At 66.1% G+C, this 54,785-nt stretch carries 58 protein-coding genes, 1 tRNA gene, 3 pseudogenes and 1 riboswitch (2 of these 63 running past the window's edge); of the genes and pseudogenes, 39 read left to right on the top strand and 23 right to left on the bottom strand.

The features are described 5' to 3' along the window. On the top strand, positions 1-1,750 hold the 3' portion of the coding sequence (locus PZB75_RS09940; protein ID WP_275534935.1) for an RDD family protein. Its footprint begins 317 nt before the window's first position; the window shows 1,750 of its 2,067 coding nt (coding positions 318-2,067); its start codon lies beyond the left edge, outside the window; its stop codon occupies positions 1,748-1,750. A 173-nt stretch (positions 1,751-1,923) separates the two neighbouring features. Then, positions 1,924-2,598 (top strand): RDD family protein, encoded by a 675-nt coding sequence (locus PZB75_RS09935; RefSeq protein WP_275534934.1) that lies wholly within the window; start codon positions 1,924-1,926, stop codon positions 2,596-2,598. 67 nt (positions 2,599-2,665) lie between these two features. Here PZB75_RS09935 and PZB75_RS09930 read toward each other — a convergent pair whose 3' ends face one another. After that, complete coding sequence (locus tag PZB75_RS09930) at positions 2,666-3,007, bottom strand: hypothetical protein (RefSeq protein ID WP_275534933.1); 342 nt, start codon at positions 3,005-3,007, stop codon at positions 2,666-2,668. A 402-nt stretch (positions 3,008-3,409) separates the two neighbouring features. Between PZB75_RS09930 and PZB75_RS09925 the strand changes: the two genes are divergently transcribed. Both PZB75_RS09925 and PZB75_RS09920 read left to right on the top strand, forming a co-directional pair. Further along, positions 3,410-5,809, top strand: a complete 2,400-nt coding sequence (locus PZB75_RS09925) for an immune inhibitor A domain-containing protein (RefSeq protein ID WP_275534932.1) — start codon at positions 3,410-3,412, stop codon at positions 5,807-5,809. 325 nt (positions 5,810-6,134) lie between these two features. Next, positions 6,135-6,389 (top strand): hypothetical protein, encoded by a 255-nt coding sequence (locus PZB75_RS09920; protein WP_275538654.1) that lies wholly within the window; start codon positions 6,135-6,137, stop codon positions 6,387-6,389. 73 nt (positions 6,390-6,462) lie between these two features. On the opposite strand, the gene PZB75_RS09915 is transcribed toward PZB75_RS09920, so the two are convergent. After that, the gene (locus tag PZB75_RS09915) at positions 6,463-7,047 is read right to left on the bottom strand and encodes an isochorismatase family protein (RefSeq protein WP_275534931.1); all 585 of its coding nucleotides are present in this window, start codon (positions 7,045-7,047) and stop codon (positions 6,463-6,465) included. A gap of 389 nt (positions 7,048-7,436) precedes the next feature. Beyond that, a complete protein-coding gene (locus PZB75_RS09910; protein ID WP_275534930.1) occupies positions 7,437-8,765 on the bottom strand; it encodes a nicotinate phosphoribosyltransferase in 1,329 nt (442 codons plus the stop codon). 78 nt (positions 8,766-8,843) lie between these two features. Between PZB75_RS09910 and clpS the strand changes: the two genes are divergently transcribed. From clpS to PZB75_RS09875, 7 genes are all read left to right on the top strand, one after another. After that, positions 8,844-9,158: an ATP-dependent Clp protease adapter ClpS gene (gene clpS, locus PZB75_RS09905; protein ID WP_275534929.1), complete on the top strand. Its 315-nt coding sequence runs from the start codon at positions 8,844-8,846 to the stop codon at positions 9,156-9,158. A 56-nt stretch (positions 9,159-9,214) separates the two neighbouring features. Beyond that, complete coding sequence (locus PZB75_RS09900) at positions 9,215-9,799, top strand: DUF2017 domain-containing protein (protein ID WP_275534928.1); 585 nt, start codon at positions 9,215-9,217, stop codon at positions 9,797-9,799. 414 nt (positions 9,800-10,213) lie between these two features. Next, positions 10,214-11,644 (top strand): amino acid permease, encoded by a 1,431-nt coding sequence (locus PZB75_RS09895; RefSeq protein ID WP_275534927.1) that lies wholly within the window; start codon positions 10,214-10,216, stop codon positions 11,642-11,644. 44 nt (positions 11,645-11,688) lie between these two features. Next, on the top strand, positions 11,689-12,120 hold the full coding sequence (locus PZB75_RS09890; protein WP_275534926.1) for a M67 family metallopeptidase: 432 nt from the start codon (positions 11,689-11,691) through the stop codon (positions 12,118-12,120). Between the two features lie 199 nt (positions 12,121-12,319). Then, positions 12,320-12,451 carry a putative leader peptide gene (locus PZB75_RS09885; RefSeq protein WP_343286224.1) on the top strand — a complete coding sequence of 44 codons (132 nt, stop codon included), beginning with the start codon at positions 12,320-12,322 and terminating at the stop codon, positions 12,449-12,451. A 98-nt stretch (positions 12,452-12,549) separates the two neighbouring features. Then, positions 12,550-12,828 (top strand): MoaD/ThiS family protein, encoded by a 279-nt coding sequence (locus PZB75_RS09880; RefSeq protein ID WP_275534924.1) that lies wholly within the window; start codon positions 12,550-12,552, stop codon positions 12,826-12,828. A 1-nt stretch (position 12,829) separates the two neighbouring features. After that, a complete protein-coding gene (locus PZB75_RS09875) occupies positions 12,830-13,780 on the top strand; it encodes a cysteine synthase (RefSeq protein ID WP_275534923.1) in 951 nt (316 codons plus the stop codon). Between the two features lie 627 nt (positions 13,781-14,407). On the opposite strand, the gene PZB75_RS09870 is transcribed toward PZB75_RS09875, so the two are convergent. After that, positions 14,408-14,923, bottom strand: coding sequence for a type II toxin-antitoxin system PemK/MazF family toxin (locus PZB75_RS09870; RefSeq protein WP_275534922.1), 516 nt, complete (start codon positions 14,921-14,923; stop codon positions 14,408-14,410). Between the two features lie 196 nt (positions 14,924-15,119). Between PZB75_RS09870 and PZB75_RS09865 the strand changes: the two genes are divergently transcribed. After that, positions 15,120-15,872 (top strand): MBL fold metallo-hydrolase, encoded by a 753-nt coding sequence (locus tag PZB75_RS09865; RefSeq protein WP_275534921.1) that lies wholly within the window; start codon positions 15,120-15,122, stop codon positions 15,870-15,872. Positions 15,873-16,042: 170 nt separating this feature from the next. Here the strand turns inward: PZB75_RS09865 and PZB75_RS09860 are convergent, their stop codons facing one another. Together PZB75_RS09860 and PZB75_RS09855 are read right to left on the bottom strand one after the other, a co-directional pair. Further along, complete coding sequence (locus PZB75_RS09860) at positions 16,043-17,293, bottom strand: PTS transporter subunit EIIC (protein WP_275534920.1); 1,251 nt, start codon at positions 17,291-17,293, stop codon at positions 16,043-16,045. A 276-nt stretch (positions 17,294-17,569) separates the two neighbouring features. After that, positions 17,570-18,883: a PTS transporter subunit EIIC gene (locus PZB75_RS09855; protein WP_275534919.1), complete on the bottom strand. Its 1,314-nt coding sequence runs from the start codon at positions 18,881-18,883 to the stop codon at positions 17,570-17,572. Between the two features lie 223 nt (positions 18,884-19,106). Between PZB75_RS09855 and PZB75_RS09850 the strand changes: the two genes are divergently transcribed. From PZB75_RS09850 to rdgB, 3 genes are all read left to right on the top strand, one after another. Further along, a complete protein-coding gene (locus PZB75_RS09850) occupies positions 19,107-19,340 on the top strand; it encodes a PTS glucose/sucrose transporter subunit IIB (protein ID WP_275534918.1) in 234 nt (77 codons plus the stop codon). A 221-nt stretch (positions 19,341-19,561) separates the two neighbouring features. Continuing rightward, positions 19,562-20,287: a ribonuclease PH gene (rph, locus tag PZB75_RS09845; RefSeq protein WP_275534917.1), complete on the top strand. Its 726-nt coding sequence runs from the start codon at positions 19,562-19,564 to the stop codon at positions 20,285-20,287. Positions 20,288-20,410: 123 nt separating this feature from the next. Next, positions 20,411-21,013, top strand: a complete 603-nt coding sequence (gene rdgB / locus PZB75_RS09840) for an RdgB/HAM1 family non-canonical purine NTP pyrophosphatase (protein WP_275534916.1) — start codon at positions 20,411-20,413, stop codon at positions 21,011-21,013. A 57-nt stretch (positions 21,014-21,070) separates the two neighbouring features. Here the strand turns inward: rdgB and PZB75_RS09835 are convergent. From PZB75_RS09835 to bcp, 3 genes are all read right to left on the bottom strand, one after another. After that, positions 21,071-21,154 (bottom strand) — tRNA-Leu (locus PZB75_RS09835). 102 nt (positions 21,155-21,256) lie between these two features. Next, on the bottom strand, positions 21,257-22,753 hold the full coding sequence (gene proP, locus PZB75_RS09830) for a glycine betaine/L-proline transporter ProP (RefSeq protein ID WP_275534915.1): 1,497 nt from the start codon (positions 22,751-22,753) through the stop codon (positions 21,257-21,259). Positions 22,754-22,932: 179 nt separating this feature from the next. Then, on the bottom strand, positions 22,933-23,400 hold the full coding sequence (gene bcp / locus PZB75_RS09825; protein WP_275534914.1) for a thioredoxin-dependent thiol peroxidase: 468 nt from the start codon (positions 23,398-23,400) through the stop codon (positions 22,933-22,935). Positions 23,401-23,558: 158 nt separating this feature from the next. On the opposite strand from bcp, the gene PZB75_RS09820 reads away from it, so the two are divergent. The 3 genes from PZB75_RS09820 (at position 23,559) to PZB75_RS09810 (ending at position 24,891) form a co-directional block, all read left to right on the top strand. Next, positions 23,559-23,879, top strand: coding sequence for a DUF3618 domain-containing protein (locus tag PZB75_RS09820; RefSeq protein ID WP_275534913.1), 321 nt, complete (start codon positions 23,559-23,561; stop codon positions 23,877-23,879). 70 nt (positions 23,880-23,949) lie between these two features. Then, on the top strand, positions 23,950-24,288 hold the full coding sequence (locus tag PZB75_RS09815; protein WP_275534912.1) for a co-chaperone GroES: 339 nt from the start codon (positions 23,950-23,952) through the stop codon (positions 24,286-24,288). A 147-nt stretch (positions 24,289-24,435) separates the two neighbouring features. Continuing rightward, positions 24,436-24,500: riboswitch (guanidine-III (ykkC-III) riboswitch) on the top strand. A gap of 70 nt (positions 24,501-24,570) precedes the next feature. Then, positions 24,571-24,891, top strand: a complete 321-nt coding sequence (locus tag PZB75_RS09810) for a multidrug efflux SMR transporter (protein ID WP_275534911.1) — start codon at positions 24,571-24,573, stop codon at positions 24,889-24,891. 47 nt (positions 24,892-24,938) lie between these two features. Here the strand turns inward: PZB75_RS09810 and PZB75_RS09805 are convergent, their stop codons facing one another. The 4 genes and pseudogenes from PZB75_RS09805 to PZB75_RS09790 form a co-directional block, all read right to left on the bottom strand. Next, on the bottom strand, positions 24,939-27,626 hold the full coding sequence (locus tag PZB75_RS09805; RefSeq protein WP_275534910.1) for a transglycosylase domain-containing protein: 2,688 nt from the start codon (positions 27,624-27,626) through the stop codon (positions 24,939-24,941). A gap of 480 nt (positions 27,627-28,106) precedes the next feature. Continuing rightward, positions 28,107-29,222 carry an FAD-dependent monooxygenase gene (locus tag PZB75_RS09800; RefSeq protein ID WP_275534909.1) on the bottom strand — a complete coding sequence of 372 codons (1,116 nt, stop codon included), beginning with the start codon at positions 29,220-29,222 and terminating at the stop codon, positions 28,107-28,109. Between the two features lie 34 nt (positions 29,223-29,256). Further along, entirely contained in the window at positions 29,257-29,859 is a 603-nt protein-coding gene (locus PZB75_RS09795) for a Clp protease N-terminal domain-containing protein (protein WP_343286277.1), read from the bottom strand. Further along, positions 29,854-30,228 (bottom strand): annotated as a pseudogene (locus PZB75_RS09790) (Clp protease N-terminal domain-containing protein); the annotation flags it as partial. The pseudogene PZB75_RS09790 and the gene PZB75_RS09795, both read right to left, overlap by 6 nt. Before the next feature lie 68 nt (positions 30,229-30,296). On the opposite strand from PZB75_RS09790, the gene PZB75_RS09785 reads away from it, so the two are divergent. The 6 genes and pseudogenes from PZB75_RS09785 to PZB75_RS09760 form a co-directional block, all read left to right on the top strand. Next, positions 30,297-30,656, top strand: coding sequence for an excisionase (locus PZB75_RS09785; protein WP_275534908.1), 360 nt, complete (start codon positions 30,297-30,299; stop codon positions 30,654-30,656). Between the two features lie 186 nt (positions 30,657-30,842). Next, on the top strand, positions 30,843-31,799 hold the full coding sequence (locus tag PZB75_RS09780) for a DJ-1/PfpI family protein (RefSeq protein ID WP_275534907.1): 957 nt from the start codon (positions 30,843-30,845) through the stop codon (positions 31,797-31,799). Positions 31,800-31,906: 107 nt separating this feature from the next. Further along, positions 31,907-32,905, top strand: a complete 999-nt coding sequence (gene gap / locus PZB75_RS09775; RefSeq protein WP_275534906.1) for a type I glyceraldehyde-3-phosphate dehydrogenase — start codon at positions 31,907-31,909, stop codon at positions 32,903-32,905. Between the two features lie 271 nt (positions 32,906-33,176). Further along, positions 33,177-33,977, top strand: coding sequence for an ABC-2 family transporter protein (locus tag PZB75_RS09770; protein WP_275534905.1), 801 nt, complete (start codon positions 33,177-33,179; stop codon positions 33,975-33,977). Next, complete coding sequence (locus PZB75_RS09765) at positions 33,970-34,818, top strand: ABC transporter permease (RefSeq protein ID WP_275534904.1); 849 nt, start codon at positions 33,970-33,972, stop codon at positions 34,816-34,818. Before PZB75_RS09770 ends, PZB75_RS09765 begins: the two co-directional genes overlap by 8 nt. 95 nt (positions 34,819-34,913) lie before the next feature. Further along, a pseudogene (locus tag PZB75_RS09760) lies at positions 34,914-35,231 on the top strand (ATP-binding cassette domain-containing protein); the annotation flags it as partial. 222 nt (positions 35,232-35,453) lie between these two features. Here the strand turns inward: PZB75_RS09760 and PZB75_RS09755 are convergent. Together PZB75_RS09755 and PZB75_RS09750 are read right to left on the bottom strand one after the other, a co-directional pair. Then, positions 35,454-35,663, bottom strand: coding sequence for a DUF397 domain-containing protein (locus PZB75_RS09755; protein ID WP_275534903.1), 210 nt, complete (start codon positions 35,661-35,663; stop codon positions 35,454-35,456). Beyond that, a complete protein-coding gene (locus PZB75_RS09750; protein WP_275534902.1) occupies positions 35,663-36,547 on the bottom strand; it encodes a helix-turn-helix transcriptional regulator in 885 nt (294 codons plus the stop codon). Before PZB75_RS09750 ends, PZB75_RS09755 begins: the two co-directional genes overlap by 1 nt. 243 nt (positions 36,548-36,790) lie before the next feature. On the opposite strand from PZB75_RS09750, the gene PZB75_RS09745 reads away from it, so the two are divergent. Both PZB75_RS09745 and PZB75_RS09740 read left to right on the top strand, forming a co-directional pair. After that, positions 36,791-37,111: a hypothetical protein gene (locus tag PZB75_RS09745; protein WP_275534901.1), complete on the top strand. Its 321-nt coding sequence runs from the start codon at positions 36,791-36,793 to the stop codon at positions 37,109-37,111. Further along, on the top strand, positions 37,111-37,683 hold the full coding sequence (locus tag PZB75_RS09740) for an ATP-binding protein (protein WP_275534900.1): 573 nt from the start codon (positions 37,111-37,113) through the stop codon (positions 37,681-37,683). Before PZB75_RS09745 ends, PZB75_RS09740 begins: the two co-directional genes overlap by 1 nt. Before the next feature lie 109 nt (positions 37,684-37,792). On the opposite strand, the gene PZB75_RS09735 is transcribed toward PZB75_RS09740, so the two are convergent. Both PZB75_RS09735 and PZB75_RS09730 read right to left on the bottom strand, forming a co-directional pair. Further along, on the bottom strand, positions 37,793-37,990 hold the full coding sequence (locus PZB75_RS09735) for a hypothetical protein (RefSeq protein ID WP_275534899.1): 198 nt from the start codon (positions 37,988-37,990) through the stop codon (positions 37,793-37,795). 101 nt (positions 37,991-38,091) lie between these two features. Beyond that, positions 38,092-39,321: a hypothetical protein gene (locus PZB75_RS09730; protein WP_275534898.1), complete on the bottom strand. Its 1,230-nt coding sequence runs from the start codon at positions 39,319-39,321 to the stop codon at positions 38,092-38,094. A 178-nt stretch (positions 39,322-39,499) separates the two neighbouring features. Here PZB75_RS09730 and PZB75_RS09725 point away from each other — a divergent pair, with 178 nt between their 5' ends. The 8 genes from PZB75_RS09725 to PZB75_RS09690 all read left to right on the top strand — a co-directional run bounded on the left by PZB75_RS09725 (position 39,500) and on the right by PZB75_RS09690 (position 45,766). Then, a complete protein-coding gene (locus PZB75_RS09725) occupies positions 39,500-39,841 on the top strand; it encodes a hypothetical protein (protein ID WP_275534897.1) in 342 nt (113 codons plus the stop codon). Beyond that, entirely contained in the window at positions 39,841-40,053 is a 213-nt protein-coding gene (locus PZB75_RS09720) for a hypothetical protein (RefSeq protein ID WP_275534896.1), read from the top strand. Before PZB75_RS09725 ends, PZB75_RS09720 begins: the two co-directional genes overlap by 1 nt. Positions 40,054-40,068: 15 nt before the next feature. Next, a complete protein-coding gene (locus PZB75_RS09715; RefSeq protein WP_275534895.1) occupies positions 40,069-40,308 on the top strand; it encodes a hypothetical protein in 240 nt (79 codons plus the stop codon). Between the two features lie 190 nt (positions 40,309-40,498). Beyond that, positions 40,499-40,657 carry a hypothetical protein gene (locus PZB75_RS09710; protein ID WP_275534894.1) on the top strand — a complete coding sequence of 53 codons (159 nt, stop codon included), beginning with the start codon at positions 40,499-40,501 and terminating at the stop codon, positions 40,655-40,657. 49 nt (positions 40,658-40,706) lie between these two features. Next, positions 40,707-42,995 (top strand): TraM recognition domain-containing protein, encoded by a 2,289-nt coding sequence (locus PZB75_RS09705; protein ID WP_275534893.1) that lies wholly within the window; start codon positions 40,707-40,709, stop codon positions 42,993-42,995. 108 nt (positions 42,996-43,103) lie between these two features. After that, complete coding sequence (locus PZB75_RS09700) at positions 43,104-43,808, top strand: replication-relaxation family protein (protein ID WP_343286223.1); 705 nt, start codon at positions 43,104-43,106, stop codon at positions 43,806-43,808. Between the two features lie 358 nt (positions 43,809-44,166). Further along, positions 44,167-44,961 (top strand): hypothetical protein, encoded by a 795-nt coding sequence (locus PZB75_RS09695; RefSeq protein WP_275534891.1) that lies wholly within the window; start codon positions 44,167-44,169, stop codon positions 44,959-44,961. A 283-nt stretch (positions 44,962-45,244) separates the two neighbouring features. Further along, positions 45,245-45,766 carry an RNHCP domain-containing protein gene (locus PZB75_RS09690; protein ID WP_275534890.1) on the top strand — a complete coding sequence of 174 codons (522 nt, stop codon included), beginning with the start codon at positions 45,245-45,247 and terminating at the stop codon, positions 45,764-45,766. A gap of 463 nt (positions 45,767-46,229) precedes the next feature. Here PZB75_RS09690 and PZB75_RS09685 read toward each other — a convergent pair whose 3' ends face one another. The 3 genes from PZB75_RS09685 to PZB75_RS09675 form a co-directional block, all read right to left on the bottom strand. After that, positions 46,230-46,754: a hypothetical protein gene (locus tag PZB75_RS09685; RefSeq protein ID WP_275534889.1), complete on the bottom strand. Its 525-nt coding sequence runs from the start codon at positions 46,752-46,754 to the stop codon at positions 46,230-46,232. Positions 46,755-47,131: 377 nt separating this feature from the next. Beyond that, positions 47,132-47,374 (bottom strand): hypothetical protein, encoded by a 243-nt coding sequence (locus PZB75_RS09680; RefSeq protein ID WP_275534888.1) that lies wholly within the window; start codon positions 47,372-47,374, stop codon positions 47,132-47,134. Positions 47,375-47,407: 33 nt separating this feature from the next. After that, positions 47,408-47,620 carry a hypothetical protein gene (locus tag PZB75_RS09675; RefSeq protein ID WP_275534887.1) on the bottom strand — a complete coding sequence of 71 codons (213 nt, stop codon included), beginning with the start codon at positions 47,618-47,620 and terminating at the stop codon, positions 47,408-47,410. Between the two features lie 414 nt (positions 47,621-48,034). On the opposite strand from PZB75_RS09675, the gene PZB75_RS09670 reads away from it, so the two are divergent. From PZB75_RS09670 to PZB75_RS09660, 3 genes are all read left to right on the top strand, one after another. Next, the gene (locus tag PZB75_RS09670) at positions 48,035-48,811 is read left to right on the top strand and encodes a ParA family protein (protein ID WP_275534886.1); all 777 of its coding nucleotides are present in this window, start codon (positions 48,035-48,037) and stop codon (positions 48,809-48,811) included. A gap of 253 nt (positions 48,812-49,064) precedes the next feature. Beyond that, positions 49,065-49,199, top strand: a complete 135-nt coding sequence (locus PZB75_RS09665; RefSeq protein WP_275534885.1) for a hypothetical protein — start codon at positions 49,065-49,067, stop codon at positions 49,197-49,199. 40 nt (positions 49,200-49,239) lie between these two features. Next, a complete protein-coding gene (locus PZB75_RS09660; protein ID WP_275534884.1) occupies positions 49,240-50,151 on the top strand; it encodes a hypothetical protein in 912 nt (303 codons plus the stop codon). A gap of 445 nt (positions 50,152-50,596) precedes the next feature. Here PZB75_RS09660 and PZB75_RS09655 read toward each other — a convergent pair whose 3' ends face one another. The 3 genes from PZB75_RS09655 to PZB75_RS09645 form a co-directional block, all read right to left on the bottom strand. After that, entirely contained in the window at positions 50,597-51,136 is a 540-nt protein-coding gene (locus PZB75_RS09655; protein ID WP_275534883.1) for an NUDIX hydrolase, read from the bottom strand. A 148-nt stretch (positions 51,137-51,284) separates the two neighbouring features. Then, on the bottom strand, positions 51,285-51,611 hold the full coding sequence (locus PZB75_RS09650) for a hypothetical protein (protein WP_275534882.1): 327 nt from the start codon (positions 51,609-51,611) through the stop codon (positions 51,285-51,287). Positions 51,612-51,916: 305 nt separating this feature from the next. Beyond that, positions 51,917-53,494, bottom strand: a complete 1,578-nt coding sequence (locus PZB75_RS09645; RefSeq protein ID WP_275534881.1) for a recombinase family protein — start codon at positions 53,492-53,494, stop codon at positions 51,917-51,919. A 57-nt stretch (positions 53,495-53,551) separates the two neighbouring features. Between PZB75_RS09645 and PZB75_RS09640 the strand changes: the two are divergent. Further along, a pseudogene (locus PZB75_RS09640) lies at positions 53,552-54,241 on the top strand (ATP-binding cassette domain-containing protein); the annotation flags it as partial. Between the two features lie 97 nt (positions 54,242-54,338). Continuing rightward, a protein-coding gene (locus PZB75_RS09635; RefSeq protein ID WP_275538652.1) for a DUF1707 domain-containing protein crosses the window boundary here: on the top strand, positions 54,339-54,785 show its 5' portion. It continues 312 nt past the right edge of the window; the window shows 447 of its 759 coding nt (coding positions 1-447); the start codon lies at positions 54,339-54,341; its stop codon lies beyond the right edge, outside the window.

The raw sequence follows: 54,785 nt of genomic DNA, 5'->3' as shown, positions 1-54,785 counted from the left end.
GGGTCCGGTCTTCCTCGACGAGGAGCCGGTCACCGGAGCACGCCCGGAACCGGCGCCCTCCTGGCAGGCGGACACCTCCCGGCAGGCGGGCTTCGGCGCGGACCAGGACCGCCGCGTCTCCTGGGGCGGCAACGGGCCGTCCGGGCAAGGGGGTTCCGCCCCGGTCCCGGACGCGCGCACACCGTCCGGTGCGGCGCCTGTCGACCGGACACCGTCCGGTGCGGCGCACTCCGATCGCGCACCGGACGGCCGGGCGGCCGTGGACGGTGGTCCGGTCGGTCGAGCACCGGCCGACCGCGCGCCCGCGGACGGCTTTTCGGCTGACCGCGCGCCCGTCGTCCGCGCGCCCGCCGACACCGGACCGGCCGACCGCCGCGCGCCCTTCGTGCGCGCACCGGCCACCGGTGTGCCCGCCGATCCCCGTACCCCTGCTCCGGCCGCTCCGGGAACCCCTGTCACCCCCGCGACCCCCGCCATCCCGGCGGCTCCGCAAGGCCCCCAGGGACAGCAGAGCCCGCAAGGGCCTCAGGCCCTCCCGGGCGCGGTCCTCCCGGGCACGCACGGCCCGCAGGCGCTCCCGGGCCGGCCCGCCCCGCAGGCCCTGCCCTCCCCGCCCTCCCCGCAGGCCCTGCCGGGTCCGCAGGATGCGCACGGCCCGCGACGCGACGCGTTCCCCGGGATGCGGGACGGTAGCAACCGGGTGTCCGACGGCACGGTCACGCTGCGGGCCGACCGGCAGGGGCGTCCCGGGGGCGGCCAGGGCGCCGGCACGGGTCCCGCGCCCGCCGACGCCGCGATGCCGCCGATGCGGACCACGCCCGCCCAGGCCGGTCCGACCGTCTCGCAGCCGCCCGCCTCCATCGCGCCCACCACCCCGCAACTCCCCGCCTCCGCCGATTCCGCCGACTCCCGGCCCGCGCTCCGCCGGCCCCCGCAGCCGCGCGCCGGTACGGGCCCGGCCTCTGCCACGCCCTGGGCGCAGCAGGTCCACCAGCTCGCCCGACCCGACCAGGCCCAGCAGCAACCGCAGGCCCAGCAGTCACCGCAGGTCCAGCAGTCACCGCAGGTCCAGCAGCAACCGCAGGCCCAACAGTCACCGCAGGTCCAGCAGTCACCGCAGGTCCAGTCCCCGGCGCACCCGCGGCCGCATCCGGCTCCGCGGTCCGATCGGTCCGGCCGGTCCGATCAGCCCGTCGTCCCGTGGAAGCCCCCGGTCGAGGACCCGTTCCTCCAGGCCGCCCGTGCCCAGGCGTCGGCGCGTCCCGCCGGGCTCGGCAGGCGGTTCGCGGCCCGGGCCGTCGACGCGGTCGTGCTGGCAGCGCTCACCGGGGCGGCCGGATTCCCGCTCGCCACCCGGGCGATGGACCACGTCGACGAGAAGATCGAAGCGGCCCGGTTGTCCGGCGAGACGGTCACCGTCTGGCTGGTGGACTCGACCACGGCCGGGCTGTTCGGCGGAGTCGTCGCCGCGTTCCTGGTGTTCGGGGTCGTGCTGGAAGCCGTTCCGACCGCCAGGTGGGGGCGCACGCTCGGCAAGAAGCTCTGCGGTCTCGACGTACGGGACATCGAGTCCCACGAGTCGCCCGCCTTCGGGGCCGCGCTGCGCCGCTGGCTGTTCCAGGGCGTGCTGGGGGTGGCGGGGATCGGGGTGTTCGACGCGCTGTGGTGCCTCATCGACCGGCCGTGGCGCCAGTGCTGGCACGACAAGGTGGCGCACACCTTCGTCGCGGGCCGTGGCACGGGGGAGTGACGCCCCGTCGGGTGAGTGGCCGTCGGGTGACGGCGCGCCGAGAGCCTTCGGGGGGTGGCAGGGTGAGGGGGCGTCGGGTGTGCGGACGTCGGACGAGGGCAGTCGGACGCCGGCCGTCCCCCGAACGCACCTGAGCCCTTGCGGGGGCCGGTCGGCCGGGATGCACTGCCCCCATGAGCAACGATCAGCCGGCGTCCGGCCAGCCGCCCGAGGACGATGATCCGTTCCGCAAGAGGCCGCAGGAACCACCGTCGCCGCCGGCCGGGTCCCCGTTCGGCGGCGCGACGCCGCCACCCCCGCCTCCGCCACCGCCGTACGGCCCCGGTTCCTACGGCGGGGGCCCGTACGGGGGAGTGGACCCGCTGGCGGGGATGCCGCCGCTCGCCGAACCGGGCAGGCGGATCGTGGCGCGGCTGGTCGACTTCCTGATCATCTCGATCCCGCTGTATCTGATCTCGCTGATCTTCGGCGGCGCGATCGACATGTCGTCGGACAACAACGACAACAGCGTCTCCGGGGCCTTCAACCAGACGTACAACGGCCATCAGCTGATCTGGTCGCTGATCGGCCTCGCGATCTACGTCGCGTACGACACGTATCTCACCCACAAGGACGGGCGGACCATCGGCAAGCGGCTGATGAAGCTGCGGGTCGCGATGCTCAGCGACGGCAGGGTGCCGGAGACGCGGACGTCCTTCGTCCGGGCCGTGGTGCTGTGGCTGCCCGCGCTGTTGTGCTGTCCGTGTCTGTGGTGGCTCATCAACATCGTGCTGATGTTCACCGACAAGCCGTACCGGCAGGGTCTCCAGGACAAGGCCGCGAAGACGGTGGTGGTGCAGGCCCGCTGAACCGGGGCGCTCCGGTGGCCCGGTGGCGCCAGGTGACCTCGGCGGCGCGGGTGTCGGCGGTGGGCTCTCAGCGCCGCAGCGAGTGGTGCCCGATCCGGTCGGCCGGAGTCCGTGCGCCGGTCCGCACCTCGGCGCGTGCGCCGGGGGTCCGGCCCGGGGCGGCGTCGGCGGTGGCGGTGGTCGCCGCGGTGGTACGGGCCGTACGGGCCGTGGTGCCCGCCCGCGCCGTCCTCGCCCGGCCTGGCAGGGGCACGGTCATGGCCACGAGCAGTCCGAGGGCGAGGGCCGCCACGCAGATGACGGCCACCCCGGCACCTGAGGACGTGCGGGACAGCAGCAGCATCGCGAGGGTCGAGGCGACGACGGTGACCGAACCGTAGAAGAACTGTGCGGCAGTCGGACGCGGCATGGCGATTTCCGTCCTCGGGACGTCGGGTGGGTCGGTCTCTCACCGCGGTGTCTCGCCGCGGTCGTGCAACGCGGTCGTACTGTCAATCGACTCTACGACGGAGATGCCCGACCGGGACGGGTGGTAAGCGTGACCTAACCCTCCGTACCGGTGCACGGGGGGCGCACTGGGTCACGGAAAATTCCGAACCGTTGTTCGCGTGCGCCGGTTGTCCTGTATGCGGACACTTGAGGGCGTTCGCATACCGGAGACTCGCCCCCGCATAGTGCACTTGGTGTGTCCAAGTCAAGATCTGTCTTTTCTCTTCCAACTCCGATCAAATGTCGTCACTTGTGACGCGTAACCGCGCGCGGCCCCTCCACCCTCGGCCGCTGACGCGGGCGCCGGGGAGGACTGCATCAAGTGACCATCAAGAGACGGGCGCTTCGCGCCACGGCGGTTGTGGCGGTCATGGCCGCCACAGCTGCCACAGGGTCAGCTTTCGCCACCGCACAGGCGGATGGCAAGGCACCGGAAGCCGGAACCTCCATCGCCGACGCCCATGACCCGGGCTCGGCCAAGGGGGGCGCCCACAACCTGGACGGCCCCTACAGCAAGCAGCAGGACGCCCAGCGCCAGGCCGCCCTGGAGCAGGTCATATCCGGCGAGAAGCAGGTGACGACGCGCGGCGGCTCCAAGGTCGTCAAGCTCGCCGACAAGAAGTACGTCGAGCTGGGCCGCGAGAAGACCGACAAGATCTTCACCGTCCTGGTGGAGTTCGGTGACAAGGTCGACAACACCACCATGTACGACCCCGACGGCGACGGCCCGAAGCCGCCCGTCAAGAAGTACGGCGGCACGCCCGGCCCGCTGCACAACGGGATCGCCAAGCCCGACCCGAAGAAGGACAACAGCACCGCCTGGCAGAAGGACTACAACCAGAAGCACTTCCAGGACCTGTACTTCGGCCAGGGCAGCGGCAAGGACTCCCTGAAGACCTACTACGAGAAGACGTCCTCCGGACGCTACTCGGTCGACGGTGAGGTCTCCGACTGGGTCAAGGTCCCGTACAACGAGGCCCGCTACGGCTCCAACTACTGCGGATCGTCCAACTGCGCCAACGCGTGGGACATGGTCGCCGACGGAGTGAACGCCTGGGCCGCGGACCAGAAGGCCAAGGGCCGGACGGACGCGCAGATCAAGGCGGACCTGGCGCAGTACGACCAGTGGGACCGCAACGACTACGACAACGACGGCGACTTCAACGAGCCGGACGGCTACATCGACCACTTCCAGATCGTCCACGCGGGTGAGGACGAGTCCGCCGGCGGCGGCGTCGAGGGCACCAACGCGATCTGGGCGCACCGCTGGTACGCGTACGGCACCAACGCCGGGGCGACCGGTCCGGCCGACAACAAGGCCGGTGGTGTGCAGATCGGCGACACCGGCATCTGGGTCGGTGACTACACCGCGCAGCCCGAGAACGGCGGCCTGGGCGTCTTCGCCCACGAGTACGCCCACGACCTGGGTCTGCCCGACCTCTACGACACCACGAACACCGCCGAGAACTCGGTCGGTTTCTGGTCGCTGATGTCCGCGGGTTCCTGGCTCGGCACCGGCCAGGGCCAGATCGGTGACACGCCCGGCGACATGACCGCCTGGGACAAGCTCCAGCTCGGCTGGCTCAACTACGGCACGGCCAAGGCCGCGAAGACGTCCACGCACAAGCTGGGCGTCTCGGAGTACAACACCAAGGACAAGCAGGCGCTCGTCGTCGAGCTGCCCGAGAAGGCCGTCAGCACCGCTGTCACCAAGCCCGCCGAGGGCTCGAAGCAGTGGTGGAGCGGCGCGGGCGACAACCTCTCCAACACGCTGACCCGCTCGGTCGACCTGACCGGCAAGTCCACGGCCTCCCTGGACCTCGCCGGCTGGTGGGACATCGAGAAGGACTACGACTTCCTCTACACCGAGGTGTCGGAGAACGGCGGCACCAGCTGGACCACGCTCGACGGCACGGCCAACGGCAAGGCGCTCCCGCGCGACGCCAGTGACAAGCCGGCCCTGACGGACGTCTCCGGCGCCTACCAGAAGCTCTCCTTCCCGCTGAACGCCTACGCGGGCAAGAAGATCGACATCCGCTTCCGCTACGCCACCGACGGCGGCGCGGGCGGGGTGGGCTTCGCGGCCGACACCATCTCGGTCACCGCCGACGGCGCCACGCTGTTCTCGGACAACGCCGAGGGCGACGACAACGGCTGGACCGCCAAGGGCTTCACGCGGGTGGGCGAGTCCTTCACCAAGAACTACCCGCAGTACTACCTGGCCGAGAACCGTCAGTACGTCTCGTACGACCAGCAGCTCAAGACCGGTCCGTACAACTTCGGCTTCTCGACCACGCGGCCCAAGTGGGTCGAGCACTACCCGTACCAGAACGGTCTGCTCGTCTGGCTGTGGGACACCTCGCAGAAGGACAACAACGTCTCCGCCCACCCGGGCAAGGGCCTGATCCTTCCGGTCGACGCGCACGCCAAGCCGTTGAAGTGGAAGGACGGCACGGTCATCAGGAACAAGATCCAGCCGTTCGACGCTCCGTTCAGCTGGTGGCCGACCGACAGCTTCACGCTGCACAACGCCGATGTCGCGGTGAAGATCAAGTCGCAGCTCGGAGTCCCGTACTTCGACGACCACCGGGGTACCTACTGGTACGCCGAGAACCCGACCGGAAGCGTGAAGGTTCCTGACACCAACACCCGGATCAGCATCCTCAGCGAGCCGCTCAACGGCTCGTCGATGACCCTGCTGGTCACCCCCTCGCGCTGGTGATCAACTGACAGCGCAGGTCAGGCCATGATCGGCCGTCGCCCACTGGTGGGCGGCGGCCGATCGTGTTTAGGTGCGTCCTGTCCACATCTTATTGACACGATGTCTTACGGGAGCGCGGAGCATGGCTGGTGGAGGATTCTGCACACTGCCGAGCGGCAGCGTGGTGGTGGCACTCACCCTGCCCGGCCCGACCGGCACGGCGCCGGGCCGAGCGGCCCGGGGAACGGCCGACGGCGCGGTCCGGGCGACGGGGGAGGGCCGGACGGCCCGGCAGGGTCAGGCCGACTGGGAGGGCCGGTTCGGCTGGGAGGGCCGGGCCGGCGTCATGGCCACCGATGGCTCCGTACGCGTCCTGGTGCACGCGGTCAACCGGTCCCGCGCGCTGACCCGGCTGCGCAATCTGGGGCTGCGGTCCGTCTACCTCCGGGGCAACGCCGAACCGCCGACGCCGGACGAGATCACCGCCGTGCTGCACCATCCGGACGGCGTCCTCTGGCGGGCGAGACCCGGGTGCGCCCAGGAACTCTGGCACCCGATGCGCGCCCTGCCGGGCCCCGGACTGCCGGTGACCCGCCTCTGACGACTGGCCCCGGGTCCGCTCATGGCCCTGCCTATGAGCCCTGATTCCGGCCTTGCCCAGGTTTCCTCCCGTGTCAGACGACGGGAGTGCCCGACAGCTCCACGCCGGCCTCGCGCAGTTCCTTCAGCGCCCGCTCGGTGGTGGCTTCGGCCACGCCGGCCGTCAGACCGAGCAGCACACGCGTCGTGAACCCCTCCCGGGCCGCGTCCAGCGCCGTCGCCCGTACACAGTGGTCGGTCGCGATGCCCACCACGTCGACCTCGGTGACGTCGTGGTCGCGCAGCCATTCGGCCAGCCCCGCGCCGTTCTCGTCGGTGCCCTCGAAACCGCTGTACGCGGCGGCGTACGCCCCCTTGTCGAAGACCGACTCGATGGCGCCCGACGCGACCGCCGGAGCGAAGTTCGGGTGGAAGCCCACTCCCTCCGTACCGGCCACGCAGTGCACCGGCCAGGAGTGCTCGAAGTCCGGCCGCGTCGAGAAGTGGTCGCCCGGGTCGATGTGGTGGTCACGGGTGGCCACCACATGGCGGTAACCCGCCTGGGCCTCACCGATCAGATCGGTGATGGCGGCGGCGACATCGGCGCCGCCCGCGACCGCGAGGCTGCCGCCCTCGCAGAAGTCGTTCTGAACATCCACGACGATCAGGGCGCGGTGCATGGCGGTTGTCCTTCGGTGGAGGGGACGAGCGGGATGGCGGGGCGCACGGGTCCTGTGTGCGTGCGGACCGCGGGGCGTGGCGGACGGCGGGGGCGTGCGGGTCGTGGGTCGGGGTGTGCGGCCGGGGACGAGCGTAAGCACTCCGGCCGCCCCGGGGGAGGGGGTCGGGCCGCCTGGCGTGTCCACGCGGGTCCCTGTCCACGCGGTCCCGCCGGGGCCCGTGGGGCGGGCGGGACGGCGGGCGGGGGTTTCGCGGACATCGCCTGATGCCGATCGTCACCTTCCCGGGCTCCCGGGATTCATGCGCGTCCGTTCCGGGGCGGACGTGAACGGGACCGTGGGCCGCGTCCGTTCCGGGGCGGACCCGGCCGGGGCCGCGGGGCGCCGGCTCATACGTACTCCGTCGGGATCACCGCCTCGCCACGCGACAGCTGCGTCGCCGACAGGGGCAGCCCGGCGCGGGCCGTGATGTGCCGTTCCCTGGCCGCCTCCAGCGGCTCGCGGGCCACCACCGCGCCCTCCTTGACCAGCTCGACCAGCAGCTGCCGGCAGGCCGGCCCGTCCGGGACCCGGCCGGTGCCGATCACCTCCGCCTCGGCGACCCCGTGCTCGTCCAGCCTGCGCGCGGCCCACTTGCGTCCGCCCCTGGACGACTTCGCGCCCATCGACTTCTTCGCGACCGGCCGCAACGGCTCGCCGGGATCGCCGGAGGCGGCACGGGCCACCAGCTTGTAGACCATCGAACAGGTGGGGTGCCCGCTGCCCGTCACCAACTGTGTCCCCACCCCGTACGCGTCGACGGGGGCCGCCGCCAGTGAGGCGATGGCGTACTCGTCCAGGTCCGACGTCACCACGATCCTGGTGCGGGTCGCCCCCAGCTCGTCCAGCTGCTGGCGCACCCGGTGCGCGACCAGCAGCAGATCGCCCGAGTCGATCCGTACCGCGCCCAGGTCCGTCCCGGCGATCTCGACCGCCGTACGGACCGCCTCGGCCACGTCGTACGTGTCCACCAGCAGCGTCGTGCCGCTGCCCAGCGAATCGACCTGCGCCCGGAACGCGTCCCGCTCGCTGTCGTGCAGCAGCGTGAAGGCGTGCGCGTTCGTGCCGACGGTCGGGATGCCGTAGCGGAAGCCCGCGGCCAGGTCGGACGTGGTGTCGAAGCCGCCGACGTACGCGGCGCGCGCCGACGCCACCGCCGACAGCTCGTGGGTGCGCCGGGCGCCCATCTCGATCAGCGAGCGCCCGCCCGCGGCGGCCGACATCCGGGACGCCGCCGCGGCGATCGCCGAGTCGTGGTTGAGGATCGACAGGATCACCGTCTCCAGCAGTACGCACTCCGCGAAGGAGCCCTCGACCCGCAGGACCGGCGAGCCGGGGAAGTACACCTCGCCCTCCGGATAGCCCCAGATGTCGCCGCTGAAGCGGTAGTCCGCCAGCCATTCGAGGGTCGGCCCGTCCACGACGCGCTGGTCGCGCAGGAAGCGCAGCATCTCGTCGTCGAAGTGGAAGTTCTCCACCGCGTCCAGCACCCGCCCGGTGCCCGCGACCACGCCGTAGCGCCGTCCCTCGGGCAGCCGGCGGGTGAACGCCTCGAAGACCGAGTGCCGGTCCGCGGTGCCCGCCTTCAGAGCCGCCTGCACCATCGTGAGTTCGTACTGGTCGGTGAAGAGCGCGGTCGACGGAACGCCGACCCGCCGCCCAAGGTCCGCAGAGTTCATGTCAGGGATGCTACCCCTATCTCGTCAGAGTGACGAGATCTGCCGCCGTTTGTGCGATGACCCCTCCCGGGTGGCAGCATGGGGCAGGTGAGTGTCGCCCCCGCAGAGATCGAAAGCCCCGCATCGGCCGAGGACACCTTCGTCGCCCCCGAGCCCGACGTCCCCTGGGTGACGCTGGTCCACAACGACCCGGTCAACCTCATGAGTTATGTGACGTACGTCTTCCGGACCTACTTCGGCTACTCCAAGGACAAGGCCCACAAGCTGATGCTCGACGTCCACCAGAAGGGCCGCGCCGTCGTCTCCAGCGGCAGCCGCGAGGAAATGGAACGCGACGTGCAGGCCATGCACGGGTACGGGCTCTGGGCCACCCTCACCCAGGACCGCGACTGACCCGTCCCGCTGCCGTACGTCCCCGGCTCCACGCCCGACCCATCATCGGAGAACCCATGGCCGGCCACTTCGAGGCCACCCCCGACGGCGGCGCGGCCGTCGCGCTCGACGAGGTGGAGATCGCGATCCTGCGCTCCCTCGCCGTCCAGTTGCTGGAACTGATCGGTCCCGGCGAGGAGCCCACCGAGGGCGAGGACCCGCTCGCCGCGCTCTTCACCGAGGGCCCCAGCGAACCGCCCGCCGACCCCGCCCTGGCCCGCCTCTTCCCCGAGGCGTACGGCGACGAGGACAGGGAACTGCGCGCCGCGTCCGCCGAGTTCCGCCGCTTCACCGAGAACGACCTGCGCACCCGCAAGCGCGAGGACGCCCTCACCGTCGTACAGAGCCTCGACGCCCTCTCGCCCGCCGGGGACGGCGGCGCGGTCCTCGCCCTCACCGCCGACCAGTCCCGTGGCTGGCTGGGGACCCTCAACGACCTCCGGCTGACCATCGGCACCCGCCTCGAAGTGTCCGAGGAGGAGGAGGGCGAGGACGGCTCGCTCTACCGGCTGCCCGACAGCGACCCGCGCAAGCCGATGGTGATGGCCTACCTCTGGCTCGGCGCGCTCCAGGAGACGCTGGTCGAAACCCTGATGCCGTAAGCCGATGCCCGGACGCCCGGGGCGGCGGAAACCGCCCGGCGTCCTGAACCCGCCGTTCCGTACGTGTCCCGCACGTCCCGCCCCTGATTGCGGGACGGCCGGACCCGGTGGATGCTGGTACCCCAATCTCAGCGGACGCTCAAATCCGAATAACGATCGCATTACTCGAACGGCCTTTTTTGCAGCGGCTCGAAACCCCTTGTCCGCTTTTACCTGTGGTGTGCGCCACACAATGCCACGCGGAACGCCCGCAGCGCCGTGATAGATGTGCACGACCACCGGGGACGCCACCCCTGTCCCCGGGGGCGCTGAAACCGGCCACCGCCGGTCGTGACTCCATCCGTATCCGGGGGGATCAGGACCTGATCCGTAGCCTCAGCAGGCGCGGATCAGCATGGAGAAAGGCGCACCACCATGACATCGGCGCAGCTCGACCAGGGAAACGCGGGACAGGAAGGGGCGGAGGCCGCCCCAGCGGGTGAGGGTTACCAGCGCGGCCTGGGCTCCCGCCAGATCCAGATGATCGCCATCGGCGGAGCCATCGGCACCGGCCTCTTCCTCGGCGCCGGCAAGGCCATCGCCAAGGCCGGTCCCAGCCTCATCCTCGCCTACGCCATAGCGGGCCTGGTCATCTTCTTCATCATGCGCGCACTCGGCGAACTGCTCATGTACCGACCCGTGTCCGGCTCCTTCTCGGAGTACGCCCGCGAATTCATCGGCCCGTTCGCCGGATTCGTCACCGGCTGGACGTACTGGCTGTTCTGGGTCGTCACCGGAATCACCGAGGTGACGGCCGCCGCCCAGTACATGACGTACTGGTTCACCATTCCACAATGGGTCTCCGCGCTCATCTTCACGGTCATCCTCTACGGCGTGAACCTGATCTCCGTCAAACTCTTCGGCGAACTCGAATTCTGGTTCTCGATGGTCAAGGTGACCGCCATCGTCGGCATGATCCTCATCTGCGCCGGAATCCTCACCATCGGCTTCTCGGACGCGGGCGACACCGCGTCCGTCACCCACCTCTGGTCCGACGGCGGCTTCTTCCCCAAGGGCATCGGCGGCACCCTGATGACCCTCCAGATCGTGATGTTCGCCTTCCTCGCCGTCGAGCTGGTCGGCGTCACGGCCGGCGAGTCCAAGGACCCCCAGACCGTCCTGCCCAAGGCCATCAACACCGTGCCGTGGCGCATCGCCGTCTTCTACGTCGGCGCCCTGATCATGATCCTCTCCGTCGTGCCGTGGACCGAGTTCAGGCCCGGCGTCTCCCCGTTCGTCGCCGCCTTCGAGAAGATGGGCCTCGGACTCGGCGCCGCGATCGTCAACTTCGTCGTCCTGACCGCGGCCCTCTCCTCCTGCAACTCCGGCATGTACTCCACCGGCCGGATGCTGCGCGACCTCGCACTCAACGGCCAGGGCCCGAAGGTCTTCACCCGGCTCACCCGGAGCGGCACCCCGCTCGTCGGCACCACCGTCTCCGCCGCCCTCATGCTCGTCGGCGTCTGGATCAACTACCAGTGGCCCGGGGACGCCTTCACCTACGTCGTCTCCTTCGCCACCATCTCCGGCATGTGGGCCTGGATCATGATCCTGATCTGCCAGCTCCGCTACCGCGCCAAGGCCGACCGGGGCGAACTGCCCCAGTCCTCGTTCCGCGCCCCCGGAGCCCCGTACACCAGCGTCTTCGCCCTCGCCTTCATCGGCATGGTCATCGTGATGATGGCCATCGACGAGGACGCCAGGATCTCGCTCTACTGCGCCCCGCTGTGGGCGCTGCTGCTCGCCGTCGCGTATCTGGTGCTGCGGGCCCGCGACCCCGAGAACGCCTCCTTCGCCCGGCGCTGAACCGGTCCGGCCCCGGCCCGGCGCGGTCTGCTTATCCTGGCGCCATGCTGACCATCACCCAGGCGCTGTTCGACCAGATAGTCGCGCACTCCCGCGCCGACCACCCCGACGAGGCGTGCGGCGTGGTCGCCGGACCGGCCGGGAGTGACCGGCCCGAGCGGTTCGTCCCCATGCTGAACGCCGCCCGGTCGCCCACGTTCTACGAGTTCGACTCGGCGGACCTGCTCAAGCTCTACCGCGAGCTGGACGACCGGGACGAGGAACCGGTGATCATCTACCACTCGCACACCGCGACCGAGGCATACCCCTCGCGCACCGACGTGACGTACGCCAACGAGCCCGGCGCCCACTACGTCCTGGTCTCCACCGCCGACAGCGACGGCGCGGGCCCCTTCCAGTTCCGCTCGTACCGCATCGTGGACGGTGAGATCACCGAGGAGGACGTCAAGGTCGTCGAGGCGTACGCGACCGACTGACCCCCGCCCCCGCGAAGGCGTACGCCGCCCCGGCCCAGGTCGGGGCGGCGTACCCGGTCCGGCAGACCTCGTACGGCCATGACACCCCCGCCCCGCCGACACCGCCCCGACCGGTCACGCGTCCACCAGGCGAACACCGATCATCCATCAGGTGAGACGCCCTTCCGGATTCACGGCCGGGAATCGATACGATGAGCGCATGGTTCCCCATGACGTGAGCGACAGGACGCCGGGCACGCTGCTCGTCGCGAGGCTGCACGTCGACCTGTGCAGGCTCTCCAGCGCGATGTGTACGGACCATCCGAGCCTGCCCCCCGGCCGTACGGTCTGACGACCGCACCCGAGGGCGCCATTCACGCATCGACCCCTGCGCGGGGGCAGAGCCGCGCGCCCCACGCCACCTCTCCGCTTCCGACAGGAGCCCACGCCATGGCCATCGAGGTCCGCATTCCGACCATCCTCCGCACCTACACCGACGGCGCCAAGGCGGTCGAGGGCAGCGGCGCGACCCTCGCCGACCTCTTCGCCGACCTGGAGACCCGCCACACCGGCATCCGTGAGCGCATCGTCGACGGCGACCAGCTCCGCCGCTTCGTGAACGTCTACCTCAACGACGAGGACGTCCGCTTCCTCGACGGCATCAGCACCCAGCTCAGCGACGGCGACAACATCACCATCCTCCCGGCGGTCGCCGGGGGTATGCGCTGATATGCGGTACGACAGCCCACTAGCCGCGGTAGGCAACACGCCCCTGGTCCGCCTGCCGAGGCTGTCGCCCTCCGCCGATGTCCGCATCTGGGCGAAGCTGGAGGACCGCAACCCCACCGGCTCGATCAAGGACCGCCCGGCGCTCCACATGGTCGAACAGGCGGAGAAGGACGGCCGGCTCACCCCCGGCTGCACCATCCTGGAGCCGACCAGCGGCAACACCGGCATCTCGCTCGCCATGGCGGCCAAGCTCAAGGGCTACCGCATCGTGTGCGTCATGCCCGAGAACACCTCCCAGGAACGGCGCGACCTGCTCACCATGTGGGGCGCCGAGATCATCCCGTCCCCGGCGGCGGGCGGCTCCAACACCGCGGTCCGGGTCGCCAAGGAACTCTCGGCGCAGCACCCCGACTGGGTGATGCTCTACCAGTACGGCAACCCGGACAACGCGGGCGCGCACTACACCACCACCGGCCCGGAGATCCTCGCCGACCTGCCCTCCGTCACCCACTTCGTGGCGGGCCTCGGCACGACCGGCACCCTGATGGGCGTCGGCCGCTTCCTGCGCGAGCACAAGCCGGATGTCGCCGTCGTCGCCGCCGAACCGCGCTACGACGACCTCGTCTACGGACTCCGCAACCTCGACGAGGGGTTCGTCCCCGAGCTCTACGACGCGTCGGTGCTGACCACCCGCTTCTCGGTCGGCTCGGCCGACGCCGTCACCCGCACCCGCGAACTCCTCCAGCAGGAGGGCATCTTCGCGGGCGTCTCCACCGGCGCCGCCCTGCACGCGGCGATCGGCGTCGGCAACAAGGCCGTCAAGGCGGGGGAGTCCGCCGACATCGTCTTCGTCGTCGCGGACGGCGGCTGGAAGTACCTCTCGACGGGCGTCTACACCGCGGCCACCACGGAGGCGGCGATCGAAGCGCTCCAGGGACAACTCTGGGCGTAGCCGACGGGCGACACCGGAACGGACATCCGACCGGAACGTACATCCGACCGGAACGTACATCCGAGCGCCGGGCAGGACGGGAACACCGCCTGCCCGGCGCTTCACCGTTACGGCGCCCGCGCGAGGCGGCCGGCCCACGCACCGTCCCGCGCGGAACTCCCGCGCACCTCGCGTCGCGTAACACCCGCATGCGTGCACCGTCGGGCGCGGCTCGGCATCACGCCCGTCCCGCGCACCTCGCGTCGCGTAACACCCGCATGCGTGCACCGTCGGGCGCGGCTCGCCCCGCCCGCCCCGCCCGCCCCGCGCACTCCGGGTCGCGTACCACCCGCCCCCACGCACCGTCCGGCACGAACCGTCCCGGACGCACCTCGCGCTGTGCTCCGCCCGGCCCTGCGCACTGTTCGGCGCGGAACGCCGGGCGCAGGCCGGCGCCGCGCCCGCCTGCCCCGGCCCGGCTTCGCGCCCGTCCCGCGCCCCACGTGTCATGCCCGCCCGCTGTCGTGCCCGCCCGCGCGCACTACCCGGCCCGGACCGTCCCGGCGTACCGCCTGCCCGCGTTCACCGGCCCGGACCAGCGCCGCGCCCGCCCGCCCCGGACCGGCCGTCCGCCCCGGACCGCCCGCGCTACCCGAGCTTCCGGACCTGCTTCCACACCCCCGGGTCCACCGGCCCCACCCGCCGCCGGAACCCCCGCACCGGCACGTCCCGCAGCTCGTCCGTCTCCAGATAGCTCGCCCGTCCCGCCGGATCGGCCACCGTCCCCGGCGGCAGCGCGATCACACCCGGCCGCCCCTCGTGACGCTTGCTGGTGATCTTGGCGACGAGCGCCGTGTCACCCCGTACCGACAACACCAGACACGGCCGGTCCTTCGACCCCGGCCCGTCCTCGTACGGCACCTCGGCCCACCACACCTCAGCCGGCCGCGGCCCCCGGCCCGGCTCGGTCGACGGCCCGGACGGCCCGGCCGGCGGCCTGGTCCTGCCCTCCGGACGACGGACCGACCGGCTCCCCGGCCGCCGCCCCGGACGATCTCCGGACCGCCGCCCACGACGGCCGAGCCGGCCACGTCCGTCCACCACGGCCGCCACGAACGCGAGCAACACGACGACGACGACCGCGGGCCACCAGGAGCTGTCCATGCGCCCGACGGTACCGCCACCCCCGCCCGGCCCCGCCCCGCGCCCCCGCCCCGCACCCCTTCCGTCGAACCGGTGACAGGGCAGGTGAGTTCGCCCACAACGGCAGGCCACGGAGGAGCGGCCCGGTCCCCGGCGCCTTACGCTCAACAAACCGCACGAACCCTCCCCGTTCCCGCGCCTCGGAGGTTCACGCTCCATGAAGCTCACCGTCGTCGGCTGCTCCGGCTCGTTCCCGTCCGCGGGTTCGGCATGCTCGAGCTACCTCGTAGAGGCCGACGGCTTCCGGCTGCTCCTCGACATGGGCAACGGTGCCCTCGGCGAGCTGCAGCGCCATGTGGGTCTGTACGACCTCGACGCCATCTTCCTCAGCCATCTGCACGCCGATCACTGCATCGACATGTGCGCGTACTTCGTCGTCCGCTACTACCGGCACGACGGCGGACGCCCCGCCTCGATCCCGGTCTACGGCCCGGACGGCACGGAACAACGGCTGACCACGGCACACGCCGACACCCCGTCCGACGGCGCGATGGGCGAGGTCTTCGACTTCCACACGCTCAAGCCGGGCTCGTTCGACATCGGCCCCTTCTCGGTCCGTACGGAGAAGGTCTGCCACCCTGTCGAGACCTTCGGCATCAGGATCGAGCACGACGGCCGCACCCTCGCCTACTCCGGCGACACCGGGATCTGCGAAACGCTGGACGAGCTCGCCGAGGGCGCGGACGTGTTCCTCTGCGAAGCATCGTTCATCCACGGCAAGGAGGACATCCCGGACCTCCACCTCAACGGCCGGGAGGCCGGGGAGTACGCGGCGCGCGCCGGGGTGGGGCGGCTCGTCCTCACCCACATCCCGCCGTGGACCGACGCCCAACGCAATCTGGCCGACGCCCGCGAGGTCTTCGACGGACCGGCGGAACTGGCCGTGCCGGGCGCGGTCTACGAGATCTGAGCGCCCCCACCGCACACTTCCCGCCACAGCCGTCACAGCCGCCTCCCGCCCGACACCCCGCCGCGCACACTGCCATGTACGCCGGGGGAACACCGCACACACCAAGGACCCCACCGTTCGCCGTGAACGGTGGGGTCCTTGGTGTGTGCGGTGTCCGAGGGACGGAAGGACTACGCCTTCGTCAGGTCCTCGACCTCCTCCTCGGGCTCACGGCCCGGGGTCTGAAGGTTGAACTTGGTGATCGCGAAGCGGAAGACCACGTAGTAGATCACCGCGAAGACCAGACCGATCGGGATGATCATCCAGGGCTTCGTCGCGAGGTTCCAGTTCAGGAAGTAGTCGATCGCACCGGCCGAGAACGTGAAGCCGTGGTGCACACCGAGCGCCCAGGTCAGCGCCATCGAGAGCGCCGTGAGGACCGCGTGGATCGCGTACAGCACCGGAGCGATGAACATGAACGCGAACTCGATGGGCTCGGTGATACCCGTGACGAACGAGGTCAGGGCCAGCGACACCATCATGCCGAGGACGGCCTTGCGACGCTCCGGGCGGGCGGCGTGCGCGATGGCGAGCGCGGCCGCCGGGAGGGCGAACATCATGATGGGGAAGAAGCCCGACATGAACTGACCGGCGGTCGGGTCACCGTGGAAGAACCGGTTCAGGTCACCGTGCCACACCGCGCCGGCCGGGTCCTTGAAGCTGCCGATCTCCTGCCAGGCGACCGTGTTCACGAACTGGTGCATGCCGACGGGCAGCAGGGCGCGGTTGACCAGGCCGAAGATTCCGGCACCGACGGCGCCGAGACCCGTCATCCACTCACCGAAGTCGGTGATGACGTTGCCGATCGGCTCCCAGATGAGACCGAAGACGACACCCATCGCCGTACCGATGAAGGCCATGAGGATCGGCACGAGACGACGGCCGTTGAAGAAGCCCAGCCAGTCCACCAGCTTCGTGCGGTGGAACCGCTGCCACACGACAGCGGAGATCAGGCCCATGATGATGCCGCCGAAGACCTTCGGGTCGTTGTACGTCGCGGCTATGTCGGCCCCGGGCTGGATCTTCGCCTCGGTCACCGGGAACGCCTTGAGCACGTTCTGGTACACGAGGAAGCCGACCAGAGCGGCCAACGCGGTGGAACCGTCGGACTTCTTCGCGAACCCGATGGCGACGCCGATGCAGAAGAGCAGCGGCAGGTTGGAGAAGACCGCGTCACCCGCGGTGGCGAAGACTGTGGCGACCTTGCCCCAGCCGAGGCCGTCCTTGCCGAAGACATCGTCCTGGCCGAGACGGAGCAGAATGCCGGCGGCGGGCAGCACGGCGATCGGGAGCTGCAAGCTGCGCCCGACCTTCTGCAGGCCCTGGAACAGGCCGGAGCCCCGCTTCTTCGCGGGGGCCGCCGAAGCGGTGGCCGTACTCATCAACTTCCTCCAGTAGGCAAGGCGCCGCCGGGGACAGGATTTTTCGGGGGAGGCGGCGACTCAAGAACGCGACTCGATCCGGTCGCGTGGTCTGGACCACTGAGTGGTGTAGACCAGTTTTAGCACGGTGAGGGTTAGATAAGGAACCTGCAATTTCCGACAACTTCGCAGTAGTTCATCCGGCACCCTCGGTCACCTGCCGAGGGCACGACGAAAACCCCCGGACCAGGAGGTCCGGGGGCCTTGTGCGGTACGGGGCCGAAGCCCTGGCGGGCGCTACTTCGTGATCTCGCCCTCCACCTCCTCCTCGACCTCCTCGGGCTCACGCCCGGGTGTCTGGAGGTTGAACTTGGTGATCGCGAACCGGAAGATCACGTAGTAGACGACCGCGAAGGCCAGCCCGATCGGAATGATCATCCACGGTTTGGTCGCCAGCCCCCAGTTGATGACGTAGTCGATCAGACCCGCCGAGAAGCTGAAACCGTCCTTCACGCCGAGCGCCCAGGTGACCGCCATCGAGACACCGGTGAGGACCGCGTGGATCGCGAACAGCAGAGGCGCGATGAAGACGAACGAGTACTCGATCGGTTCGGTGATCCCGGTGACGAACGACGTCAGACCGACCGAGAGCATCATGCCGCCGACCGCCTTGCGCCGATGCGGCTTGGCACAGTGGTAGATAGCCAGCGCCGCGGCCGGCAGAGCGAACATCATGATCGGGAAGAACCCCGTGGTGAACTGCCCGGCCGTCGGGTCGCCCGCCAGGAACCGGTTGATGTCACCGTGCACGACCGTGCCGTCCGGCTTCGTGAAGTCACCGAACTGGAACCAGACGAAGGTGTTCAGGAACTGGTGCAGCCCGATGACCAGCAACGCGCGGTTGGCGACACCGAAGATGCCCGAGCCCAGCCAGTTCAGGTCCACCAGCCACTTCGAGAAGTCCGTCAGACCGTCACCGATCGGCTGCCACACCCAGGCGCACAGGGCCGCGAAGAGCAGACCGACGAACGCCATGATGATCGGGACGAGCCGGCGGCCGTTGAAGAAGCCCAGCCAGTCGACGAGCTTGACGCGGTGGAACCGCCGCCAGAACCACGCCGACATCAGACCCATCACGATGCCGCCGAACACCCCAGGGTTCTGGTACTCGGCAGCCGTCACCTCCGCGTCCGGAGTGACACACGTACCGGACCAGGTGCCACCGGGGACGAACTTCGCACCCCCCGCGCAGTCCACCGGGAAGGCGTGCAGCACCGCGTAGTAGACGAGGAACCCGGTCACGGCCGCCAGCGCCGTCGAACCGTCCGCCTTCTTGGCCATGCCGATCGCGACACCGACACAGAACAGCAGGGGCAGCCCCAGCCCCGAGTCGAGCAGCGCCCCGCCCGCGGACGCGAAGACCTTCGCGACGTTCGTCCAGCCCAGTCCGTCGTCACCGAAGACGTCGGGCTGGCCGAGCCGGTTGAGAATACCCGCGGCGGGCAACACCGCGATGGGGAGCTGGAGACTGCGCCCCATCTTCTGGAGACCCTGGAACAGGCCGTTCCACCACGTCTTGTTGTGGGACACGGTGTCACTGCTGGAACTCATATCGGCGTCCTCCTGGAACAAGCCAGGTCTGACAGTCGTTGAAGACTGGTGTAGACCAGTTGCGGTACGGTGCGGAGCCCGCCCGAAAGGCAGGGCGCCGGTGATCGTCATCATTGGTGATGACCCGGTAGCTCGCCCGTGAAGTTGGGCCAACCGTGCGTTACCGTGACGAAACGGACCCGTGGTGGGCCGACAGGACACGTAAAAAAACAGGGAGAACGACATGGCCAGCAAGGCTGAGAAGATCGTCGCCGGCCTCGGCGGTATCGAGAACATCGAAGAGGTCGAGGGCTGCATCACCCGCCTGCGTACCGAGGTCCGCGACCCCGCCAAGGTCGACGAAGCCGCGCTCAAGGCCGCCGGTGCCCACGGCGTCGTCAAGATGGGCACCGCGATCCAGGTCGTCATCGGCACCGACGCCGACCCGATCGCCGCCGACATCGAAGACATGATGTGACGGTGACCCACTGAGGTCCACCCCCACAGGCCCCGCCCCCACCCGGACGGGGCCTGCGGCACGTCCGGATCGGACGGGGGCCCGCGGCAACGCCCGGACGGGACCCGCGGCATGTGCGGAACGCGGCCCCCGTGGAAGCCACCCACGCCCCCACCCCCACCACCCACGTCCCCCGCCCACACCGGGACAAGGCGCACGGCCCACCCGATAGGGTCGACGCCATGTCTCGTATCGACGGCCGCACCCCCGAACAGCTCCGCCCCGTCACCATCGAACGCGGATGGAGCAAGCACGCCGAGGGCTCCGTACTCATCTCCTTCGGCGACACCAAGGTCTTCTGCACCGCCTCCGTCACCGAGGGCGTCCCCCGCTGGCGCAAGGGCAGCGGCGAAGGCTGGGTCACCGCCGAATACTCCATGCTGCCCCGCTCCACCAACACCCGGGGCGACCGCGAATCCGTACGCGGCAAGATCGGCGGCCGCACCCACGAGATCAGTCGCCTCATCGGCCGCTCCCTGCGCGCCGTGATCGACTACAAGGCCCTCGGCGAGAACACGATCGTCCTCGACTGCGACGTACTCCAGGCCGACGGCGGCACCCGCACCGCCGCCATCACCGGCGCGTACGTCGCCCTCGCCGACGCCATCACCTGGGCCCAGGGCAAGAAGATCATCAAGCACGGCCGCAAGCCCCTCACCGGCACCGTCTCCGCCGTCAGCGTCGGCATCGTCGGCGGGGTCCCCCTCCTCGACCTCTGCTACGAGGAGGACGTCCGCGCCGACACCGACATGAACGTCGTCTGCACCGGCGACGGCCGCTTCGTCGAGGTCCAGGGCACCGCCGAGGCCGAACCCTTCGACCGCCAGGAACTCAACGCCCTCCTCGACCTCGCCACGGGCGGCTGCGCGGACCTCACGGCCCTTCAGAACACCGCACTCGCCGGCTGACCGGCCCCACCCCCCCCGGACACCGCACCGCGCCGACCCCACAAGCGCGCACCGGGCGCACGGCCCACCCCGTGCGCCCGGCCACGCACGGGCACACCGGACCGGCCCCCGATACTGGTGGGCATGACCCGCCTGATCCTCGCCACCCGCAACGCCGGGAAAATCACCGAACTCCACGCGATCCTCGCCGACGCCGGCCTCGGCCACGAACTCGTCGGCGCGGACGCGTACCCGGACATCCCCGACGTCAAGGAAACCGGCGTCACCTTCGCCGAGAACGCCCTCCTCAAGGCCCACGCCCTGGCCCGCGCCACCGGCCACCCCGCGATCGCCGACGACTCCGGCCTCTGCGTCGACGTCCTGGGCGGCGCCCCGGGCATCTTCTCGGCCCGCTGGTCCGGCACCCACGGCGACGACGCGGCCAACCTGAAGCTGCTCCTGGCCCAGCTCTCCGACATCGCCGACGAACACCGCGCGGCCCACTTCACCTGCGCCGCCGCCCTCGCGCTCCCGGACGGCACCGAACGCGTCGTCGAGGGCCGCCTCCGGGGCACCCTCCGCCACACCCCGTCGGGCACGCACGGCTTCGGCTACGACCCGATCCTCCAGCCGGACGGCGAGACCCGCACCTGCGCGGAACTGACCCCGGCCGAGAAGAACGCGATCAGCCACCGCGGCAAGGCGTTCCGCGAGCTGGTACCGGTGGTGGCCGAACTGCTCGGCTGAGTCCGGAAACACAGAAACGGCCTGCGCATCGAACCTTCGATACGCAGGCCGTTCCGGTGCGGCGGAAGGGATTCGAACCCTCAAGCCGTTTCACGGGCCACAGATCCTAAGTCTGCTGTGTCGCCATTGCACCACCGCCGCGGGCCGCATGCCATGGTACCGGGAGCCGGGCGGCAGTTGAACGGGCATGCCGCCGACCAATCGCCCACGCTCCGGCGGCGCGTTCGTTCCGGCGGGGCTTCGTCAGAACTTCGGGTCCGGTGACTGGGCCTGGAGGATTTCCGTGGCCTCCTCCGGGGTCGCCACCGAGGGCGGGGAGCCGTCCAGGGGCTTGTTGGCGGTCTCCTTCATGCAGGCCACCGAGATGATGCCGACCAGGGACGCCGCCATGGCGTAGTACGCGGGCATCAGGTTCGTGCCGCTCCAGCTGATCAGGGCCGTGATCACCAGTGGGGTGGTGCCGCCGAAGATCGAGGTCGCGAAGTTGTAGCCGATCGAGAGGGAGCCGTACCGGACCTGGGTGGGGAAGAGGGCCGGGAGCGCCGCGGACATCGTGCCCAGCATGCAGACCAGCGAGAGGCCCAGCATCAGCATGCCGATGGTGATCGCCGGGATGCCGCCCGCGCGGATCAGCAGGAACGCGGGGAGGGAGAGGAAGAAGAAGCCGAGCATGCCCGTCATCAGCAGGGGTTTGCGGCCGAAGCGGTCGGAGAGCTTGCCGACCTGGTTGATGATCAGCATCAGGAAGACCATGACGGCGAGCAGGATGAGCAGGCCGTGGGTCTCGCTGTAGCCGAGTTCGTCCGAGAGGTACGTCGGCATGTACGACAGCAGCATGTAGTCGGTGATGTTGTACGCGCCGACCAGGCAGATGCAGAGGATCAGCAGCGGCCAGTAATCGCGGAAGATCTTCGCGAGGTCGCCCTTGGCGGTGGTCTCGACGGCGTCCGCGGCGTCGGTGGCGTGCACGGTGCCGCCCTCCAGCTTCTGGAAGGCGGGGGTCTCGTCCAGGCGCAGTCGCAGGTAGAGGCCGACCAGGCCGAGGGGGCCCGCGACGAGGAACGGGACGCGCCAGCCCCAGGATTCCATCTGGCCGGTGCTGAGGGCCGCGGTCAGTGCGGTGACCAGGCCCGCGGCGCCGACGTAGCCGGCGAGGGTGCCGAACTCCAGGAAGCTGCCGAAGAAGCCGCGTCGCTTGTCGGGGGCGTACTCGGCGATGAAGGTGGACGCGCCGCCGTACTCGCCGCCCGTGGAGAAGCCCTGGACCAGTCGGAAGAAGATCAGCAGTGCCGGTGCCCAGATGCCGATGGCGTCGTGGGACGGGATGATCCCGATCGCGAAGGTGCCGATCGCCATCATGATCATTGTGAGGGCGAGGACCTTCTTGCGGCCGATCTTGTCGCCCATGGGGCCGAAGAACATGCCGCCGAGGGGGCGTACGAGGAAGGCGACGGCGAAGGTGGCGAACGACGACAGCAGCTGGGTGGTGTCGCTTCCCGAGGGAAAGAAGACATGGCCGAGAGTGGCCGCCAGATAGGAGTAGATCCCGAAGTCGAACCACTCCATGGCGTTGCCGAGCGAGGCCGCCTTCACGGCGCGTTTGACCGCCTGGTCGTCCGCGACCGTGATGTCCGAGCGGCGCAGCCTCGGGTTCTTCCGCTGTTTGATGGCGCGGAAGAGTGCGGGGTGTCTTTTGACCGCATCCGGGTCGGCCGCCTGGTGGGGGTCGGAGGCCGCCATGGCCGGGGTCCTTTCCTCGGTGGTTGTCCAGGAGAGGCTTCTGCGCGGTCATGGCGGTTGCAAACCGAACTGCCGAGGGATTGGGATGTCTGTCACATGTATTCAGCCATCAGGGGCAGACGTGGCTGAAAAGTAAGGCTTTGGCGGTGCGTCGGGGGCCTGCCGTCGGGCACCGGTTCTCAGATGCCGAGGTCCTTGATGATCTTCGCTACGTGTCCGGTGGCCTTGACGTTGTAGAAGGCGCGCTCGACCTTGCCCTCCTCGTCGACGACGACGGTCGAGCGGATGACGCCCGTCACCGTTTTGCCGTAGAGCTTCTTCTCGCCGAAGGCGCCGTACGCCTCCAGGGTCTCCTTGGAGGGGTCGCCGACGAGGGTGACCTTGAGGTTTTCCTGCTCGCGGAACTTCGCCAGCTTCTCCGGCTTGTCGGGGGACACCCCGATGACGTCGTATCCGGCGCCGGCCAGCACCTCCAGGTTGTCGGTGAAGTCGCAGGCCTGCTTGGTGCAGCCGGGGGTGAGGGCGGCCGGGTAGAAGTAGACGATGACCTTGCGGCCCTTGTGGTCGGCGAGTGAGACGTCCTTGCCGTCGGCGTCGGGGAGGGTGAATGCGGGGGCGGTGTCGCCGGGCTGAAGTCGCTCGCTCATGGTTCTCCTCGGGTGTGGCGGGGTGGGTCGGGTGTGTGGCAGGGCTGACGGGGTGGTGCACCGCCGAGCGTAATGGGGGTGCCGACGGGTACGTGGCGGGTGGAGCTGACAGACTGTCGATGAAGGTTTACCGGACCCACGACCACGGAGGCGGCGCAGTGTCGGATACGAGGACCCCTGCGCAGATCGAGGCGGACATCGTCAGCAGGCGTGAGCGGCTTGCGGTGACGCTCGACGAGATCGGGGTGCGGGTGCACCCGAAGACGATCATCGGGGACGCGAAGGCCAAGGTGGCGGAGCGCGTGGACCGGACGGCCGGGCGGGCTTACGTCGCGGTGAACCGGACGGTGTCGGACGTGAAGGCGCAGTTCGTGGCGGAGGACGGCTCGCCTCGTCCGGAGCGGATCGTTCCGGTGGCGTTGCTCGCGGTGGGTGTGGTGGGGCTGCTCGTCGTGTCGGCGCGCCGGCGCAAGCACTGATCGCGGCGGGTGCGGCGCCGCTGTACCCCGGACGGGTGTACGGGGTCGGTGGGCAGGTAGGTTTCGGGGCGTGAGCGACAACACCCACGACAAGCTGCCCATTCGGATGCTGCACGACCGCGTGCTGGTCCGGTCCGATTCGCCCGAGGGCGAGCGGCGTTCGGGCGGCGGCATCCTGATTCCGGCGACGGCCGCGGTCGGTCGGCGCCTTGCCTGGGCCGAGGTGGTGGCGGTCGGGCAGAACGTCCGGACGGTGGAGGTGGGGGACCGGGTGCTGTACGACCCTGAGGACCGTGCCGAGGTCGAGGTGCGGGGCGTGGCGTACGTACTGATGCGGGAGCGGGATCTGCACGCGGTGGCGGCGGACCGGTTCGAGGGCTCGGAGGACTCGACGGGGCTGTATCTGTAGCCGGGCGGTCTGCGGCCTCGCGATACGAGGGGCCTCGCGACAGCGGGGGGCTTCACGTCGGTGGGGGCCTCGCGTCGGTGGTCGGGTCGGCGGGGTGCGGGTGCGGTGTGTGGCCTGGTGACCTTGTTCACCAGGTCTTTCCTCTGTTCTTTGCTAGGTTGGGGCTACCCCGACGAGACGCGCCGTACCGGGCTTCGCAAAGACGACGCACTTCCTGTTGTCGGCGTTCCGCGTCCGTGTTTCGGCGGCGCGCGTTCGCCCCGTGCTGTCGGAGGTGCTGTCGTGGCGTGGGTTCTGCTGTTGATCGCGGGTCTGCTGGAAGTGGCCTGGTCGATCGGGATGAAGTACACCGAGGGGTTCACCCGGCTGTGGCCGAGTGTGTTCACCGGTCTCGGGATCGTGGCGAGCATGGTGCTGCTGTCGCACGCGGCGAAGACGTTGCCGATCGGTACCGCGTACGGGGTGTGGGTCGGCATCGGCGCGGCCGGTGCGGCGATCCTCGGCATGGTGGTGCTGCACGAGCCGGTGACCGCGGCCCGGATCTTCTTCGTGTGTCTGCTGCTGGTGGCCGTGGTGGGGCTGAAGGCGACGTCCGGTCACTGAGCGGGTGGTGCGTCGCTTCGGGGGAGGCCCGTCGGTCGGGCGTCCGTTCAGAAGGGGCCCGCGCCTCCGGTGAAGCCGCCTTCGCTCCCTCCGCCGTCGCCCCCGCCGTTCCCGTTGCCGTTGTTGCCGTCGTCCCCTCCCGTGCTCGTACCGCCGTCCGTGTCGCCCCCGGTGTCCGCGCCGCCGTCGTCACCGCCGTCCGTGCCGGTGCCGCCGTCGGCGTCACCGGGCGGGGTGGTGGTGCCGCCGGTCGTGGGCGTGCCGGGCGGGGTGCTGCTGTCCGGGTCGCGGGACGGGGTGTCGGACGGGTTCCGGGACGCGGGCGGGGTGTCCGTGTCGCCCGGGGTGCTCGCCTCGTCGGTGGGGGCGGAGGATTCGTCGGCGCCCGGTTCCAGGTCGAGGTGGAAGTTCTGTACGGCGGTGCCGCGCAGGGCTGCCTCGGTGTACTGGGCCCAGGTCTCGGCGGGGGCTCCGCCGCCGTTGATGCGGGGCAGGCCGAGCGCGTTGTACAGGGGCTTCTGCACCCCGGTGTCGGGGTCCTGGCCCATCACGGCGATGACGGTCGCGAGGTCGGGGGTGTATCCGGCGAACCAGGCGGCCTTGTCCTCCTCGGCGGTGCCGGTCTTGCCCGCCGCGGGGCGGCCGGCGGCGCGGGCCGCGGTCCCGGTGCCGCCGTCGACGACGCTGCGCAGGACGGAGGTGGTGGTGTCGGCGGACTGGCGGCTGACGGTCTGCTTGGCTCCGGCCCGCGCGGCGAGCGGGACGTTCTCGTCGTTCTTGGTGACCTTCTCGACGAGCTTGTACGTGCCGTGCTTGCCGTGGTTGGCGAGGGTGGCGTACGCCTGGGTCATGTCGAGGACGCTGGCCGTGGCCGGGCCGAGCGCGATGGACGGTGACGCCGTCAGGTCGGGGGTGTTCTTCGGGATGCCCAGGTCGATGGCGGTCTGCTTGACCTTGCCGGGGCCGACGTCCTGGGCGAGCTGCGCGTAGACGGCGTTGACGGACTTGTCGGTGGCGGTACGGATGGTGATGGGTCCGTACGAGCGGTTGTCCTCGTTCTCCGGGGAGTATCCGGTGGGTCCGCCGGGGCCCTGGACCATGCGTTTGTTGGTGCCGTCGTAGACGGTGTTGGGGGTGATCCGGTGGCCGCCGCGGCTGGACCCGTTGTCGATGGCGGAGGTGAGGACGAACGGTTTGAAGGTGGAGCCGACCTGGTAGTCGCGGCGGGTGGCGTTGTTCACGTACTGCTGGGTGTAGTCCTTGCCGCCGTACATGGCGACGACCGCGCCCGTCCGGGGGTCGATGGAGGCGCCGCCGACGCGGACGTTGCGGTCGGCCTTGCGGTCCTCGTCGGTCTTGGACATGACGTTGTCGTCGACCGCCTTGACGAGGGCGTTCTGCTTCTTCTTGTCCAGGGTGGTGGTGATGCGGTGGCCGCCGGTGGCGAGGGTCTTCTCGTCGATCCCGCCGTACTGGGTGAGGTAGTCCCGGATGGCCTGGACGAGGTAGCCGCGCTGGCCGGACAGGGCGGTGGCGGGCTTGACCTTGCCGGGCTGCGGGAAGGTCATGGCGGTGCGTTCGCGTTCCTTGAGCCAGCCCTTCTTGACCATGCCGTCGACCACGTAGTTCCAGCGGGAGACCGCCTCCGGCTTGTTCCCGGGGTTGGCGACGACGTCGTTGGCGCTGGGGGAGCTCAGCAGGGAGGCGAGGTACGCGCCCTCGGCGGTGGTGAGCTTGCCGACGTCCTTGCCGTAGTACGCCTGTGAGGCGGCCTGGATGCCGTAGGCGTTGCGGCCGAAGTAGCTGGTGTTGAGGTAGCCCTCAAGGATGTCGTCCTTGCTCTCCTCGCGGTCGAGCTTGATCGCGATGAAGAACTCCTTGCTCTTGCGGGCGAGGGTCTGCTCCTGGCCGAGGTAGTAGTTCTTCACGTACTGCTGGGTGATGGTCGAGCCGCCCTGTTTGCCCTTGCCGGTGAGGGTCTTCCAGCCGGCCCGGAGCATGGCCTTCACGTCGACGGCGCTCTCGGAGTAGTAGTCCCGGTCCTCGGCGGCCAGCACGGCGTGTCGGACGTGGGCGGGGACCTGGGAGAGCCGGACCTTCTCCCGGTTGATCTCGCCGTCGCGGGCGATGACGCTGCCGTCCTCGTACAGGTAGACGTTGGACTCGGCCTCGGCGGCGGCGTTGGCTGCCGGGATGTCGACCATCTTGTATCCGGCGATGAAACCGCCGACGAGCAGCAGCGCGAGGAGGAGAACACCGCCCAGGACCATGCGCCAGGTGGGGAGGGCCCGGCGCCATCCGGTGCGCTTGGGCCGCTTCTGGCGGCCCTTCGGCTTGTCGCTGCTGCTGCCGTTGCCGCTGGGGCTGTTGGGGCTGTCGGCGCTGCTGTCGCCGTTGCCGTTGCTGTCGGCGATCCCGCTGTCGCGGTTGACGGCGGAGGCGCTGAGGGGGGCCACGCCGGTTGCTCCGGCCGCGTCGGACCTGGGCGCTTCGGGGCCGGCCGCTTCGGGGCCGGGCCCTTCCGGTCCGGCTACGTCGGTGGCGTCGGCCTCGTCGGCGGCCTCCGCGTTACCGGTCTTGCCGGGCTCGTCGGCGGCTCCTGCGGCGTCGGCCTCGTCGGGCTGTTCGGCCTTGTGGCCGGAAGGGCCCGCCGGCTGTTCCGCACCGTCCTCGTGGCTGCCCTCGCGTCCCGCTCGGCCTTCGCCGGGCGGCTGCTGTGGCGCGTCGTCGGTCATGTGCGTGCGGACTCCTCGGCAGTGGTCAGTCCTCCTATAGTGCACTTTTCTTATGGATAACTCCTGATACCTCCACCGAAAGCCGATCGCAGCGGTCGCCCCAGCGGACTAGTACCCCGTACTCCGGCAAGCTCCCGCACCGGCACCCCGGCCGCAGATCGTGATCACTCCGCGGCCGCAGTTTCTGGTGGTCTCACCACAGGACGTGGAGTCGTTCGGGTACGCGCTTGATGTTGCCGGTGCGCCGGACGAGCTGGTCCGCTGGTAGGGCCAGGCGCAGCGTCGGCAGACGTTCCAGGAGGGCGGTGAGCGCTTCCGCGGCATGGACGCGGGAGATCAGCGAGGCGGGGCAGAAGTGGGGACCGGCGCCGAAGGAAAGGTGCGGGTTGGGCGTCCGGTCGATGTCGAACCGCTCGGGGTCGTCGAATTGCCGAACGGCGGCTGCATGCTCGGCCGGGGGTCTCGTCGTAGCGGTTGCGTTCAGCCGGGTTGGAAGAATGCGAGCATTCTCCGGCCGGCGTCCGGCGACGCCAGGACTTCCTGGATGTGCGCTGACTGGCGGCCGGCGGCGCTGGTGCGTTCGAACATCTCGCGTTCGTATTCCTTGACGGCGGCGGGACGGTCGTCCGGGTGCGCGGCCAGCGCGAGGCCGAGCAGGGCGCCGTCGAGCAGCGCCATGTTGGCGCCCTGCCCCACCGGCGGCATCAGGTGCGCGGCATCGCCGAGCAGCGTGACGTCCGGCGCCGACGGCCAGGTCAGGCCGACCGGGAGAGTGCTGATCGACCGCGGCAGTACCGTGTCGTCGCAGGCCGCGATCAGCGCGGTGAACCGTGAGTCCCAGCCGGTGAACAGGTCGATCAGCCGCGTCCGGGCGGCGGCTGGGTCGCCGAACGGGATCTCACTGGTCGCGAACCAGTCCTCGGCGGTGTTGTAGAAGCTGAGGTAGACGCGTACGCGGCCGTCGCCGTTCCGCTGCGCCGACAGGGACTGCCCGTTGCCGAGCACCCAGTAGTTGCCGCGCCCGACCATCGCCGCGAGGTCGGGGTGAGTACGGTCGATGTCGGGAATGCCGAGTTCGATGACGTTGTGTCCGGTGTGCGCCGGACGGGCGTCGGTGAGCAGCGCGCGGACCCGTGAGCCCGCGCCGTCGGCGCCGATCAGCAGGTCGTACGTCGCACTGCTGCCGTCGGCGAAGGACAGCAGGCCGTTACCGGCGGACTCGACCGCGTGCCCCCAGCGCACCGCATGTTCGGGGAGGGAGTCCAGCAGCAGATCGCGCAGCTCGGCACGGTCGACCTCGGGTCGTTCGAGCGGGGCGTCGTCGGGTGTGTCCTCCCGCAACAGCAGGGTGCCGTCCGGTTCGAGAAGCCGCAGGTCCTGGCCTTCACCACGGGCGATCTTGTGGAACCGGTCGATCAGGCCGGCCTCGCGCAACGCCCGCTGACCGGTCCCGGCGTGCAGATCGAGCATGCCGCCCTGACCGCGCGCGCCGCGCGACGGTTCCCGTTCGTACACGACGGCTTCGATGCCGTTCACGTGCAGCACACGGGCGAGGGCCAGGCCGCCCAGGCCGGCTCCGACGATGGTGATGGTCATGGCAACCTCCGGTTCACCGTGCTGATCAGTCGGTTCATCGGCGGAACCGGGGCATGAGGACCGCGCGTACGGCCTTGTCCGTGGTGCTCGCGGTGGATCTGTCCTCTTCGTCGGGGTCCGGTCGCAGCACGTGCTGGATCTTCAGCAGCAGCTGGTTGGTCGACCGCCAGAGCGGGACGAACATGCCGGCGACCGGCCCGACGCCCTGGAGCGGGCCGCCGGTCAGTTCGGTGACCTCCTTGGCGATCGTGAGCGTTGCCGGGTCCCGCAGGATGACGTGTACCTCGTCGTCGACCAGCCGGATCTCCATCGTGCGCGCCGCGGCCTCCTCCGGGTTCGCGTCCGTGGTCGTCTCCGGATTCAGTTCGTCGATCTTGGCGGCGACCGCGTCCGGATCGACCCCCAGTTCGCGCAGCACCTTGGACGCCATGCTGTTCTCCGCCCGCAGCATCGCCTCCAGCAGGTGATGGCTGCCGACCGGTGCGCCACCGGCCAGCGCGCTCGCGACGGACACGGTGTCCTCGGTGGCGGGTGTGCCGGCCGGCCATGGGCCGGCCGTGACGTCCCGCGGTCCGTCCGCCGATGCCAGCACCGCGGCCCGGATTCTGCTGATCGGATGGATTCGCCCGGCAAGCACCTTCGCGCCGACGCCCTCCCCCTCTGCGGCCAGGGCGAGCAGAATGTGCTCCGTCCCGATGGAGGTGTGGTGCAACTGCATCGCCTCGCGCAGGGCGAGCTCCAGTGTCCGCTTGGCGCCCGGCGTGAACGGGATATGGCCCTTGAGCTCCTGCGAGCCCGGCTTGACCACCGCGGCGATGTCGGCCTGCGCCGTCTGCTTGTCGTATCCGAGCTGGTGCAGAACCTTCGCCGCCGTGCCGCCCTGTGCGTCGAGCAGCCCCAACAGGATGTGCTCCGTGCCGATGTGGTTGTGCTTGAGCAGCCTCGCCTCCTCCTGAGCCGTGACGACCACCTTGCGGGCTTCGACCGTGAACCTCTCAAAACTCATGGTTCCATGGTCCACACCCTGTCAATACACTGTTATTGACAGGGTCACTGTGTCGAAGGGAGGGTCTGATGGAGACACCGTCGGACTGGGAGGACCGGCTCACACGCTGGCAGAACGAGCTGGAGCTGTTCGAGCGGCTGGACGAGACGCCCTGGGTCACGCTGGCCAAGGCGGAAGCCGAGACCGGCGTTTCCCGCTCGGCCCTGCGGTCCTGGTACCGCAACGGCGAGATCCGGTCCCGGCTGGCGGACGGCCCGAACGGGCCGCAGCGCCTGGTTCAGCTGGACGCCGTGATCGAGCGCGCCGCCGCGTCACCGCGCATTCGACGCAGGGCGGAACGGGAGGTCAGCCTGGAAGCCCAGGTCGCGCTGCTACGCCACCGGGTCGACCAGCTTGAGCTACGGCTGGCCGCGTCGGAGCGGAAGTGACCGGCGCGAGCAGCGCCGTGCCGTCGGCCCGGAACGGCGCCACCATCGCCGGGTCCGCCTGCTCGCCTCCGAGCGGCGGTGCCCGCGCCCGCAATCGACATCGACACGGTTCACGGCGGGCCCGCGCGGCTCCCTGAACGGGGTTGACGTACCCCCGCACCCAGGTACCCACGTACCCTCGTCCCCGTGTCGGCCTCACCCCCGTACCGCGTCGCCGTCCTCGTGCTCGAAGGCGCGAAGCCCCTCGACGTCGGTATTCCCGCGCAGGTGTTCACGACCCGCGCGAGTATGCCGTACGAGGTGCGGGTGTGCGGTGCGGCGCCCGGTCCCGTGGCGGGTGGCGACGGCCTGTCGTACTACGTGGCCCACGGCATCGAAGCACTCGCGTGGGCCGACATCGTCTTCGTCCCCGGCTACCGGCACCCGGACCGTGACGACCCGCCGCCGGCCGTCGTCGAGGCGCTGATCGCCGCCCACGACCGGGGCGCGCGGCTCGCCGCCATCTCCACGGGCGCCTTCGCGCTCGCCGCCACGGGCCTGCTCGACGGCAGGCGCGCCACCACGCACTGGCACTACACGCGGGCACTCGCGGCGAAGCGTCCACTCGTGCGGGTCGACGCGAACGTCCTGTTCGTCGACGAGGGCAGCGTGCTGACGTCGGCCGGCGCCGCCTCGGGCATCGACCTGTGCCTGCACATTCTGCGCGGCGATGTGGGGGTGTCCGCGTCGAACCACGCGGCGCGGCGCCTGGTGGCGGCCCCCTACCGCAGCGGCGGCCAGGCGCAGTACGTGCCGCGCAGTGTGCCCGAACCGCTCGGCGAGCGGTTCGCCGCCACCCGGGAGTGGGCGCTGCACCGGCTCGGCGAGCCCCTCACCCTCGAAGTGCTCGCCCGGCACGCGGCGGTGTCGCCGCGCACGTTCTCGCGGCGCTTCGTCGAGGACACGGGGTACACACCGATGCAGTGGGTCATGCGAGCCCGCGTCGACGTGGCCCGTGAGCTGCTGGAGCGTTCGCAGCGGGGCATCGAGCGGATCGCCGCCGACGTCGGTCTCGGCACCGGCGCGAATCTGCGGCTGCACTTCCAGCGCATCCTCGACACCACGCCGAGCGAGTACCGGCGCACCTTCGCCCAGGGGCAGTAGCCCGTCACCACCCCGTGGCGTGATCCTTTCGGACCGTGGCGATCACGCCGCTGTCACCGGCGGACGCCGCGGGAGAACCTGATGGCGAACCCGAAGGGACACCACTCATGACTCGCATCGCCATCAACGGATTCGGCCGCATCGGACGCAATGTGCTGCGCGCGCTGCTCGAACGCGACAGCGACCTGGAGGTCGTCGCCGTCAACGACCTCACGGAACCCGCCACCCTCGCGCGGCTGCTCGCCTACGACACGACGGCGGGCCGGCTCGGCCGCCCGGTGACTGTCGACGGGGACGCCCTCGTCGTCGACGGCCGTCGCATCACCGTGCTCGCCGAGCGCGAACCGGCGCGGCTGCCGTGGGACCGGCTCGGCGTCGACATCGTGCTTGAGGCGACCGGCCGCTTCACGTCGGCCACGGCCGCCCGCGCCCACATCGACGCGGGCGCGAGAAGGGTGCTCATCAGCGCACCGGCGGACGGCGCCGATGTCACCCTCGCGTTCGGGGTCAACACCGAGGCGTACGACCCGGCCGCCCACACGATCGTCTCGAACGCCTCGTGCACGACCAACGCGCTCGCGCCGCTGGCCGCGGTGCTCGACGGTCTCGCCGGCATCGAGCACGGCTTCATGACGACGGTGCACGCCTACACGCAGGAGCAGAACCTGCAGGACGGTCCGCACCGCGACGCCCGCCGCGCCCGCGCCGCCGCCGTCAACATCGTGCCGACCACGACAGGCGCCGCCAAGGCGATCGGCCTCGTGCTGCCGAACCTCGACGGCAAGCTGTCGGGCGACTCGATCCGCGTACCGGTTCCGGTGGGATCGATCGTCGAACTCAATACGACCGTCGCTCGCGACGTGACGCGCGAGGACGTGCTGGCGGCGTACCGCGCCGCGGCGCAGGGGGCGCTCGCGGGCGTACTCGAGTACTCGGACGACCCGCTCGTGTCGTCCGACATCACGGGCAATCCGGTCTCGGCGATCTTCGATTCGGCCCTCACCCGCGTCGACGGCCGCCACGTCAAGGTGGTCGCCTGGTACGACAACGAGTGGGGTTTCTCGAACCGTGTGATCGACACCCTCCAGCTCCTCGCCGCCGGCTGACCGGAGACCGGGGCGGCCCGCCCGCCGAGGCCGTTTTGCCCGGCACCCCCCGCTGAGCGCCGCGGTCGGCCGACCGGGCCGACCGCGGCGCTCAGGAAAACCGATCGCGACGGCTGCCCCGGCCGGACTAGCATCACGCGTTTGGCTCAGGAGGGCCGAAGTCCGGAAGTCGGGAAGCCCGGAAGTCCGGAAGTCCGGAAGTCCGGAAGTCCGGAAGTCCGGAAGTCCGGAAGTCGGAGAAGCCCGGAAGCCGGGGATCGGGGGTTACGGAGTGCGGTTGTACGTGGTCGTCGCGGCGGGCTGGTTCCGGCGGTACGCCACCTACCGGATCGCCACGGCGGCGGGGGTGTTCACCAACACCGTCTTCGGTTTCATCATGGCGTACACCTACACGGCGCTCTGGCACGAACGCCCCCAGCTCGGCGGGTACGACCTGCCGCAGGCGCTCAGTTACGTCTGGCTCGGACAGGCGCTCCTGATGACCTGCGCCATGATGGGCGGCGGCTTCGAGGACGAGCTGATGGAGCGCATCCGTACCGGCGATGTCGCCATCGACCTGTACCGGCCCGTCGACCTCCAGCTCTGGTGGCTGGCCGGGGACCTGGGACGGGCGGCGTTCCACCTGCTGGGGCGCGGCATCGTGCCGATGCTGATCGGCTCGCTGGCGTTCGATCTGGCGTTGCCCGGCTCGCCGTGGACCTGGCTCGCCTTCCTGGTCTCGGTGGCGCTCGGCGTGGTGGTCAGTTTCGCGGTGCGCTATCTGGTGGCGCTCTCGGCGTTCTGGCTGATGGACGGGGTGGGGGCGGCGCAGGTCGCGTTCCTGGCCGGGTTGTTCTTCTCCGGGATGCTGCTGCCGCTGACGGTGTTCCCCGGAGCGCTCGGCGAGGTGGCGCGGGCGTTGCCCTGGTCGTCGCTGCTCCAGGTGCCCGCCGACGTCTTCCTCGGCAAGCGCACCGGGTGGGGGCTGGTGGAGGCGTACGCGTTCCAGGCCGGCTGGGCACTGGTGCTGCTGGCGGCCGGGCGGGCGTTGCAGTCGGTGGCGACCCGGAGGGTGGTGGTGCAGGGTGGCTGACGACGGTACGGAGATCGCGTTCGGTGACCGGTCGCGGCTCGTCGAGGGGGTCAGGGCGTACGGGCTGATCGTGGCGATGTGGCTGCGCTCGACGATGACGTACCGCGCCTCGTTCGTGATGTCGACGCTCGGCAACTTCGTCGCGACCGGCTTCGACTTCGTCACGATCCTGCTGATGTTCTCGCACGTCGACGCGTTGGGCGGCTACTCGCTGCCCGAGATCGCGCTGCTGTACGGGGCGTCGGGCACGGCGTTCGGGCTGGCCGATCTGCTGATGGGGTCGATGGACCGGCTGGGGCGGCGGGTGCGCGACGGCACGCTCGACACCCTGCTGGTGCGCCCGGTGCCGGTGATCGCGCAGGTGGCGGCGGACCGGTTCGCGCTGCGTCGGCTGGGACGGATCAGCCAGGGGCTGCTGGTGCTCGGCTACGCACTGGCGACGCTGGACGTCGGCTGGACGCCGCTCAAGGTCCTGATGATTCCGCTGATGCTGCTGAGCGGGGCGGCGATCTTCGCGGCGGTGTTCGTGGCCGGCGCCGCGTTCCAGTTCTTCGCGCAGGACGCGTCCGAGGTGCAGAACTCCTTCACGTACGGAGGGAACACACTGCTCCAGTACCCGCCGTCGATCTTCGGCAAGGACCTGGTGCGCGGGGTGACGTTCATGGTGCCGCTGGCCTTCGTCAACTGGCTGCCCGCGCTCTACGTGCTGGGCAGGCAGGACCCGTTGGGGCTGCCGGAGTGGGTGGCGTTCCTGTCGCCGGTGGTGGCGGGCGTGTGCTGGCTGATCGCGGGGACGGCGTGGCGGGCGGGCCTGCGCGCGTACCGCAGCACGGGAAGCTGAACGGCGGGTCGGTCGTACGAGGTGACTGAGCGGGCCGCGTCCGGTCGGACGGACAGACGGACGGACAGACGGACGAACACGGGCGAGGAGGAGACATGACGGGTACGGGACCGGAGTCCGACGCGGACTTCATCGTGCTGGACGGTGTGGAGAAGGTCTTCGACGTGCGCCGCAGGACCGGCTTCATGCGCAGTGAGCGGCGCGAGGTGCGCGCGGTGGACGGGATCAGCTTCCGGGTACCGCGCGGCGAGATGGTCGGCTACATCGGGCCGAACGGCGCGGGCAAGTCCACGACGATCAAGATGCTGACCGGCATCCTCACCCCGAGCGGCGGTCGGCTGCGGGTCGCGGGCATCGACCCGTCCCGGGAGCGTACGCGGCTGGCGCATCGAATCGGCGTGGTGTTCGGGCAGCACTACCCCAAACGATGCGCTGGACAAGTCCAGTGTATCGGCCGGTAGGCCCCTGTCGGCAGGCTTGGCCCGACCGGCGCGGAACGGGTCTCCTATGGGCCGTGGTCTCGCGGCTAGGGCCAGCTAAGGCAAGCCTCATCTACCCTGCAAGGAGGACAGCGAAGAGCGCCCGACCTATCGTCCTGGTCGGGCGCTCTTGATGCTGACGATCAAGCTGGCGAGCTACGACCGCTGGAACTCGCCGTCACTCATGCCAGTTGCGAAGGCGTCCCACTCACCTGCCGTGAAGAGGAGAGCGGGGCCGTTGCCCTTGTCCTTGCTGTCGCGCATGGCAACGTGGCCATCGTCGAGGAAGGCGACCTCGACGCACTGGCCGTTGTTCTGGGAGCGGCTGGACTTGCGCCACACCACGCCCGTCAGTTCCGAACTCATCACTGCGAAAACTCCTTTGCTGCTTGTCGAAGGATACTCAGGGTGTCCTTGCCATCCAGAGCAGCGCTCCAGATCGATGTGAACGCCTGGTCGTACCGCTCGACCTCATGCGGCTTGTCGAGGTACAAGTCTCCGACGAAGCCGTCCATGTAGACGGTGGGCGGCTCTGTCGGTGATCCGTCAGCGTTCAGAGGGAAGCGAAGCATCGTGAACGGGCCGGACATGAGTCCGTGGTGTAAGCCTGCCGTGAACGGAACAACCCGTAGCGACACGTTGGGTAGCTCCATCGTCTCAGCCAGGCGGTTGAGTTGCCGCCCCATTACCTCGGGCCCACCGACCGGCTGACGCAGTACGGCCTCGCTGATGGCCAGCTCCAAGGTAGGTGGGTTGGTCACCCTGGTCAGCAACTCCTGCCGGGCCAGCCGGACATGCACTCGCCGTTCGATCTCGTCGCGCTCTACGTCGGGGTTGTCCTCCTGTATCAACGCACGTGCATAGTCCTCCGTCTGGACGAGTCCGGGCACAAGGTCGTTGATGTACTGATGCAAGCTCGCCGCAGCACCTTCCAACCCGATGAAGATGTCGAAGTCCCTGGGGATGACGTCGCCGTAGGCGTGCCACCACCCGCGAGCCTTGGTCTCCTTGGCCAACCCCTTGAGGGCGTCAGCCAGGTCTACCGGCGCTCCGTACACCTTGCACATAGTTTCCACGTCGTGGCTACGTAGCGACACCTGGCCCGTCTCGATACGCCAGAGCTTCGCTTCCGACCACTCAAGCTCACGGGCCGCCGCTCTGACTGTCAGGCGCGAGCGATTCCGCAGCTCACGCAGGTGACGGCCGAGCTGTCGACGCGGCACCGTTGATCCAATTGACGGTTCTGTCATGGGCTCACCTCTTGCAGATCGGGGATGTTGCACGCTCGGAATGAAAGCAGCCAATGGCTCGCTTCGCAATGCTGAATGTGGGTTCGAATAACTCGATTAGCTTGCCCACAAACGAAGTCTTGCACGACGAGTTCCGCAGTGCTTCACTCTGTGACGTGGCGAACAGCGGTGTTCACGCTTCGTCATTCAGGGTGCGTCCGTGGCTTGAGCGGCAGGCGTCGACGCCCCGTCACAGGAGGCGAAATGAAGCAGACCATATTGGGGTACATGCGGGCGTACGACTCCATGCCTGATGAGCAGATCATGGAAAACGAGCTCCAAATGTTCCGCTGGGCGCAGGCAGAGGGGTGCGATCTATCCGTCATCTACCAGGAGACAGACGAAGGCAGTATTGCGGTTTTGCTCGAATTAGTCCAAGAACTTCAGATGACCGGCGACAAGGCGGTGTTGGTGCCGTCCATCGCACACTTCGGTGACTCCCGGATTTTGCAAGACCACCTGTACGAGTACGTTGTGCGCTGCGCATTCCCAACAGTCGAAGTACATGAGGTGGCGAAATCGTGATGGCCCCGACCACAGTGCACCTCTCGCACATTCAACTCGTTGCGTTGCCGACGGCAGTCGGGTTATCGCGGGCGTTCATCCGCCAGACGTTGAAGAACTGGCAGCTTACCGACCAGACCGAAAGTGCGGAACTAGTGGTCTCTGAGTTGGTGACCAACGCCGTGAAGGAAACAGGTCTCGCCGGTGTGGCGCATGGATGGGAAGACATAAGGGCTCACCATGTCATCGGCGTGCAACTGCGCCTCGCAGGCACCCGACTGTACGTCGAGGTATGGGACGGGAGCGATGGAGTCCCCGAAAAACAAGACGCTTCGGAGAATGCGGAGGGTGGGCGCGGTCTTCTGCTCGTGGAGATGTCGAGTAGAAGGTGGGGCACCTATCGCTCGCCGGCGGGCGGCAAGATCGTTTGGGCTGAGTTGGGGCTTTCCACGTCGGCATGTCCGGCATCGTCTTCCCCGCTACTTCCAACACGGGTGCCTGGAACGTTTCCCCTCCTCGACGATGCGTTGGTCGAGCTCGTTGAAACAGCTCTGATCGAACGCGTCCTGGTCGGCTTGCGGGAAAGCCTTTAGGTGATTTCTGGCCCGCACCACAAAACGAAGAACACCCCGCGTCCACAACGGACACGGGGTGTTCTTCGTTGCGGTGCGGGGTTGTGATGACTGGCGCGGTTGGGTTGCGTCAGTTGTTGGTGGTGGGATCGATCTCGTTGACGATTCGATCAACCACGCTGGCGTGGCCAGGTTGGCCGTTCTGGCGGTAGCGGGCTGCGATGGCGCGTAGGTCCGTAGTCAGATCGTCCATGAGGTCGTCGTCAAGAACGATGGCGTTTGTGGATTCTTCGACCTGGGTTTTGCGGTTGCGTTGCCTGCGGAACATCAGGTAGTCCCCTTCATAGATCCTCGCGGCATCTAGCCGAGGCGTATTATGAAGGAATTGAAAATTAATGCAAGAATAAGCGGCTTCAACCCAAAGGTGCCCTAACCGAATTTGTTGGAAAACTCAATGAGGATCGTAAACTGTACCCACCCGCTCGCCTGTCTCACGATTCCATCTTGTTTGTTCTCGCCGATTAAGGCACCGCCAGCTTCAGCGATACCACCCGGAGAAGAGTGGGCCGCACCGTCAGCCATGCGCAGTCCCTTGCCGCCATGTGCTTTCTTGGTGTCCCGAGTAGTGAGGAAGGTCGACCCCGGTAGGTAATAGATGGTTAGTGGCTTCTCGGCCAAGAAGTTACAGGAGGCCCATACGTCCGGCGCGTTATCCGCTGTGAACTGTGCCACCAAGCCCGGGTTGTAAACGGGTAGGTTCTCTGGGACGAGAATTTCCATGCGTGCATCGTGGAGCTGGGCGGCTGGGTTACCCTTGTCCAGGTTTGGTGCCACGGAGTTAGAAAACCAGGCCGAGCAGTCGTAGTAGTGGCCGTCTTCGGCTGCGATGCGGTTACTCCATCGTCGCTGATCTACCTGCTTTTCTCTCTTGTCATGGCACAGTAAAAATCCCCGCTCGTCGCCAAAGCCGTAGGCGTCTTTGAGGGAGTTAAATGCGGCGTACGGCGCCGGACTCTTGACCGAGTACATCTTCCGCACTGGCCCCCACCTCGAAGTGTGGTCGAGATCTGATTCGGGGATTGCGACAGGGGATGCGGCAGACGATCCCTTTTGGTCAGCGGCCTTGTCTGACTTATCTGGCCACGCTTGAATCACGACCAGCGACGCGCTCACGACCGCAATAGCAAGCAGAGCAAGCCGGTGCCGTCTGCGTAATCCACGCTCTACAGGCTGCGGGGAAGGTGTTTTGTCTTCCAGGGTTTCGGCTTCCTCCTCGGCGGCGGCCTCTTGGTCAAGGGCATCGGTCTGCTCAGCTTCCTTAAGTAGCAGCTTCACCAGGCGGTCAATGGCTCGTTTTTCAGCGTCAAAGATGCTGCGCTCGCTGCCGTAAAACGTTCCGTCCACCCTTGCGGCGCTGCGCCTGGCGGTCGTGTTCTTCAATCGATCCACGTCGATGGCGAGCGACGCTCGCAGCATCTTGGCGTCCTGGTCGTCGCCAAGGCGGTGGGCGAGAGCAGCTAAGCGCTCGACACCTTCGTACTCGTCATCGGTGTCGAGGAGCTGCAACAGCAAGGGTTGCTTGGCAAGCGCGTCAGGCGTCAGCCCCTGCCGCTTGCGCAGTTCACCGATGGCAGTCACCGCCAGCTCGTAGAAGCCCACGTTCCACCCCTCCGCGGCCGTCGTTCCTGAGTCGCAGTATGCACCGACAGCACTACTGCAACGGCACTGCAAGCTGGGTCGTTGCAGTGCCGTTGCAGTGACCAGACCCCTCCCGCCGGCGAACTGTTGATGCAGGGATCAAACGATCCAGCGACGACAGCGAGATGGAGGCAACACCATGGGTAGCGAACTGATGCTTGGTGGAGGCGGACAACAGGAGGGACGCGGACGCGGCGGCTGGCTGGCCCGGCCGTCCAAGGAGCAGCGAGCGCTCCAGGCTCGCGCCGACCGTGACCGGACGAACCTGCTGTACGAGGCGCAGAAGCAGGAGTTCACCGCTGCACTGCGCACCCGCTTGACCGAGAACGCCATGCACGACATCACCGACGTGGTGGGGCTGGCCCAGCAACTGGCGGCTGGTGACCCGTACATCGGCGCGGAGCTGCACAAGATCGTGCAGGAGTACGCGCGTCAAACTGGGCGCGACATCCGTTCCTTCGGCAACGGACTGGGAATCTGATGACGGTCGAAATCCTGCTCTTTCTGAGCGGCTTGGCTCTCAGCGGTGTATTGCTCGGCATCGCCGCGATTTGGGAGCGGACGACCCAACGCAACGAACAGCGCAAGAAGATGGAACGCAGCGCCACCGAGCTGTACGTGAACATGCGGCAGCGCAAGCACGAAACGATGCGGCAGATGCGCGACGTCGCTAAGAACCATCGAGCTGAGTAAGGGGAATCGTTCTTCATGTTCCACGCAGCAAGCGAGGGCGGCCAAGCAGCCGGAGGTGGGGTAGTCGCCTTCATCCTGATCGTGTTGGTGCTCTGGGCGCTTTCTCGACTCGACACGTCGAGTGAACGACCCAAGCGTGTACAGCGCAAACGCGAGATAGAGACCATCGTCCGCAACCGCTCCAGCGACACAGACCTCTTCCGCGAAGTCCTCAACGAACTCGCCAAGGAGGAACGCGGCAAGCGGCGTTCGTAGCCAACGCCCTGGATCTGACAACAGCCCCCGCCCCGCACGTCGCCCGTAAGTGAAGGCAGCCACTCGCTGGCCAGTGCCACACCTACTCACCGCGACCTGAGGGGCGGGGGCCTCGTCGTTGAACCGCGCCGACCAACCTCACGCCGGCCCCGACCCTCAGGTCGGCGGTACCCAACAGAGAGACCACCCCATGAAAAAAGCCCGGAGCTACCTCCTGACCCTGCTGCTCGCCGCGCTGACGATCCGCGTGCTGTGGTGGGTGGTTGAGCCGTTCATTCCCTACATGATCGGAATGCTCGCCATCGTGATGGTGCTGGGATTCGTCTATTACCGCATGACGCGGTGGTAGTAAAAGTTACACACCTCATACACACGCTGATGTGAGAAAATGGATGGGAATGAGTCTCATCACTTCCATCATCACGTCAGTTGGCCTGGCGCTCTTATACAGCGCCTTTTTGATGGGACTCAAGGGCATGGCAGCACAGACCGATGAACGAGTGACCTATCGGCTCACTTTTCCGGCTGACCTGACCGCCGCTCAGGTAACTGAGTGGATCAAACGGATAAGTGGCACCCTCCACAGTGGCCCCCGTCGACTGATGGGCCTTCCCTCCGTGGTCTTCGAGGTGCGCGCGAACGATCGGGAGATCAGCCATTGGATACGAGTACCGCGTCACCAAGAGCGGTTTATCGTTCCCCAACTGCGCTCACTTGTGCCTGGGATGACGGCAACGCCGGAGACGGATGAACCAGCTCACCAGTGGATGGCCGCAGTGGAGCTTGGCCACACGCACCCAGACCGCACCCTCGACATCCAGAACGCCGAGACCATCTCCACAAGTGTTCTCACAGCGATGGACAGCCTCGGCAGGGGTGAAGAACTGCTCTATCAATGGGTGGTGGCGCCTGCTGTACGTCAGGCTCCTCCCGCCCTCGGGCGCGAACAGCACAGCAACCACTTCAGCATGGTCGGACAGATCCTGTCAGGTTCACAGAACGCTGGACATGACGAAATTACCGACCGCCGAACCAAGCTGAGTGAGCCGAACTTCGTGGGAGTTCTTCGCATCGCGGCGAAGGGCTTCAACAAGCAGCACGCGGCAAGTCTGATCGCTCCGATCAAGGCCACGCTTGCGAGTATCAGGACGGCTCACAACGGGTTCCGTAAGCGGATCGGGTTGGAAAGTGGGGCCATCAAGCGAGTCGCCGAGGCAAGCTCGCTAATGGTCTACCCGGCGCAGCTCTCAGCGAGCGAACTGGGGAGCTTGGTGGCTTGGCCTATCGGGGCACCACACCTTTCACGGCTCCCCCGCTCAAGGACGCGGCACCTTCCGGCATCGGCTGTGATCGCGTTGAAGGGCCGGATCATCGGAGAGTCCAACTTCCCAGGAGGCGAACGACCTCTCGCCTTAACCCCGGTGGAGTCTGCGCAACACCTTCAAGTCGTCGGCCCGACAGGGTCAGGTAAGACGGTTCTTCTGAACAACTTGATTGCTCAGGACATGCGAGCCGGCCGCGGGGTTGTCCTGATCGAGAGTAAGGGCGACCTGTTCAACGAAGCACTCGCACGGGTACCAGAACACCGGCTTCAAGACGTCGTGCTCCTGGACGTGACTGACACGGCCTATCCGGTCGGCTTCAACCTGCTACAAGGTAACCCCTACGCCGTGGCCTCGGAGATTCAACGACTCTTCGACCACCTGTACCCACAGGATGCCCGGGGAGTGCGCGTAAGACAGGGGTTCTACCACCTGATCCTGACCCTCTTGATGAGCACGAACGCCGAGCGCCCCATGACATTCGCGGACATCGGGGCTCTCAGCGTTCCGAGAGTAGACCAAGAGGAGTTCGCGAACAATCTGATTGCTGGCGTCTCACACCTTGAGGAGCTGGCGGGTTGGTGGCAGGACATCCAACGCCTGTCACGACAGCAGCGAGAGAATTACTTCAAGCCGCTCACCGACAGAACGTGGCAGCTCACGTCTCGGCGGTCGTTGCGGAACATCATCGGCCAGAGCCAAAGCACCATCGACATGCACGAGGTGATCCGAGGGAAAAAGATCCTGCTTGTCAATCTCGGCCGCGCTACGGAGGGAAAGGAGACAGCCGGACTTCTCGGCAGCCTCATCCTGAACTACGTGTGGAGCGCCGTACAGGGTGGAGCGGCCAACCCTAGAAACCCGACGATGCTGTACCTCGACGAGTTTCAAGACTTCTTGAACCTCCCGATTGCACCGGCCGACATGTTCGCTCAGGCCCGCAGCCTTGGCCTGGCGATGACCGTTGCTCACCAGCACATCGGGCAGCTCTCGAAGGAGTTGCAGGAAGCCACGCAGACCAACGCCCGGTCAACAGTGGTCTTTCAGACCTCGGCGGACGATGCAAAGCACTTCGCCCGCCAGTTTGGCCGTAACGTCACAGATGAAGACTTCATGAACCAAGGTCGGTTCGAGGTCATTATGCGGCTGGCTACCAGCGCGGGCGTGAGTCCTCCCGCAACGGCACTGACCTTGCCGCCGGTTGATACCACTGGCATTGCCGAAAGGGTGCGACAACTCTCACGGAAGAGCTACGGGCGGCCGATCGCCGACGTTGAACGAGAGATCGCGCAACGACGCGGCGCGAAGGTGAAAGCCAAGCGTTCTATCAAACGCCGTTTCGGCGGCGGGAGCTGGCATCCGTAGTCGTTCCCGGTACAGGGATGCCCCCCAGGATCAGCCCAGGTCAGCCCTAGGTGCATCCCTGTACCTGCGTACCCCCTGACCAGGGGGTACGCCCCCACCTATCAGCGCATGACTATCCACGGAGCACACATAATGGAACTTACTACCCGAGACCTCACCATCCTGTCACTTGTTCACACTTTCACCCAACTATCGTCAACGCATTTGAAAGAGCTGGTCTTCTTCGATAGATCACATAGCGTCCCTGACGTGGTTCTAGGACGTTTGACGCGTCTTCGCTACCTGTCACGGGTTGGAAGGCGCGCAACAGGGCTACAAGGCGGCTCAGGGGCTTATACGTATCAACTTGGCCGGTACGGCCGGACACTACTTGGCGTCGAGGGGCGCTTGTCGCCCAACGTCAACAATCATGCCCTGATGATTGCTGACACCTACCTCGAACTTCGACGGGCAGAGAAAGCGGGCGTTCTCAACCTCACGCGCTGGGAGATAGAACTCCCAGTCCCTCCCTCAGTTCGCGCCGACTTGTTCGTGGCAGTCGACTTCCCGCAGCAACAACGCAGCGGGGCGTACTTTCTTGAGATCGACCTGAGCACCGAGGCGCCCATACGCATCCGAGAAAAAATCCAAGGATATTGGCGAGCGGCTGAGTCCAGCGAGGCCAACGACTTCCCTTTCGTTGTTTTCGTCGTCAGACACGAAGCTCGTAAGGCGGAGATTGGACGTATCATCCGTGGGCTACCGGCAGAACAACAGGAGATGGTGCGAGTGTTCCTGTTTGCCGAATTAATACCTCAGCTCATACAGCTTTGATGGTGATGTTTTTTCTACATCGCCAACAGAGGTAGAAGTTGTTGATCAACAGAGGTGGAAGGTTTATAATAGAATAGATACGAAACATATCGGACAAGCGCTAGTAATGGCTTCTCCAAGGAAAACGAACCGTGGCTCGCCGAGAACGTAAACAACCCCTGATCGAAATGCTTGCGTGGGGACCTCGGGAACCAGCACTCCGCAGACGCGTGCAAGTGCGCCGAGTCCGCGCGAAGAGTCGCCAGACTCAAAGCGACTTCGTCCTAGCGGCTATGATTGCGACGACCATCAGCGCATATTTGATAGCAACCACCTAGCTCTAGATCGTGTGCTCCAAGACAGCAGGGCCGGCGCGAGGGTGAAGGCCCGCTTCAAGCTGACAGATCTCGCCGCTCTGAGCCGTCACCTCAGTACCGCCCCATTTTCGTTTTTGAAGTCGGTCTTCTGCGGCGCAATCTTGCGCCGCAGAATATCCGACCTGAAAGGCGAAAACGTGGAAAATGAGATGCGTGACATCAGCGGTATTCGCTATCGCCGTCATCGCAACGGAGGCGGATGGGTGGCCGAAACAGCTTTCGTCGCAGACGAAGCACGCGTTACTACTGGTGCTCGCGTCAGCGGACGGGCCAAGGTGCTTGGAACGGCTCAAGTGACTGGTGGTGCTTACGTCAGCGACAACGCGGTGGTCAAAGACCGAGCGATCGTCACCGATCGAGCCGTGGTCGAGGGTTTCGCCGTCGTGTCAGAAGACGCAAAGGTGTACGACAGCGCGATCGTCTATGGACACGCTCAGGTGCACGGAAACGCCCTCGTTTATGAGGACGCCGCCGTATATGACCACGCCATAGTGTGGGGCTGTGCAGAGGTCTTCGGAGCCGCAAGGGCCTGGAACTACGCAGAGATTCACGGGAACGCGAAAGTTTCTGGAAAGTCTTGGATCTACGGCAGAGCTGAAGTCCTTGGCCAAGCCACGGTTTCGGGAAACGCTGCGGTGTTCGAACGGGCACAGATCTCCGGTACGGCAATCGTCAAGGAGTACGCCAGGATCTACGAGTCAGCTAAAGTCACCAGCGGCGGCATTGTCTGCGGGTCACTGGTGAAAGGAACTACTGTCGTCAGCGCCGACCTGAAGGATAGTTCGCTCGAAGAGTAGTCGCGCGGGTCGTGATCGTTGAGCTATAAGCTCTCACGCCAACTACGTCAAGGTTGGTGCTTTCCCAAAGTGATTTCCCCCATTGACGAATGCGCGATATTTTGAGATAATAGCTACGTATGGTAAGTAATCGACGACAAATGATCATTGTGTCAGTCGCCCTTGAAGAAGGGTATTCTTGGCTGGTCCTCTAACGTCACTTTACTTCACATCTTTTCAAAATAGCATCTAGCTATCCAGCGACCAGCCAAGCGGCTGGTTTTTGTGATTAAGGATCTATTTTGTGAAACACCATCACCATGATAAACGCTACGGAAATGAAGAAAACAAGTCGCTGCAAAGGCGACAAGAGGATAGAGCTGGCGGATTCCGTTGCTCTCACTGCAAGCGCTGGGTTGTCATCAATCCGTTCATAGGCACGGCAAACCGGAACCACTGCGATCACTGCCTATGGTCGAAGCACGTCGACCAATCGAAGGGTGACCGCCAGGCGACCTGTCATGCAGGTATGGAACCGATTGGTCTCACTTTCAAGAACGAGGGTTACGGCAAACAAGGTGAGCTGATGCTCATTCACGTCTGCGCTAGTTGCCACAAGGTCTCGATCAACAGGATTGCGCGCGACGACTCCAACGAAGCGATCCTTACGATCTACCGAGATTCGTTAATGCTCAGTACTGCCATGAAGTCCACCTTGCAGACGCGTTCAATCCTTCTCCTGAATCAGGAACATGAGGGAGAGGTCTACAAGCAGTTGTTCGGCCACGAGACATCGAGCGCATGGCGTTCACCAAGCAAGGAATAACAGTCTGCCGACCGCTCGTGACCACCCCCGCCAGGCACATCCCTGAGTGGAGGCGACCTGGAGGCTCCCGCCGGCGTCGCCTGAGTGGGCTCGTTCTACCGCGACCTGCGGGGCCTGATAGTCGCGGGTGCTCACTTGCCGCCAGGCGGCGGAGGGACTGTCGCGTTCATCCGCCTGCGCCGACTGCGGCAAGAACGCAACCATCATCAGCACTAGGAAGTCTCGGTAGAACGAGACGTATCAGGGGGACCGCGGTACGCGTTGAACAACCCCAACCTAGGGCCGTGGCCGGCGCGGCCTGGGTGGTCGCGATCTACGCGACGAGGGGCTGTCGGTGGACTCGGCCGTCTTCTGCGCGAACGACGGTCTCAGAGGCTCTGTAAGGTGGGCGCGCGGGTCAGACGGGACTGAACCTGTCTTCAACGCTGGACGCGCGCACACGCGCTCTCATGAGGTCTCAGCGCTATGCAGCGGTGGTCTTGGGATTCAACGCGATCCGGCAGAAGTACTTGAACGAGTCGGTCTTCCCTCTCTCGGCCGCCTCGACTGACAGACGTACGGCGGCGTCCTGGTGTTTCCACGCAGCCTTGAAGACAGCGTTCACGCTGTTCGCTGGCACCTTGAGACGGCCGCCGATCTGCTGCACGACACGACGTACCTTGCGCAGCTTGGCCAGGAACTTCAACGAGCGCTCCCAGTGGGTTGGCTTGCCCTCGCTCCCTGGTACAGGGGTCGTCCTGGTGGACTTGGCGAACCAACGGCTCGGCGTGTCCTTATCCTTGGCAACTTCTGCCAGGTCGATCAAGTCTTGCAAGTGTCCCTTGCGAATGAGCGACTTGAACTTGTTGCGGTACATCTTGTTGTCGATCAGGTCGTCTACTTCCTGTGGAATCTCCTGTCCTTCTATAGAAGTAACGGAGGCGCTTTCGCTTGCCTTATTTCTATAGAACTCTCGGCGCGTTAATGTTGCTTTGATGCTTTCAGCCATGCTGTTTCTCCTCACCCCCGATTTTGGGCAACACAAAACCGTCCCCATTACGGGGGTACTAACTGTTGGTTTGAACGGCTCGGCGTACCTGTGTGGTGGCAAGGGTTCTTAGAAAAGACAAGAGCCCTCTTTCGAGGGCTCCGAATGCGTCTAACTTCAGTGCTAATTCAATAGTAAACAATTGCAACAAAACATGCAAGTCTATTTTTGCGCGAAATAAGAACGGATAGAAAAATACCCCCAAAACCGATAGGCTAGCGCATAAATTCTTTGGCACTGAATGCTAGACGCTAGCTTGCCATAAGTATAATTGGAATTACTTGAATTTGCAAACAAAACAAAAGCCACCCTAGAAAATGGCTGACGGATTTGCGGCTTTATGACTGCGCGAGACCTAGATGCTTCTGGAGTGCTCGCACGTCGTCTTCAACGCGGCCGACCTGTTGGGTAAGGGCTGCTCTTTCTGTTTGGTCGTCCTCGACCACTTTGGCGATTCCGTCCACCATTTCGATGAGGTATTCAAACTGCTGCTTGGTGGCCATGTCGTCTAAGCGCGCATGTACTTTGCCGAACTCGCTTTGCATGTGGTTGAAAATTTTGGTAAATTGATCTTCGCTCATATATTACCCATTATGCACTTCCTCCCGAGAAGATCAAGCGGCAAGCTCCTGCCTACTCAGGAACTCTCGTACGGCTTGCGTTACGAGCTGGTAGTCCTTCACTTCCCGTTCCACAGCCCGAAGCTTGATTTGCTTCACCATGTCGGCGGGGAGATGCGTTGTGTACTTAACCACAAGTGGTTTTACGGTTTTCTCCACTTCCCTACTTGTAGGCATGTGGTCTTTGAGTAGTGTCGGTTGGTTCACGCCGTCCTCCTATCGTTCTGCTTTGGTTTGATAACGCCGACCTAGCGTGCTGGCCGGCTCGGCTTGTCTGGGAGCTCCTAAGAGCCGTTCAGCGAGCCGTATCCATGTCGGCTGACTGGTTAGCTGGTGCTGCTTTGGATCGAGGCCGAGCACCCCTGTTACGAAGGCTCTGGCGTGCGTCCCAATCATGTCGTGAGTGATCGTGTGACTGTGCTTCATCTTTCATGCTTTCTCTTACGCTTTCTATTGTAATTGAATGCGCGCGTTAATTCAATAGCTCACGCGTTATAGAAAGAGTGAGCTATAGAACTATAGAGTTCTATAGCTCACTAGAGAATGCGCGCGGGAAAGGGTGATAGCTATTGTGAGGGGATGAGTGCTCGTGTTATCTTGAAAGTGGAGAACAAATGAATAATGGCAAAGAAAATCGCAATAGCCATCCATAAAGGTGGCGTAGGGAAGACGACAACCGCTAAGAACATCGCTGCTGCGATGGCGCTTGCTGGTCATCGAACCCTGTTGGTGGACTTGGACGAACAGGCCAACGCCACAAAAGGACTGGGGATTGATCCCGCCGATCTACCCGTCACGCTGAACAACTTGTTCGTGAGTCCTGAGATCGAGACGCCCTCGGCTGTGGTGAAGACGCTGGTTGACGGCCTTCATCTGATAGCCGGGCACCCGGACTTGTCGCGTACTGAAACGGGTATGGCGCTGCAACGGACTGATCCGACGGCACCTGATCCGATCGCGGCGCTTAAGGGACTGCTCGCAGAGCTGGAAGATGACTACGACTTCATCATCCTCGACACCCCACCGTCGTTGAACTACATGACTATCAACGCCCTGGCGGCGGCTGACGAGCTGGTGATCCCAGCCGCAGCGAGTGCGTACAGCCAAGACGGCTTGGCTCGCACCATCGAGGCGTATGAGCGAGCAGTGGGGAGCTACAACCCTTCGCTACGGCTCCGGGGCATCTTGGTCACGCGCTTTAAGCGCACGCTCGCGTCCTCGGCTGTCTTCGACGGGATAGGGGAGGCGTACAAAGACCTCGTGATCCCTCAGCTCATCGTGGAATCCACCGCAGTGGATGAAGCCGAGCAACTGAACCAGCCGGTAGTGATCTATGACCCGCAGAGTCACGCCGCGCAAGGGTATAAGCGGGTCGCGGAGATACTGACTAATGGCTAGAGATTTCAAGAAGCAGATGACAGAGCGGAAGACGACGGCACCTCGTGTTGCCATCCCGCAGGTCGATCCCGAGGCACCCAAATCCGCGCCGGCCTCGACGGCGAGTCCAGCGGAACCACCCGCCGTGCCGCAGCGGGTAGAACCCGCTGAGCCAGTTCGCCCCGCAGTGAGCGACCAGGAGCCTGCCTCGGAGCGACCGATCTACCTGACGCCAGTCGACACCGACGAACAGCCCATCAGTCGAGGACTCGCCATGTACCCGACGCGACACACGCAGATCGTCCGGGACGTCGCGTACATCGAGGGGCGTCGACCGTGGAAGATCATCGAGGACGCGCTCGAAGAGTACGTCGTGAAGCACTACGGCAAGCAGTACAAACGGGAGTAACCACTAGTCCATAGCCTGGATGCCATGGAACTATGGTGCCGTGACCCAGGAGCCAAACGAGCCCGACGAGGGCCTTGAGCCGGAGGAAACTTATCTCTCTGGCTTGATCAACGTGATGCCGCCGATGACCAACCTCATCTGGGCGCAGAATGCTGAGCTGATGAAGCGGCTGACAGAAATTGTCATGCCCACACATCGCTTCGTGCAGGCGATGACGCCGTCGATCGTGGAGTTCTCTCGTGTAATCACCCCAATCCGAGAGGTGTTCGCTAGCGAACACCTGCAACAGCAGTGGCGAAACCTCTTCATATCGATCGGTTCGCTGAAGGATCGGATTTATCCGGAGAACTTGCGCGACGCTGAGCCGCGCCTCAAGGAGCTAAAAGAACTGCTTCTCGAAGAGGGCATCCCTCTCATGTGGGTGCCGGGGCCGAAGGTGGTGCGCGCTCTCCTAGACGCGCAGGACGCTGTAGAGCGACGCCGCATCATCGGACGTCGGTGGCGAGGGATCGTCAACGACTGCGAGACCGCCGCCAAGAGCGTAGACCACCCAAATCTACTGGAAGTGCGAGACTTCGCCCTCGACTGCGTCGCTGCCCTGAGAGCGGGGCACACTAACCCCGCCCAGGCCCTGGCTGCCAACTTGCTCGACAGCCTGATGCACTCTCACTTCGAGAAGAGCGACAGGGTCAAGCTGACGTCCAACAAGAAGAGCAAGGCCAAGTTCGATCTCAACGACCATGACGTGCGCGTGGCCTTGACCTTTGCGCCTGTCTGGTACGCGTACGCGGAGTACTGGACGGACAAAGGCGACCCAGTTCCGCGCATGTTCGCCAGGCATGCCAGCGCGCACGGGGTCTCGCGTACGCAGTACTCGCGGATCAATGCCATTTATGGCCTCATGCTTGCCACGTCGGTGATGAAGTTCTTCGACGTGGAGCTGGAGCGGTAGAGCACTCAGAATCGATTTTGTGTCGCACAATCTATGTTTTGCGACCCTCATAACCAGTACACAGGGGTAGGAAGTAGCTAGACCACGGGCTACAGCCGATGTCCAGAGTGTTTGAGCCTATGGAATGATCTTTACCGCGTTGACAGGCCGAGTCCACCATGGCGAAGCTGCCGAATTATAGTGTGCTAGCTATGTCACATACTTGCCAGTTTGCAACCCTCTTGCCGAGAGCAGTAGGTTATGACCTGATAAGCGTTTCGCGAGATCGGCTTGGTAGCTCCGCTTTTGCACCCGCCCGCCGGCGTCGACTGGGTGTGGTTGTTTTAAGGGTGACTGCGGTATCGATATAGTCATGGGCGCTTGCTTGCTATGGACGCGCGCTCTGCGCCTTGGCACTGATAGAAAAAGCGGCTCTTGTGAGCCGCATGGATGGGTGGTGAGAAGATTACTGGTCGAGTTCTTGAAGATGGTCGTACGCCTTCAGGACGGCTATGGCGTCCGTCATGTTATTTGACTTGGCGTTAGAGATCAGCTCCTTAATGGTGATGAGAACGATCTCTATGTGCTCCTCGTCCTCAAGCTCTTGCTCACCGTTAGATGTGCAGTCAGTGGCGAGGTAGACATGCCATATGCCGTTCATGTAGGTGTCTTTGTTGTAGCCACCGAGGTATGTCATTGCGCCTGCCGCGTAGCCTGTCTCTTCTTGGAACTCTCTACGGGCGGCTATTTCTAGCCCCTCCCCTTCATCGACGAATCCGCCGGGAAGTTCGTCCATGACTTTTTCGGGGCCTACGCGGAACTGTCGAGCTATGATCACCTTTTTCGAGAGTGTCAGCCCGATCACGGCAACGAACTGTTGTCCCTCCGGCCCGAAGGTATCGAAGGCGGCTCTTTGGCCGTTTGGCATCAAGTAGGTCTTAGTGACTACTTCTCGCCATCCGACTTTGTGCACTGTCGTCGGCTCGCTTCTTTTCCATTTTTCCATGTACTTATTTATAACAATTAATGGACTTTGGTGCAATGCTGTTGTTTTTAGGTGGAAATGAAAGATCCCGCTCCGACGACCTTCAAGTCATCGGAGCGGGATTTCCGCCTCAACCGCCGGGAGCGGTGGCGGGAGGCGGAGTTAGGGGCTACCCGTTGCCGTTGCCGACACGAGTACCAGGAACGCGACCGCGCGTGCCCCGAGCGTTCTTGAGAACTTCGCCCATGTTGGGCGCAGCCTTGTTGAACTCCTCCAGGGGTACGTACACGTCCTGCTTGGCGCCGTTGGGCATGGTGACCTCCAGGATCACCAGGTCCGCGCTGATGTCGTTGAACTGCTTGAGTTCCGGCACGAGCACGTCCAGCGCCTTCGGCTGGTCGATGTCCGGGTGTTGCCGAACGACGACCGAAGCAAACTGCTTGTCGTCGCCCTGCTTACCGGAAAGGTCAGAGACCTTCTGGCTCACGATTGCCATTTCTGCTCCACTGGTTGGGTAGGTCCGGGCCTGATTGTTTTTGGCCCTACACTTATTATGCATTACCCATAAGAATGATTCCATAGAGTTTGTCCGAACTACAACACCGAAACGAACGCAGAGAATAGATGATGGAGTACAATGGGAAATGTAAGCGGAGAAACGATTTATGGAAGTACGACAACTCAAGGCGGCGGCAAAAGCGAAACCGCACTCGGCATCCGAGGTTGCGGAACAAAAATGGGTCGAAGCTCAGTTGCGAAATGCCCCTGAACTTCGACCCACTCAACTTGAACGTATTGCCGCTATTCTTGGCGCCACACCACCTGTAGACGCTCAGGGTTAAACCTATTGCTTCCCTTGCTGGCAGGATGCAGGATGATTGTTTCGAACATTTCTGCCGCGATGGCGTTCTTTTGTTCGACTTCTAGATCAGGCCACATCTCGACCATGTTGGACGACTTCGGCTTTGCGTTCTTCTTGGCGTAGGCTGCTCGCTCCTTGACGAGTACAGCAATAGCCGCTTCCTTCTTCCGTACCTCCGGCCAAATGTGAGAACCCATGTCCGGGTTTTCTTTGAACTGCGCCAACAAGTTCGCCTTTTTGACGTTGAGTGTGGCGAGCTCTTCGGTCTTGGGCCACGGTTGGGACTTGACCTCTACGTGCTGCTCCTCCAAGCGAGCGAGGATGAGCTTTGTGACGATGGCATCAATGGCGAGCCCCGCCCCGCTTGACTTCCCGCACCCACCGTCATTGGCCCTACAGGCGTAGTCGAATTTTCCTCCACCCTTGGAACCCCCTGAGATTTTGATACCGCAGTTTCCACACCGCATGATGCGGCTGAGCATGTACACCAACTTGCCGAGGTTGGCGTGACCTTCGGGACGATCGGGGCCAGCGAGAATGGCGACGACGGAGTGCCAGGTGTGCTCGTCCAAGATGGCCTCGTACTGACCCTTGACCGGGTTTCCTTGGTCGTCGGTGAGGTAGCGCGTGTGGTGCGGCTGATCCATCGGGCCATAGACCCGATACCCGACCAGGCGGGGTGACGTCATCATGAGGACGAACGTCCTACGACGCCACGGGTTGCCCTTAGTGGTGAGCTTTCCAGCTTTGTTCCACTTCCGGATGATGGTGGTCGCCTTCACGCCGGCCAGCAGCAACCTTGCCGCTGCTCGGATCTGCCAAGCTTCGCGCGGAACGATGGTGCGCTTGTCTTCCGCCCATCCGAACGCGCGGTTGCCGCCTACGGGGATGCCCCGCATGGCGCGTGAAAGATGGCTATCCCTCAACCGGCGCGACGTGTCGGTTGAGGAGCTGGCGCGGGCGTTCAAGACGTAGCGCGCCGCAGACCGACCGTTGTCGGTCAGTAGGTCGAGCGAACCTCGGATGTCGAGGATGGGACGGTGGTAGTACTGCACTACCTCGATCGCGTCTTCAAGGTGACGGTGGTCGCGGGTGAGGCGGTCGATGTCGTAGACGACCGAGCCGTCAACAGCCGTGGTCTTGTCGAACCCATCGGCCGGGGTGAAGTGCGCCGACTCAGTAGACCCCTTCTTGAGGTCACTGAGCATCCCTTCAAATACGGGACGGATGACGCGGTAGATGTAGCTCCCGTCCTCCTGCTTGATGCGCTTCTTCTTCCACGCCGAGGTGTCGGGCTCGTCATAGGTGCCGACGTACGTTCCGCCGCGCGACTCGACGTACCTGCGACAGAACGCCTCTTGTTCGTCGCGGTTGTTGATGTCCCCACCGGTCATCGGAGGACCGGACGTTTCACGGTCAGGGTGGGTTTCGAAGGAGAGCCGAACCAATCCGGCGATGTGAAGGCCGGTCAAGTCGCCCCGTTGGACGCGCTCAATGATGTTCGGTTGTGATTGCACTGCGTGATCTCCTGTTACTTATTGTAACATTGATCACATCCTTTGCAATACTGCTGCGGACAACGGACGACTCTGTGGTGGGACCTGCCGCTGCGCGATTCGTACCGACTGGTGCACCGGATGTACCGGGTGCCGGACCGCCGGTTCCGGGAGAACCTTGACCGGTGTGTCGAACTCCTCGACCTGAGCGAGCTGTTGGACGTGCCCGTACGCCAACTCTCGCTCGGCCAGCGGATGCGCGGTGACATCGCGGCGGCGCTGCTGCACGATCCCGAGGTGCTGTACCTCGACGAGCCGACCATCGGACTCGATGTGATCTCCAAGGCCAAGGTGCGTGAGTTCCTGCGGGACCTGAACGCGGAACACTCGACGACCGTGCTGCTCACCACGCACGATCTGACCGACATCGAGCAGCTCTGCAAGCGGGTGATGGTCATCGATCACGGGCGTCTGATGTACGACGGCGCGCTGGCCGGGCTGCACGAATTGGGCGAGAGCGAACGCACCCTGGTGGTCGACCTGGAACGCGAACTCCCGCCGATCCGCCTGGAGTCGGCGCCCTCGGTCCGTACGGTGAAGGTGGAGGGACCCAGGCAGTGGCTGGCCTTCCCGGCTGCGGATTCGGCGGCGCCGCTGGTGGCACGGATCGCGGCGGACTATCCGCTGGTCGATCTGTCGGTCCGGGAGCCGGACATCGAGGCCGTGATCGCGAGGATGTACGAGTCGGCCTCCGGCGCCGGGTTGTGATCGGCCTCGGGCTGTCGGTCGGCCTCCGGTGGGCGGGAGATAGGACGGGGCGTCGGCTTTCAATAGGCTTCACCGCATGACGAACGAACTTCCGGACATGCGTGCCTCCGACGCCGAACGCGAACGGATCGCCGAGACGCTGCGCGAGGCGGTGGCCGAAGGACGGCTGGAGATGGAGGAGTTCGAGCAGCGCCTCGATGCCGCCTACAAGGCGCGTACGCACGGGGAGTTGGTACCACTGGTGCGTGACCTTCCGGCTCCGGGCGCCGCTCCGGTGACGCTGAGTGGCGGTTCCTCGCCCGCGTCGACCGGTACGGGTACGGGCTGGGCGGACCGGATCGGCGGGCCCGCCACCTCGACGGGTGCCGTGGCGTTCTGGGGCGGGTTCGGCCGCAAGGGCAAGTGGACGGTGGCCAGGAAGTTCACCGCGTTCGCGATGTGGGGCGGCGGGGAGATCGACCTCCGGGACGCCCGGTTCGAGGACCGCGAGATCGTCGTCCGGTGCGTCACGATCATGGGTGGCATCCATGTGACGGTGCCGCCC

Origin of the sequence: Streptomyces sp. AM 4-1-1 (genome assembly GCF_029167625.1) — a bacterium.
In the GTDB taxonomy this organism is placed as follows: domain Bacteria; phylum Actinomycetota; class Actinomycetes; order Streptomycetales; family Streptomycetaceae; genus Streptomyces.
Note: the sequence above shows the minus strand (reverse complement) of the source record. Positions and strands in the feature narration are given on the sequence as shown.

What these genes read in the sequence shown, in the direction of transcription:
- PZB75_RS09665 (WP_275534885.1), top strand. Translation starts at nt 49,065, where the DNA reads ATGTACCCGACGCGACACACGCAGATCGTCCGGGACGTCGCGTACATC.
- PZB75_RS09930 (WP_275534933.1), bottom strand. Translation starts at nt 3,007, where the DNA reads ATGCCGCGTCCGACTGCCGCACAGTTCTTCTACGGTTCGGTCACCGTC.
- PZB75_RS09880 (WP_275534924.1), top strand. Translation starts at nt 12,550, where the DNA reads ATGGCCATCGAGGTCCGCATTCCGACCATCCTCCGCACCTACACCGAC.
- PZB75_RS09715 (WP_275534895.1), top strand. Translation starts at nt 40,069, where the DNA reads ATGTTCCACGCAGCAAGCGAGGGCGGCCAAGCAGCCGGAGGTGGGGTA.
- PZB75_RS09855 (WP_275534919.1), bottom strand. Translation starts at nt 18,883, where the DNA reads ATGAGTTCCAGCAGTGACACCGTGTCCCACAACAAGACGTGGTGGAAC.
- PZB75_RS09740 (WP_275534900.1), top strand. Translation starts at nt 37,111, where the DNA reads ATGGCCCCGACCACAGTGCACCTCTCGCACATTCAACTCGTTGCGTTG.
- PZB75_RS09710 (WP_275534894.1), top strand. Translation starts at nt 40,499, where the DNA reads ATGAAAAAAGCCCGGAGCTACCTCCTGACCCTGCTGCTCGCCGCGCTG.
- PZB75_RS09915 (WP_275534931.1), bottom strand. Translation starts at nt 7,047, where the DNA reads ATGCACCGCGCCCTGATCGTCGTGGATGTTCAGAACGACTTCTGCGAG.
- PZB75_RS09850 (WP_275534918.1), top strand. Translation starts at nt 19,107, where the DNA reads ATGGCCAGCAAGGCTGAGAAGATCGTCGCCGGCCTCGGCGGTATCGAG.
- PZB75_RS09685 (WP_275534889.1), bottom strand. Translation starts at nt 46,754, where the DNA reads ATGGCTGAAAGCATCAAAGCAACATTAACGCGCCGAGAGTTCTATAGA.
- PZB75_RS09725 (WP_275534897.1), top strand. Translation starts at nt 39,500, where the DNA reads ATGGGTAGCGAACTGATGCTTGGTGGAGGCGGACAACAGGAGGGACGC.
- PZB75_RS09755 (WP_275534903.1), bottom strand. Translation starts at nt 35,663, where the DNA reads ATGAGTTCGGAACTGACGGGCGTGGTGTGGCGCAAGTCCAGCCGCTCC.
- PZB75_RS09670 (WP_275534886.1), top strand. Translation starts at nt 48,035, where the DNA reads ATGGCAAAGAAAATCGCAATAGCCATCCATAAAGGTGGCGTAGGGAAG.
- PZB75_RS09655 (WP_275534883.1), bottom strand. Translation starts at nt 51,136, where the DNA reads ATGGAAAAATGGAAAAGAAGCGAGCCGACGACAGTGCACAAAGTCGGA.
- PZB75_RS09865 (WP_275534921.1), top strand. Translation starts at nt 15,120, where the DNA reads ATGAAGCTCACCGTCGTCGGCTGCTCCGGCTCGTTCCCGTCCGCGGGT.
- PZB75_RS09750 (WP_275534902.1), bottom strand. Translation starts at nt 36,547, where the DNA reads ATGACAGAACCGTCAATTGGATCAACGGTGCCGCGTCGACAGCTCGGC.
- PZB75_RS09920 (WP_275538654.1), top strand. Translation starts at nt 6,135, where the DNA reads ATGGCCACCGATGGCTCCGTACGCGTCCTGGTGCACGCGGTCAACCGG.
- PZB75_RS09700 (WP_343286223.1), top strand. Translation starts at nt 43,104, where the DNA reads ATGACTATCCACGGAGCACACATAATGGAACTTACTACCCGAGACCTC.
- PZB75_RS09910 (WP_275534930.1), bottom strand. Translation starts at nt 8,765, where the DNA reads ATGAACTCTGCGGACCTTGGGCGGCGGGTCGGCGTTCCGTCGACCGCG.
- PZB75_RS09735 (WP_275534899.1), bottom strand. Translation starts at nt 37,990, where the DNA reads ATGTTCCGCAGGCAACGCAACCGCAAAACCCAGGTCGAAGAATCCACA.
- PZB75_RS09705 (WP_275534893.1), top strand. Translation starts at nt 40,707, where the DNA reads ATGAGTCTCATCACTTCCATCATCACGTCAGTTGGCCTGGCGCTCTTA.
- PZB75_RS09895 (WP_275534927.1), top strand. Translation starts at nt 10,214, where the DNA reads ATGACATCGGCGCAGCTCGACCAGGGAAACGCGGGACAGGAAGGGGCG.
- PZB75_RS09800 (WP_275534909.1), bottom strand. Translation starts at nt 29,222, where the DNA reads ATGACCATCACCATCGTCGGAGCCGGCCTGGGCGGCCTGGCCCTCGCC.
- proP (WP_275534915.1), bottom strand. Translation starts at nt 22,753, where the DNA reads ATGGCGGCCTCCGACCCCCACCAGGCGGCCGACCCGGATGCGGTCAAA.
- rph (WP_275534917.1), top strand. Translation starts at nt 19,562, where the DNA reads ATGTCTCGTATCGACGGCCGCACCCCCGAACAGCTCCGCCCCGTCACC.
- PZB75_RS09935 (WP_275534934.1), top strand. Translation starts at nt 1,924, where the DNA reads ATGAGCAACGATCAGCCGGCGTCCGGCCAGCCGCCCGAGGACGATGAT.
- gap (WP_275534906.1), top strand. Translation starts at nt 31,907, where the DNA reads ATGACTCGCATCGCCATCAACGGATTCGGCCGCATCGGACGCAATGTG.
- PZB75_RS09900 (WP_275534928.1), top strand. Translation starts at nt 9,215, where the DNA reads ATGGCCGGCCACTTCGAGGCCACCCCCGACGGCGGCGCGGCCGTCGCG.
- PZB75_RS09870 (WP_275534922.1), bottom strand. Translation starts at nt 14,923, where the DNA reads ATGGACAGCTCCTGGTGGCCCGCGGTCGTCGTCGTCGTGTTGCTCGCG.
- PZB75_RS09860 (WP_275534920.1), bottom strand. Translation starts at nt 17,293, where the DNA reads ATGAGTACGGCCACCGCTTCGGCGGCCCCCGCGAAGAAGCGGGGCTCC.
- PZB75_RS09885 (WP_343286224.1), top strand. Translation starts at nt 12,320, where the DNA reads ATGGTTCCCCATGACGTGAGCGACAGGACGCCGGGCACGCTGCTCGTC.
- PZB75_RS09650 (WP_275534882.1), bottom strand. Translation starts at nt 51,611, where the DNA reads ATGGCAATCGTGAGCCAGAAGGTCTCTGACCTTTCCGGTAAGCAGGGC.
- PZB75_RS09805 (WP_275534910.1), bottom strand. Translation starts at nt 27,626, where the DNA reads ATGACCGACGACGCGCCACAGCAGCCGCCCGGCGAAGGCCGAGCGGGA.
- PZB75_RS09785 (WP_275534908.1), top strand. Translation starts at nt 30,297, where the DNA reads ATGGAGACACCGTCGGACTGGGAGGACCGGCTCACACGCTGGCAGAAC.
- PZB75_RS09745 (WP_275534901.1), top strand. Translation starts at nt 36,791, where the DNA reads ATGAAGCAGACCATATTGGGGTACATGCGGGCGTACGACTCCATGCCT.
- rdgB (WP_275534916.1), top strand. Translation starts at nt 20,411, where the DNA reads ATGACCCGCCTGATCCTCGCCACCCGCAACGCCGGGAAAATCACCGAA.
- PZB75_RS09890 (WP_275534926.1), top strand. Translation starts at nt 11,689, where the DNA reads ATGCTGACCATCACCCAGGCGCTGTTCGACCAGATAGTCGCGCACTCC.
- bcp (WP_275534914.1), bottom strand. Translation starts at nt 23,400, where the DNA reads ATGAGCGAGCGACTTCAGCCCGGCGACACCGCCCCCGCATTCACCCTC.
- clpS (WP_275534929.1), top strand. Translation starts at nt 8,844, where the DNA reads ATGGGGCAGGTGAGTGTCGCCCCCGCAGAGATCGAAAGCCCCGCATCG.
- PZB75_RS09680 (WP_275534888.1), bottom strand. Translation starts at nt 47,374, where the DNA reads ATGAGCGAAGATCAATTTACCAAAATTTTCAACCACATGCAAAGCGAG.
- PZB75_RS09720 (WP_275534896.1), top strand. Translation starts at nt 39,841, where the DNA reads ATGACGGTCGAAATCCTGCTCTTTCTGAGCGGCTTGGCTCTCAGCGGT.
- PZB75_RS09875 (WP_275534923.1), top strand. Translation starts at nt 12,830, where the DNA reads ATGCGGTACGACAGCCCACTAGCCGCGGTAGGCAACACGCCCCTGGTC.